Genomic DNA, 52,213 nt, shown 5'->3' on the forward strand with positions numbered 1-52,213 from the left:
CTAATATTTAACTTCAGTTTTATACTTAATGACTACGTATATAGATATGAGTTATACTATTTAGCAGGCGATCCTGAACTTATTTTCCTCTGGAAATTCTCAGGATGTAATCAGTTTTTTATGAGAAATTATCGGTATAATATCACTACAATGAGAAGGAACTTATTGATGAAAACATTAATCAACACATCAGTATTATTTATACTTTATATCATGGGTATGGGAACCCTCTCTGCTCAAGAAGTTACGTTATGGCGCGAGCCAGCCCCTATTGTAAAAGAGGGGAAATATTACAGCCTGATTGTTGATCGCGGTGAACTACAAAAGGCCGCCAAAGATAGCAACAATGAATATCTCTTTGCCGAAAAAGGAAATGCTATCAAGCCATTAGTGTTAATCGGTACCCCCATTGAAGTTTCAGAATTTCTGATTAAAAACCAAACCCGTGGTATTGAAAATCATATTAAAGAATTACCGGATATTTATATGGGTATTACCGATTATGTGCCACGGCAGCGATTTACTGGCTTATTTCCACTACATGATTTATTGAGTAAATCGGTTGAACAAATATCAATATTTCTACCTGGCTCGGTGGTAACTGATGCCGCAGGTATCCCTGTAGACATAAAAGAAATGTATGACGTTATTAAAAAGCTAAAACATCAGGAAAAGGTAGATGGTAAGCTACTTTACGTGAAATTCAGTTATCTCCCGGAAGAAGGAATGAAAAAAGTGGGTAGAAAAACAATCAGCTTTGGTAAAATCCTTAAACAGATGCAGGATAAAAAACAATAAATCCACAATAGAAACATGCCGTTGCCAATACCTGTAACGGCCCCCAGGCAACGGTATTTGAACATTTTTTAATATGTCTAAACCTGAATACAAGTAATCGCTAGCGCAATATCTTTTGAGGTTTTTAATGCGCGGATTTCACTGAATAAGTCAGTAGCTTCAGCATATTCTTTACGTAAATACCCCAACCACTGTTTAATACGAGCAACATGGTACAAGCCGGTGTCACCCTGCTTCTCCAACTGCACATATTTTTGCAACAGCTTGACCACTTCGGGCCAAGCCATACGCGGTTCGTTATATTTAACTACCCGGCTCAGATTGGGCACATTCAACGCGCCACGGCCTAGCATCACGGTATTACAGCCTGTCACGCTCATGCACTCTTGTGCGCTCCGGTAATCCCAGATTTCACCGTTAGCGATTACCGGTATTGTCAGACGCTGACGAATCTCACTGATCGCCTGCCAGTTAATCCGCTCGGCTTGATAACCATCTTCCTTGGTGCGGCCATGAACCGCCAGTTCGGTCGCACCCGCTTGTTGTACTGCGTCAGCAATCTCAAACTGACGATCGCCAGAATCCCAACCTAAACGAATTTTCACCGTGACTGGCAGATGAGCCGGAACAGCTTCACGCATGGCTTTGGCCCCCTGATAAATCAGCTCCGGATCTTTCAGTAATGTGGCCCCACCACCACTGCCATTAACCAGTTTTGAAGGGCAGCCGCAGTTTAAATCCACACCGTAAGAACCCAACTCAACCGCACGAGCCGCATTTTCCGCCAGCCACTCAGGGTACTGGCCTAATAACTGAATACGTACTAATGTGCCAGATTGGGTACGGCTTTGATTGTGTAATTCAGGGCAGAGCCGGTAGAAGGATTTAGCCGGCAGGAGTTGATCGACCACCCGTAGAAACTCGGTGATACAAAGGTCGTAATCATTCACTTCACTGAGTAGTTCGCGCACCAGTGAGTCTAATACACCTTCCATCGGTGCTAATATTACCCGCATACTCATTACCCAGGCCCCCTTATTCACACCCTGTTACGCTCCCTAATTGCGAGTACAACCGCAAAAAAGACCGGTAATGATACGGGTGAATCTGGCGCTAAGACAAGGAATACCCGGCGATAACGTGGATTTAGATGAAAAAAAACCGCCTCCGGAGAAGCGGTCTATTGGGCGAATACTTTTTACAGCTTATTCGCCGGGTTTACGGCTACGACCACGGGCAGAAGGTGCTGCCGGGCGGCGTTGACCATCAGCCTGGCTACGCGGGCGACTGGTGCGGCTATCACCACGGCCTGCTGCTGCGCCTGCGCTACTTTGTGGGCGGCCTGCACCGTTACCACGGCCCATTCCAGGGCGTTGTGCACCACGTCCCTGACGGCCATTTTGAATCGGATCAGCTTTAATGCTTGGGTCCGGCTCGTAACCATCCAGTGCGATACGTGGAATTTCACGCTTCAGTAAACGTTCAATATCACGTAGCAATTTATGTTCATCAACGCAAACCAGTGAAATCGCCTCACCGGTACGTTCCGCACGGCCCGTACGGCCAATACGGTGAACATAGTCTTCCGGTACGTTCGGCAACTCATAGTTAACCACATGGGGTAACTGGTCGATATCCAGGCCACGAGCTGCAATATCAGTCGCCACCAGCACACGGATTTTGCCGTCTTTGAAATCTGCCAATGCTCGAGTGCGCGCACCCTGACTCTTATTACCGTGAATAGCGGCGGCAGTAATACCGTCTTTATTCAATTGTTCAGCTAAATGGTTAGCGCCATGTTTGGTACGGTTAAATACCAACACCTGCTGCCAGTTACCTTCGCCAATCATCTGAGACAGCAATTCACGTTTGCGATTTTTATCAACAAAATGAACGCTTTGTGTAATTTGCTCTGACGCAGTATTACGGCGCGCCACTTCGACCGACGCTGGGTTGTGCAGCAGTTTGCTGGCCAGCCCTTTAATCTCATCAGAGAAGGTGGCAGAGAACAGCAGATTCTGGCGCTTGGCGGGCAGTTTTGCCAGCACACGACGGATATCGTGGATAAAGCCCATATCCAGCATACGGTCAGCTTCATCCAATACCAGAATTTCTATCTTGGATAAATCAACCGCGTTCTGATGTTCCAGATCCAGTAAACGGCCTGGGGTCGCAACCAAAATATCAACGCCACCGCGCAATTTCATCATCTGTGGGTTAATACTAACGCCACCAAATACCACCAGAGAACGCAATTTCAGGTATTTGCTGTAACTTTGTACGTTTTCGTCAATCTGCGCAGCCAGCTCGCGGGTTGGCGTTAAAATCAACGCACGTACCGGGCGACGGCCTTTGATTGGCTGTTGATCCTGGCTCAGCAGTTGCAACAGCGGCAAGGTGAAACCAGCGGTTTTACCCGTACCGGTTTGTGCACTGGCCATTAAATCACGGCCTTCCAGAACTACAGGGATTGCCTGACGTTGAATTGGCGTCGGCACAAGGTAACCCTGCTCTTCAACAGCACGCAGGATGTCGGCGTTTAGGCCGAGAGAATCAAATGACATATTACGAGAAGCTCCAGATCTTCCCAATCCCGGCGATATCGTCAGGTGCAGTTTCAAGGGAAGATTATCAGACGAGGCATGAATTGAGGCATTACCACGAGGATTGGCACAAACTGCAGTGCACCATTGTGGCTATTGTAGCAGATATTTAGCAGGAAATGGGATATTTACTCAATTCTTGAGATTTTTATTAGCGCAAACATCAATGAAATTGATTTATGACATCACATTAATGCCATCCACATCATAAAAGTCAGTCTCTGATGCCCCATTTCTTTACATATCAGTCAGTGACGCCTAAAGTTAATCATATGATTGATTTATTATGCGGCTGTATATCACGATTCGCATAAATAACATCCAGTTATCGTGTAGGAAGACTATGCCCCACTCCACACCTCACTCTGCACTCGCGTTAATACCGGTCACTCCACGCGGGGAACAAGCGCGTCAACAATTGATTCAGGCCGCTACCGAATTGTTCGGTGAACTGGGTTTGAAAGGGGCCACTACGCGAGACATAGCTCAACGCGCGGGCCAGAATATCGCCGCTATCACCTACTATTTTAATTCCAAAGAAGGTCTGTATCTGGCGGTGGCACAACAAATTGCCGACTTTATCCAGAACGCCTTCTCGCCACTGGTACAAGAAATTGATCAGTTTTTGCAGCAACCGGCGGCAGAACAAGCAGCCGAGCAACAATTGCATTATATACGGCGCGGATTACTGCAATTCAGCCATCTAATGACGCAGCCAGAAACGTTGAACATCAGCAAAATCATGGCGCGTGAGCAGCTGTCCCCCAGTGAGGCTTATCCACTTATCCACACACAAGCTATCGCGCCACTACACCAGAAAATGAACCATCTGCTGGCAGCATTCATTGGCGCTGATGCCAGTGCGACCAAAACTATTCTTCATACACATGCGTTAATAGGTGAAGTTCTGGCGTTTCGTCTGGCGCGTGAAACTATCCGCCGACAGGCTGGTTGGCAGGATATTGGTGAAGCGGAGAGTGAGCTGATTAATCAGGTATTGGTAGAACATATTGACCTGCTTCTTTATGGGCTGCGGGCCAAATCAGCACGGTGAATGGGTTAAGTTTGTTGTTATAAAAATTTAGGGAACATTATGAATCGCAAGAAGATTATAGTGGCCGTGGTTATTGTCGCTCTGTTAGCAGCGATAGGTTATGGATGGAGTTATTATCGTCAGCAACATGACGCGTCCCTGACGTTATACGGTAATGTCGATATTCGCACGGTGAATTTGGGTTTTCGTGTCGGTGGCCGGCTGGCATCACTAAATGTCGATGAGGGAGATAAAGTCCAACCAGGTCAATTACTTGGTAAGTTAGATGACGGCCCTTATCTTAATGCGTTCAAACAGGCGCAGGCCAATGTGCAAAACGCTCAGGCCCAGTTAGCGCTATTGAAAGCAGGCTATCGCGACGAAGAAATTGCTCAGGTGAGATCTGAGGTTTCTCAACGGGAAGCCGCGTTCAGTTATGCCGACAGTTTCCTAAAGCGCCAACAAGGGTTATGGGCCAGCAAAGCCACCTCAGCAAACGAGCTGGAGAATGCCCGCACCGCACGTAATCAGGCACAAGCTAATCTGCAAGCCTCAAAAGATAAGCTGGCACAATATTTAAGCGGTAACCGCCCGCAAGAAATTGCGCAAGCTGAGGCAAATTTGGCACAAAGCGAAGCGGAACTGGCACAAGCGCAATTAAACCTGCACGACACCACGCTGCTTTCGCCCTCCGCCGGTACCGTCCTAACCCGTGCGGTGGAACCGGGTACGATTTTATCAGCCAGCAATACGGTATTTACCTTGTCGCTGACCCATCCGGTCTGGGTTCGAGCTTATGTCAGTGAACCTCACTTGAGCCTGGCGATTCCCGGTACGCAAGTTGAAGTATTTACCGATGGCCGCCCAGATAAGCCTTATCACGGTAAGGTCGGTTTTGTTTCGCCCACCGCTGAATTTACCCCGAAAACCGTAGAAACGCCGGATTTACGCACCGATCTGGTGTATCGCTTGCGTATCATCATCACCGATGCGGATGAGTCATTACGGCAAGGTATGCCAGTTACCGTCCGTTTTGTGCAACCCTAAGGCGGCAAGGCTATGAATGGCATCCAGCACCTAATTACGCTGGAGGAAGTGGCGAAATGCTTCCCCAGCCTGGAACACCCCGCCGTTGCCAGCCTGACCACTGAAATACGCAGTGGCGCAGTGACCGGTTTAGTCGGGCCGGATGGCGCGGGTAAAACCACACTATTGCGTATGTTGGCAGGCTTGCTAAAACCCAGTCAGGGCAAGATAACCGTCGTCGGTCTGGACCCGCTGGAAAATGATCGCCAGTTGCACGCTATCCTCGGCTATATGCCACAAAAATTCGGTTTATATGAAGATCTGACGGTGATGGAAAACCTAACGTTATATGCCGATCTGCGCGGTGTTCTCGGGGAACAGCGGCGTGAAACATTTGAGCGCCTGCTGACATTCACCGATTTAACCCGCTTTACTGAGCGATTGGCAGGGAAACTGTCTGGCGGAATGAAGCAGAAACTGGGGTTGGCTTGTACTTTGGTCGGTCAGCCCAAAGTCTTGTTACTTGATGAGCCAGGTGTTGGCGTCGACCCTATCTCGCGCCGCGAACTGTGGCGCATGGTACATGAGCTGGCAAGTGACGGTATGCTCATTCTGTGGAGCACCTCTTATCTGGATGAAGCCGAGCAATGCCGCGAGGTTTTGCTGCTCAATGAAGGAAAGTTGTTGTATAGCGGCGCACCTCAAAACCTAACGCAGCGCATGAGTGGGCGCACTATTCTACTCGCCGCTCAATCGGGAACCAACCGCAAACTGTTGCAACAAGCCCTGGCATTACCACAGGTGAGTGACGGGGTAATTCAAGGGAAATATGTGCGGTTGATCCTCAAGCCAGACGTGGATCATAGCCAGGTATTATCTCTGTTAAATCAACCTAATGCCGAGATCATGGAGGCAGAACCGCGCTTTGAGGATGCTTTTATCGATCTGTTAGGTGGCGGCCCGTCCAGTGAATCTGCGCTGGCGAAGATTATGCCCAAAGTGGCAGGTAGCCATGATGAAACCGTGATTGAAGCGCAGGAATTAACCAAAAGATTTGGTGATTTTGCCGCCACGGATCATGTGAACTTTGCGGTTAAACGCGGCGAGATATTTGGTTTGCTTGGGCCAAACGGGGCGGGTAAATCCACCACCTTTAAAATGATGTGCGGCCTGCTGGTTCCCTCCGATGGAAAAGCATTGGTGTTGGGAATGGATCTGAAAACCAGCTCAGGTAAAGCGCGGCAACATCTGGGCTATATGGCGCAAAAGTTCTCGCTGTACGGCAACCTGACCGTTGAACAAAACCTGAAGTTCTTCTCCGGCGTTTATGGCCTGCAAGGAAAAGTTCAGCGCGACAAAATGGCGGATATGATCTCAGCGTTTAATTTCACCCCCATTTTGAAGCAAACGCCAGACTCATTACCTCTGGGTTTTAAACAGCGGTTAGCCTTAGCCTGCGCACTGATGCATGAACCGGACATCTTATTTCTCGATGAGCCTACCTCGGGCGTGGACCCCCTAACCCGCCGTGAATTCTGGTTGCATATCAACGGTATGGTGGATAAAGGCGTGACTGTGATGGTGACGACACATTTTATGGATGAGGCTGAATACTGTGACCGTATCGGGCTGGTTTATCGGGGGAAAATCATCGCAGCGGGCACACCGGATGAGCTAAAACAGCAGGTTGCCAGTGATAAAAACCTCAACCCGTCGATGGAAGAGGCATTTATCGAGCTGGTTCTACACTATGACCAGCAAAACGATAAGGAGTAATACCCATGACCGAGCCGCATCTGTTGTCAGTAAATAAAGCGCCGGTAAATGAGGACGATACTTATCAGGACACCGGATTCTCCTGGCGTCGTCTGCGGGCATTATGCCGCAAAGAGACGCGCCAAATTCTGCGTGACCCCAGCAGCGGGTTGATTGCGTTCGTCATTCCACTGCTGCTGCTGTTTATCTTTGGTTATGGCATTAATCTGGATTCCAGCAAACTGCATGTGGGCATTTTGTTGGAGCAGCAGAGCAAACCGGCGCAAGAGCTGGCAAATGCCTTTGCCAGTTCGCCCTATATCTCGCCGCTGATTAGCGATAACCGCGCCGCACTGATTCAAGCGATGCAAGCCGGTAAGATTCGGGGATTAATTGTTATTCCTAATGATTTTGCCGAGCAATTGGCACGGCCAGAGAGTAAAGCGCCAATTCAGGTGATTACCGATGGCAGCGAGCCGAACACGGCTAATTTTGTGCAAGGTTATGCACAAGGCGTCTGGCAGATTTGGCAACAGCAGCAGGCGCAAAATTTGGGGCAAAAAAATGATCCGCTGATTGAGGTGCAAGTACGCTATTGGTTTAACCCCGCCGCCATCAGCCGCCACTTTATTATCCCCGGCGCGATTACCATTATCATGACAGTCATCGGGGCTATCCTGACCTCCCTGGTGATCGCCCGCGAATGGGAGCGCGGCACAATGGAGGCGCTGTTATCCACACAAGTTACCCGCAGTGAATTGCTGCTATCAAAACTCATCCCCTATTACGTCCTCGGTATGGTAGCCATGACGCTGTGTATGGTGGTGTCAGTGTTTATCCTCGGCGTCCCCTTCCGCGGCTCGTTGTGGATATTATTTGTCATGACCAGCTTGTTCTTAGCCAGCACGTTGGGTATGGGGTTGCTGATTTCAACTATCACCCGCAACCAGTTTAACGCCGCTATGGTGGCGCTGAACGCCGCATTTCTACCCGCAGTCATGCTGTCAGGCTTTATTTTTGAGATTGACAGTATGCCTGCGGTTGTCCGTGCTGTGACCTATATCATCCCGGCACGCTACTTTGTCAGCAGCCTGCAAACCCTATTCTTGGCGGGGAATATCGGTACAGTTTTGGTGATTAACCTGTTGTTCCTGATAGCATCAGCCGTTGTATTTATTGGCCTGACGGCATGGAAGACTCGTCGCCGGCTAGATTAAAGGAAGAGAGTTAACGATGTTTCATCGCCTTTATACATTGATTATCAAAGAGTTGCAGTCTCTATTACGTGAGCCGCAAACCCGCGCGATATTAATCATGCCAGTGATATTACAGGTAATATTATTCCCGTTCGCCGCCACACTGGAAGTCACCAATGCCACTATCGCCATTTACAGCGAAGACAGTGGGCACGCCTCGGTGGAATTGACCCAACGCTTTGCCAAAGCAGAAGCTTTTTCTCATGTGTTGCTGCTCCACAGCCCACAAGAGATCCAGCCGGTGATTGATAACCAGAAAGCATTATTATTGATCCGATTCCCGGAACAATTCAGTGCTGATTTGGCTAACGGTAAAACCACGCAGCTACAACTGGTGTTGGATGGGCGGAACTCAAATAGCGCCCAGATTGCGGCAAATTATATTCAGCAAATCGTGCAGAACTATCAGTTGGAATTGACCAAAGGCAAAGTCATGCCAAATAACAGCGAGTTAGTGGTACGCAACTGGTATAACCCGAATCTGGACTACAAATGGTTCGTTGTGCCGTCATTGATTGCGATGATTACTACCATCGGCGTGCTGATCGTCACCTCGCTGTCGGTCGCCCGTGAGCGCGAACAAGGCACACTGGAACAGTTACTGGTTTCCCCATTGACTACCTGGCAGATTTTTATTGGCAAAGCAGTACCAGCATTGATAGTTGCGACCTTCCAGGCAACTATTGTGTTGTTTATCGGCATATTTTTCTATCAGATCCCGTTCGCCGGCTCGCTGGTACTGTTTTACGCCACCATGTTGCTCTACGGTTTGTCGCTGGTCGGATTCGGCTTGCTGATCTCCTCGCTATGTTCCACGCAGCAGCAAGCATTTATCGGTGTATTTGTCTTTATGATGCCTGCAATCCTGCTGTCCGGTTATGTCTCGCCGGTAGAGAACATGCCCGTCTGGTTGCAAAATATCACCTGGATTAATCCTATCCGCCACTTTACCGATATTACTAAACAGATTTATCTCAAGGATGCCAGCTTCGATATTATCTGGCACAGCTTATGGCCGCTGCTGGTGATAACGGCCACGACAGGAAGTGCCGCTTATGCGATGTTTAGGCGGAAAATTGCGTAACACAGCGATTTGCTGCGCCCACACAAAACAAAAAGGACACCAATCTGGTGTCCTTGCAAATGTCTAGCAGCGTACGGCGGGCAAATTTGCCGCACCGCAGCCCTTAATCAACCAGCTTAGCGACGGTTGCCGAAGATTCGTAGCAACATCAAGAACAAGTTGATGAAATCAAGATACAGAGTCAATGCGCCCACAATAGAATATTTGCGGAAGCTATCTCTATCATTGGCATCCAACTGCGCGCCCATATTTTTCAGCTTCTGAGTGTCATAAGCGGTCAGACCCACAAACACCAGCACACCGATGTAAGTCACAGCCCACATTAATGCCGGGCTTTTCAGCCAAATATTAACGATGGATGCCAGAACGATACCAATCAGGCCCATAAACAACATGCTGCCCAACCCACTCAAATCACGCTTGGTCGTGTAGCCATAGAAGCTCATGGCACCAAACATACCGGCAGCAATCAAGAATGTGCTGGCGATAGAAGAGCTGGTGTACATGATGAAAATGCTGGATATCGTTAAGCCGGTTAATGCTGAATAGAGCATAAACAGCGAGGTCGCCATTGAACCGCTCAAGCGATTAACCATGCCGGAAATCACAAATACCAGACCTAACTGCACAATAATCAGCCCGAAAAAAGTGATCTGGCTGGAGAAGATAAAATTCAGTATCGCAGGGGTGTTCGCTGCATACCAGGCGACAACCGCCGTTAATAACAGACCACAGGTCATCCAGCCGTATACCTGCGCCATATATGCCTGAATGCCTGAGTTGGCACGTTCGACAATTGAACCATTAGAGCGTGGATAGCGATCCATGGTAGTTACCTTATGCATATTAATAATGATACAGGCTATCAACTGACAGCCCACCGACTTTTTAAGGGTATCACACAAATAGGGCAAACAAGGGAGTAAAAATAGGTATTTAGGGCTGATCTTTACACGGGTTTACGTACGGTTTACCAACGTTTGGCCGCCACATGATCACTGTCGCGAGATTCAACCCACCGTTCGCCGTCGGTTGTAGCTTCCCGTTTCCAAAATGGTGCCTTTGTTTTCAGGTAATCCATAATAAATTCAGCCGCATCAAACGCCATACTGCGATGCGCACTGGTCACGCCAACAAAAACAATTTCATCGCCTGGGTACAGCGGCCCTACCCGATGAATCACTGAAACGCGCTGCAATGGCCAACGGCGTCGTGCATCATCAATAATCTCAACTAGCGCCTTTTCCGTCATACCGGGATAGTGCTCAAGCGTCAGCGCACTGACGCTATCACCCAAATTATGATTACGAACTTTACCGGTAAACGTCACCACCGCGCCATCGTCGTCACACTGTGACAACCAGTGATATTCATCACCGACGCTGAAGGTTTCAGTGCCGACACGAATCCGCGTATTGTCCATGCTCATCCCCCGGTGACCGGCGGGAAGAACGCGACTTCATCACCGGCAACCAGTGGGTGTTGGGCATTCACTAGCGACTGATTCACCGCCATCAGCAATTTGCCCTCTTCAAGCGCCAACTGCCAGCGCTCTCCGCGTTGGCACAAGGATTGACGCAAAGCTTCAACGGTCGGGAACTCTGCGGCCAATTCCAAGCGCTCCATGCCCACCAGTTCACGAACCTGAGCAAAAAATAGAATTTGAATCATTAGGTTACCTTGAAGTCACCGGATTTTCCGCCACTTTTGGTCAGCAGACGTACCGGGCCAATTATCATGTCTTTTTGTACTGCTTTGCACATGTCGTAAATCGTCAGTGCCGCCACTGACGCGGCGGTTAACGCTTCCATCTCTACGCCGGTTTTACCGGTCAGGCGGCAACAAGTCTCAATCCGTACTCGATTGTGCTCCGGCTGCGCCTGTAGTTGAACTTCTACTTTGGTCAGCAGCAAGGGGTGACACAGCGGGATCAATTCCCAGGTCTTTTTGGCCGCCTGAATTCCGGCGATTCGCGCTGTGGCAAAGACATCACCTTTGTGATGGCTACCATCAATAATCATCGCCAGTGTCGCGGCCTGCATTTCAACAAAAGCTTCCGCACGCGCTTCACGTACTGTCTCAGCTTTAGCAGAAACATCCACCATATGGGCTTCGCCAGCGGCGTTAATATGGGTCAATTGGGTCATATTAGAGAATACCTTTCTAAAATATCATTACCGCTATATGGGCGACGAGCGCCACAACATTAGCCGCCAATAAATGATAAGTTCTGCGTAATGCCACTATTGCCTTGATGCAGGAAATGCGTCTGTTTTTTGGTCTGCAAGGCACTTTGAATGCGCGCCATCAGCTCATCTTGTTGGTCGTCACTCCCCAGCAAATCACGCAACGTAATGCCCTGCTCGCCAAACAGACACAGATGCAGATTGCCCAACGCCGATACCCGCAGGCGATTACAACTGGCACAGAAGTCTTTCTCATAAGGCATGATAAGCCCCACTTCCCCCAAATAGTCTGGGTGATGGAATACCTGAGCCGGGCCATCGCTACGCGCGCGTTCTTGCTGCTGCCAGCCTTGTTTGAGCAACTGTTGGCGAATAACGTCACCAGAAACATGGTGTTTGTGGAATAGTTTGCCCCCTTCACCGGTTTGCATTAGTTCAATAAAACGCAGTTGAATGGGGCGAGATTTGATCCAGTTGAGAAAGGCGTTCAGGTTGCGATCATTGACATCACGCATTAACACTGCGTTGATTTTCACCTTGTCAAAACCAGCATCAAAGGCGGCATCGATACCTTGCATCACCTGATGAAATTTGTCCTGCCCGGTAATAGCGTGAAACTGGCGTGGGTCCAGACTATCGACGCTAACGTTAATGGCGGTCAGCCCTGCATCGCGCCATTGTGCAGCATCACGGGCCAAACGGTAACCATTGGTGGTAACTGCCAGCGTGCGGATAGCGGGATTTTGCCGAATAGTAGCAATAATATCCGTGAAATCACGCCGCATGGAAGGCTCACCACCGGTCAGACGAATTTTTTCCGTTCCTAACAGGGCAAAAGCACGGCTAACGCGGCTTATCTCGTCAAGGCTTAGAAAACTTTTTAATCCGTCGGGGCGATAGCCATCCGGCAGGCAATAAGTGCAACGGAAATTGCACACATCGGTTACCGATAGGCGTAAGTAATAGAACTTGCGCGCAAATGCGTCAGTGAGTTGTACCATAACACCTTTCCAAATACGGGAGATGCAGGCATTTCTACCTCGCACCCTGGTGGCTTAAGGCCACGGCCAGAGCATCATATTGTTGGTGATAGAGAAACAACGTAGACACTAAGGCTAGGAGTTTATGTTCAGCGGCAGTTTAGGAAAGTGCCCGCTGAATCATGGGTTAAAAAGGTGAGATATTTAACGACAGTAAATTGCTAAAAAACCCCACTATTCGTAAAGATTCTAACGCTAAAATGCCAAGATAGCCAATCGCTGTTTTCGCTATATATTTTTATATACAACGACTTATATAATCAAAGCCACGCAAAACCAGCTTAATCTAATCAGGTGCTAATACTTTGTTTAAAATCACGAAAACAAGGGCTTTTATCGCGTTTCAAGCCTAAATCCGTTAACTTATGCAGCAATTTAAGCATTGGCTACGCTATTTAGGGCTGGACAACAATATACAGGCAGGGAAAATATGCGAAATCGCACATTAGCGGATCTCGATCGGGTGGTTGCTTTAGGCGGCGGTCATGGCCTGGGGCGAGTGATGTCATCGCTCTCATCATTAGGCTCACGTCTGACCGGTATTGTAACGACCACTGATAATGGCGGTTCAACTGGCCGTATTCGCCGCTCAGAGGGTGGGATTGCCTGGGGAGATACCCGTAATTGTCTCAATCAGTTGATCACCGAACCAAGTGTTGCCTCCGCGATGTTCGAATACCGCTTTGGGGGTAATGGCGAGCTGGCGGGGCATAATCTGGGGAATTTAATGCTCAAAGCGCTGGATCATCTGAGTATCCGCCCGATTGAGGCCATCAATCTAGTACGAAGCTTATTGAAAGTCGATGCCTGGCTGATCCCAATGTCCGAACAGCCAGTCGACCTGTTGGCTATCGATAGTGAAGGGCACCCCGTCTACGGTGAGGTAAATATTGACCAACTGAACCATATGCCACAAGAGATGCTGCTGTCACCCCATGTACATGCGACACGGGAAGCGGTTGAAGCTATCGGTCAGGCAGATGTGATTTTAATCGGGCCGGGCAGTTTTCTAACAAGTTTGATGCCACTGCTGCTGCTAGATGATTTAACCCAAGCCCTACGGCGTAGCTCTGCCAGCATGATTTATATTGGTAATCTGGGTCGCGAACTGAGTGTGGCAGCCGCTGCGTTAACATTGCAGGATAAGCTGGCGATAATGGAAAGCAAAATTGGCCGAAAAATTATTGATGCAGCAATTGTTAGCCCACGAATTGATACCAGTGGTGTAAAAGACCGAATCATTGTCCAGCAACCGTTAGAAGCTAAAGATATTCCTTATCGCCATGACCGCGAGTTACTACGCCAGGCGCTGGAAACCACGCTGCAAAGATTAGGTAGTGCAGGCTCTGTGTAAGTTGGGCCTGTATTTATCTTGCTAGCTATCACTGAATATCGGAATAATAGCATCCAACACGCGGTGCTGATAATTCACCCTGCTGGTATGTATTGGTAATGTATATAAGCGCGTCAATGGCTCATCGGTCAATACTTCAGCGCTGGGACCATAGAAATACTCGCCCTCCGGGTAAAGCAGCAGGGTATTATCTGCAATATGTTGAGCGTGTTGTGGTGAGTGAGTCGTAAAGAGTACCGTTATACCATCTTGTACTGATAACTCTCTTAACGTACTTAGCACGCGGTCTTGATTTGATAAATCTAACGCAGCGGCTGGCTCATCCAAAATTAGAATTTGTGGTTCGCTGGCAAGTGCGCGAGCAATACACACCAACTGACGCTCTCCCCCACTTAGCTGATCGAAAGGCTTCTCGGCCAGTGGTAGTAACCCCATATATTCTAAACAATTTTCAGTTATACGGTGATCAGTTGCCGTCGGTGAATCATACCAACGCATATGGCGTACTCGCCCTAACATAACCATCGTTCGCACAGTATAAGCGAACGTTGTACTCTCCTGTTGCGGAACATAGGCTGCTGCGGCTGACAAGTATGTACTCCCCCGAGTTGGCGAAATAAGCCCCAGAATCAAACGCAATAATGTTGTTTTTCCGCGCCCATTCGTCCCCATAACCGCTGCAATCTGCCCCTTACTGAGATGGAATGATAGATTATCAAATAATATTTTTCCCCCTCGAGATAGACTTAACCCACTAATATTAATCACGATTTATCTCCTTCTTCTGGTTTTTTCGTAGTAACCAGATGAACACCGGTGCGCCAACCAATGCGGTAAGGACACCTAAAGGAATTTCAGCACTGGTTGCACTACGAGCTAAGGTATCGACACTAATCATATAGATGGCACCAAACACTGCGGCAGCTGGGAGCAACCTACCGTGATCCGACCCCACAGCCATCCGTGCGATGTGGGGAACCACTAATCCAACCCAACCAATAGTGCCCGCCACAGCTACAGTGGCAGCTGTAATTAATGTTGTTGCAATCAAGACTAACCAACGAGTTTTTTCAACTGAAATCCCCAGAGCTGTTGCGCTCTCATCACCTAGCGATAATACATTGATGCGAAAACGTAATAAAAACAGCAATAAGATTCCCAGTAAAATAGGAAAAGTAACTAAAAATAGTTTGTGATAATTAATCGTTGCAAAACTTCCCATTAACCAGAAAACAATCGAGGGTAACGTGCTATTAGGATCGGCAAAATAGGTCAATAAAGAAATTAATGCGGAAAAAAAAGCACTGATCACGACACCGGCTAATATCAACATCAAAACCCGAGAACTGCCGCCATAACACCCAAGGAAATACACTAATACCATAGCCAGTAGCCCACCAATAAATGCCAATGTGGTGGTTAATATCAAGGAGGAAAATAGGACAATAGCGATTGCACCGCCCAGAGCAGCACCGGAAGAAACACCAATAATTTGTGGCCCCACCAATGGATTACGGAAAATGCCCTGTAGTGCAGCACCAGCAACGGACAAACCCGCGCCCGTCAAAGCAGCAATTAAAATCCGGGGTAAACGGATAGAAATGACAACACGCTGTTCAGTCATTGTCCATTGAGAAAATAAATTAAGATCCTCAATTGGAAATATTGACGACAACAAAATAGCGATGACCGTGTTGATACTCAAAGGATAGCGCCCAGAACAAAGTGCAACCAGTACCACCGCAATCAAAAAAGTCGATGTCATCAGCCAAAATACCGTCATATTCTGTCGACATAAACGGAAATATCTCATGACTCGTCCTTGAATAATTCGGTGTAATAGACTGACAATTTATTAGCGTCAAATTGCAATATTTTATTCAGCTCGCGTTGGCTCAAACGGTAGTCATAAAGAAAGGCATAGCGTTCAACGATTTCTGATTTTAATGAGGAAATGATGTTATTAGGATAAAAAATATCAGTAAGCCATTGCCAATAGAGCGGTGTTTCCTGGCTTGGCGCATCCCAAATAAATCCTCCATTAGGAATTTTATACACTCTTTTATTCTTAACGGCCGTAACCTCAGCTAATGCCAGACTGGTATATATATCGCGGGGTATTACACCGGTCTCAAAATTACCAATTAAAATAACATCTGGATTCCAAACAATAATTTGCTCCTGATTAATCGTTCGCGGCCTATTAAAATTCTCAGTGATACTAACGCCTCCGGCACGTCGAATATCCTGATTGGTATGAGAGGTTCGACTAATAGTTTGAATTTCTGATAAAAACCGTGAAAGATAGAGCACACGAGGTTTATGCTTATCGGGTCTTAGCGCAGCCTGCAACTCAACATTCCGTAATACCTTCTGCCGCCAGCGGATAATCTTCTCAGCACGTAATTCATGTCCAATAGATTTACCTATCAGCGAAATCCATTGCTGTATTTTCGTATCATCTTGATAAGGATATGAAATGATGGCTACACTCAAGCCTGCCTGCACGATAGGGTCGATAATGTCATTACCTAAATGCCCCCATTGCCACACTAAATCAGGCTGAATACTCAGTAATGTTTCAATATTTGGCATAAAACCGTGACCGACAGTATCACTGGGTAACGATGCTACTGCCGGAAACATTTTTGACAGCATACCTTGCTCGGCAGCGACTTTGGCAAAAGGATGTATACCTGCAAGGCGATCTGAGCCTTTATCAAGACTAATAAGTAATGAAGATGCGGGGATCGGAATAACAATAGCCCGCTTTACCGGGCCGTTCAAATGCACGCTTCGTTGATTCATATCAGTGAATTTAATATCACTACTCGCTAATGCCCTCGGTAGAGATGAAAATATAAATAGACAGATGAGAATTATAATAGAATAGATATTCTTAACCATAGTGACATTACCAATTATATTAATAGTTGCAACTTAGCCTACATGAGCGGAAATATCCCCTCGTCAGTAATTTTAAAAATGATAGGTAAACCCACCATTAACTGATCGCCCCACTCCTGGAAATAATGTATTATTTTTTTCTGATATCACTTCCCGCCCAGCAATTGATGCAGTCGCGTACCGTTTATTCGTTAAATTATCAAGACTTAAATATGTTGACCAGCCATCAGGATGCCGATAATCAATTTTAAATCCCCAAACAGCAAATTTATCACGGAATTGGACATCATAACGATTAGCATGATCAACCGGGGTACGCGCTGGTAACCAATGGAGATTGGGGCCTACACGCCAGTATTGCCATTTGTATAACAGTTCTGCGGAAAATTGTTGGGGTGGAATGCCGCCCATTCTTTTACCCTGGTATTCTCCTCCCAAAAAGCGAAAATCATTGTACATCCAGGCCAAACGATATTCTATATCCGAATCCCTTAGCGGAATATCGCCTTTAAGCCCAGCCTCAATACCCTGATGTAATGTTTTATGGCGATAATTGAATGTGCCAGTGGAATTACCCTCTTGATCATAGAGTGAAATTAATTCATTTCTTACAATGCTACGATATAGCGTTAAATCCCAGTTTATTTTAGATGCCAGTTGCCCCTCACCGCCAACTTCCATTGTTACTGCCTTTTGAGGCGCTAACCGGTTAATTTTGCCATTATTAGAAAGAATCTCTCGGAAACTCGGAGGTTCATGACTCCAGCTGAGATTGGCAAACCCACGAAATTGTGGCTGAGGGAACCAAATAACCCCCCATTTTGGCGTCATGAAAAACCAACTTTGCCTTGATTCTTGACGTCCATCACGGGGATAGGCATTACGTACCGAATGCGTCCCTTTGATATCTACGTTCAAATACCAGTCTTCGTTCGCTTGCCAACCTAACCCTAGGACAACATTTTGATTTTCAGCTAGCATTGTGTAGCTACCAATTAATTTGCCATCCTGAGTCGTCTCACGACGATTTTGCCGCAGGTCACGTGCCATATCAGAGCGTTCAACTGACAAACGAGTACGATAGTTCATTTCACCGCTCGATAAATCTGAATTCCATAAGATACCGTAAGTATTTCCGCTACTCAGTACGTACACGGCTGGCGTGATAAAATTGTCGTGAGTATGTTGCGCCCATAAACCGAGTTCCTGCTGCCAACCTTGGCCTTGCCATATTGAATAATTGGCAGCCCGAGCTTGTTCTACATTGCGCCGCGGATCTCTGGCCCATACCAAGGGATAGATAGAGGTGGGATTATTTTTGGCTTCGGATTGAGAAAGTGACCCCGCCACATCAAAACGGAGGTCGGTCCAGCTCAACCAGGTACGGTTGGTAAAACGACCTTGCTCAAAACCTACATTTGTTCTAATTGCATTTCGCTGTGAAGACGAGTGATCACGGTAGCCACGGAAATTATCACCGCTGACACTTAGACGCCCATCCCATCGCTCGGTTAGCTCTCCCCCAATTGCGCCATGCCAACCTTGTCGCCCGAAACTACCGTACTCGTAGCGTAATCGCCCCGATTCGTCCCGACCGGTATAAGAAATAAAATCCAGTTCCCCACCCAGAGCGTTAGTTATCGAGCTAGTGGCATTGGCTCCACGACGGACGCTGATTATTTTACTTTCACGGGGTTCCAGCAAACTGATATGAAAGCCACCGTCAGCATCATTCAATGGCAAACCATCCTGCAATAAGGTGATACCTCTGGAGAGTGGTGCACTTTGCACGCCTGAACCACGAATATTTAGACGCGGCTGGTCAGCACCACCAAAAAAGTTCGATACCAGCAAACCAGATTGATGCTTCAGTGCATCATCTAATGTTGCTAATCGGCCTTCTTCGTCAGGAAAAATCAGATTACTCCCACCCGGAATTAACGCCAATTTACCTTTTTGTTTAATGATTGCATCGCCATGATCACTCCCGATAACTTCCATGTAATTATCGTTTTTCACATCACTTTCATCTGCCTGGGAGGGGAAGGTGAAGGTGAATAATATCGTCAATAATAGCAGTATATTTACTGAGATAATCCCTTTCATATAAAAAGTCCATATCAAAAAACTTTAATATAAACTCACATTAAAAAAAAGAAAAAATAAAAGAAAAAAACATTAGTTATTATTGAGAATTCACTATCTCACTCCATTGAAAATAATCATAACTATAAGTCATGTCAATAAATTACACTTGCGTAAAACTTTTATTTCATTATTTAAATTAAATACACACTATATACTTAAATTTCATTATAAAATAATCAATGGAAAAGAATCATTAAGAGAGACAGAGGGTAAAAAAGTGCATTGGCTGTTATGTAGAATATAAATGAAAAACTATTTTTCTATTTTGGCTATCATTAATAAGCCCGCACTTGCAGGCTTATTAATACAGAGCAATCAGGATGAACCTTCCAGCCAATCCGTTTTATCAGTCAGCTTGATATAAAGTGCTTCCACTTTTTGTCTGGCCCACGGAGTACGGCGTAAGAATTTCAGGCTTGATTTGATACTGGGATCACTAATGAAACAGTTAATCTGAATGCGGTCGGCCAAGCCATCCCAACCATAGTGTCCGACCAACTTAGTCAGCAATGCTTCCAAGGTGATACCATGTAACGGATCTTTTGATAAATGGTCGCTCATCATTTGCCTTTTTTATCGTTGATATACTCACTATCCTTCAAGATGCAGGTGTATTGGCTGCCCTCTACCCAGTTCACCGGAATGCTCTTGCCGCCTTCCGGCATCTCGAAATCTATGGGATATAATTGTCTGGTAACCCTAATTTTAGCGGCACACCTTACGGGGAATCGCGGTGTGCCGCAAGATATTAAGATATTGCGATAAATTGCTGGCGCAGTTGATGCACCTGATCGCGCAAATCGGCGGCCTGCTCAAACTCCAGGTTTTGCGCATGGGTATACATTTTCGCTTCCAGTTCACGGATTTTCTGATCCAGCGCTTTCGGCGGCAGGGATTGGTAGTCGTGGGTATCTGCCACTTTGCCACCCCGCCCTTTCCCTTTACCACGGGTCGACGGTTTGCCCAGTTGCAAGATATCGCCAATTTTCTTGTTAAGCCCCTGCGGGGTTATCCCGTGCTCCTGGTTGTGAATCTGCTGTTTAACCCGACGCCGCTCTGTTTCACCAATGGCTTTCTCCATTGAGGCGGTAATTCTATCACCATACAAAATGGCTTTGCCGTTGAGGTTACGTGCCGCGCGACCGATGGTTTGGATGAGGGAGCGCTCTGAGCGCAGAAAACCTTCTTTATCGGCATCAAGAATAGCGACCAGAGAAACCTCCGGCATGTCCAAGCCTTCTCGCAGTAAGTTGATCCCCACCAGCACGTCGAATTCGCCCAAACGCAAATCACGGATAATCTCGACCCGCTCTACGGTATCAATATCCGAATGCAGGTAACGTACCCGTGCGCCATGCTCCCCAAGATACTCGGTGAGGTCTTCAGCCATACGTTTAGTCAACGTGGTCACCAGCACCCGCTCGTTAATCGCAGCGCGGATACGAATTTCTGACAGCAGGTCATCCACTTGGGTCGCTACCGGGCGAACCTCAATCAATGGATCAAGCAGACCGGTTGGCCGCACTACCTGATCAATAACCTCATCACCGGATTTCTCCAGTTCATATTTACCCGGTGTGGCGGAAACATAGATAGTTTGCGGTGCCAGTGCCTCAAACTCTTCAAAACGCATTGGGCGGTTATCCAGCGCCGATGGCAACCGAAAGCCATATTCCACCAGTGTTTCTTTACGTGACCGGTCACCTTTATACATCCCCCCAATTTGCGGAATAGTGACGTGGGATTCATCGACAACCAGCAGACCGTCTGCCGGTAGATAATCAAACAAGGTAGGTGGCGCTTCACCCGGCCCACGGCCAGACAGATAGCGGGAGTAGTTCTCAATACCTGAGCAATATCCCAGCTCATTCATCATTTCCAGATCAAATTGGGTACGTTGGGCAATTCGCTGTTCTTCCAGCAATTTATTGTTAGCCAGCAGCACTTGACGCCGCTCAGCCAATTCAACCTTGATCTCCTCCATTGCCTGCAAGATACGTTCGCGCGGGGTCACGTAATGCGTTTTCGGATAAACTGTAAAACGCGGCACTTCATGCTGCAACTGGCCAGTCAAGGGATCAAAGACAGAGAGCTTTTCGACTTCTTCATCAAACAGTTCAACCCGCAGCGCCCATTCATCGGATTCCGCAGGGAAAATATCTATCACTTCGCCGCGCACGCGGAAGGTACCGCGCTGAAAGACCTGATCATTTCGGCTGTACTGCAATTCAGATAAGCGACGTAGAATTGAGCGTTGATCGATTATCATGCCACGGGTCAGGTGCAACATCATTTTCAGGTAGAGATCCGGGTCGCCCAGACCATAAATAGCCGAAACCGATGCAACAACAATGACATCCCGCCGTTCTAATAAGGCTTTAGTGGCCGACAACCGCATTTGCTCAATATGTTCGTTTACCGATGAATCTTTTTCGATAAAGGTGTCAGAGCTTGGAACATAGGCTTCTGGCTGATAATAATCGTAGTAAGAGACAAAATACTCTACCGCATTCTCGGGAAAGAACTCTTTCATCTCGCCATACAACTGGGCGGCGAGGGTCTTGTTCGGGGCCAGCACCATTGTTGGCCGGTTGAGATCAGCAATAACATTGGCGATGGTAAAGGTTTTGCCTGACCCCGTTACTCCCAACAGCGTCTGGTGTGCCAGGCCATTCTCCAGCCCCTCTTCCAATTTACGGATAGCCTCAGGCTGGTCGCCGGCGGGTTTAAACTCAGAATGTAGTTTGAATATTTTACTCATGAATTCGCTACCCGTTGGAGAAACACAGACTGTCAGGAGGCTAATTATGGAAGCCCCATCGATTTTTGCCACCTCTATGATACTGGATATAAAACCAGCTTCAAGCACCAAAATGCCACTATTTTCTTCCTTTGTGAATATTTGCCTCGTTACTGTGACGCCAGGCCCCTGATTGCACTGTAAAAGCCTTTTTATCCCCAGCAGTTAACAACATCAAACGATGAGCAGCAATTTGCTTAAACATTACGCAGCATTTCCAGCGCAATATTTTGCTTGCTTGATTTTAGTTAACTAATTGAAATAAAGCATATTTAATAAAAAGTAGAGAATCCGGACAACAAGTACCAAAGCCGCGCCCGCTCTAGCCTCTCACCAGTTTTCTATGGCTAATGCACAAGGTTATCCACAGGAATGGTGGATAACTCATTCAACCCCATAGAGGCTGGGAGTTGGAGAAAATCGCAGCCTAGCGATGAAATAGGGACAAACGTGCTTTTTTAGTGTTTTTTATACATTTTTGTTTCGGCATATATTTCAATTAGTACTAACTGAACCACTTGCTAATTCCATAAATTTCACTAGCTCATTCACAGAACCGATACCTTTTAACCAAAGTGTCTCTTATTGCACCATTTTCTCGCATTGAGGCACCGCTTAAGTGCAACATCCTGACCGCTCGGCAGTCTTTATCTTGCGGGCCTTCGCGCATTTACACGGAGAGAAAACCAAAACCTTTTACAAACCGTTAACATGCAGACTTTATTATCGTATTCGCTAAGCTGGCCTAAGAGTTGCATTTAACTCTGTGAATCATCGCAATATAAGGGGGTATGGGCGAATACAGTGCAGCGCACTAACGAGCGGGCTATTAAGCAATAAGTGGGAGGATTAAGGGTAAAAATAGCCACTTGACACCATTTAATGCCGTTATCAACTCATTACCCTGCTATTTACACTAACAACCACGCGTTATAAGTGTGGTGTTTTATGCTGTACTGCCACCATCGGGTATGCAGATTTGCTGGTTACTTCTTCACTAGCCGTTACAGAACACTGGGGCACCTGTGAGCTACTGAGATCGACTAAGGAGAAGCACTGATGCTGAGTTTAACCGCTGTGAATCAATACTATGGTCAAAACCATATCCTGTGGGATATCAGTTTGGAGTTACCTCGCGGCCAATGCACCTGTCTGGTCGGGCGCAATGGCGTGGGGAAGACAACACTGATTAATTGCATTATGGGGCATCTGCCGGTCAAAAGTGGCACCATGACCTGGCAGCCAAATCACCAACCACCGCAAAACCTGCTGCAACACCCTGTTGAGGGGCGCACAGCACTTGGGATTGGGTATGTGCCGCAAGGGCAGCAGATCTTCTCCCAACTGAGTGTTGAGGAAAACTTGCTGGTAGCCGTACTGGCTGGCCGCCATAAATCACGTCACATTCCGGGCTGGGTTTTTGATCTCTTCCCGCTGTTGCACGATAAACGCAGCCAACGCGGAGGAGATCTTACCCGCTATCAACAGCAGCAGTTGGCTATAGCCAGAGCGCTGGTCGCAGAGCCAGAACTACTGATTTTGGACGAACCGGGAGGCGATACTCTGCCGCCACTGAGTGAGGATATCGGCCAAATTCTGCATCAACTTAGCCGCAACCTTGGCTTAACGGTTTTATTGGTTGAACACCGTTTGGCCTTTATCCAACATGTTGCTGATCGCTTTTGCCTGATGGCCGGTGGCCGAAATGTGGCCCAAGGAACCTTGGACCAATTGGATGAGGATTTGATTATTGAGCACCTGGCCAGTTGACCCCGTAAGGCAACCCTCGGGGCTAAAATAGCGTTTAGCCCCGTATCCAGCAATGCATAACGACTATCAACCCCCTTCGCTAACGGCCAGTGGCTTCAGGTCCAGATACCCGCCAAGATCATGGCGTTCAGTCAGCGGGTGTTCGGTAATATCCGTAAGATGCGGGATAACCCCCAATAGCGGTGCGTTTATCATCCGCACCAATGTATCCAGATACTCCGCTTGCCGCGCACCGGCTGGAATCACCTCATTGGCAACCCATCCCGCCAGCGTTAGCCCGGCTTGGCGGATAGCTTGTGCGGTGAGCAAGGCGTGATTAATGCAGCCTAACTTGACCCCAACAACCATAATTACGGGCAATTGTTCCAGCTCAACCCAATCAGCAAAAGTGACCTGTGCCGACAGCGGGGTAAACCAGCCGCCCGCACCCTCAACCAGAACCCAATCGGCTGATTGCGCTAACTGCCGTAGACCCTGTGATAATTCAGTTAGCTGAATCTCGCGCCCTTCATTTTCACTGGCAATATGGGGAGAGGTGGCTTCCGCAAAGGTCAGTGGATTGACCTGGCTATAGCGCAATGGCTCGCTGCTATTGGCCTGTAGCGCCAACGCGTCACTATTGCGCAAACCGTCAGCCGTCATCTGGCTGCCTGAAGCCACCGGTTTGTATCCGGCGGTGCGGTAGCCCTGATTGGCCGCCGCTTGCAGCAATGCGCAGCTGACGACTGTTTTACCGACATCAGTGTCAGTACCGGTGATAAACCAACGTTTAGTCACGATAAATAACCCCATAAACCAGTTGATAGCTCAGCGGATAACCCCCTGACTGTACGACATAAGCCTGTTGCAGCGCCGCCAGCCGTTGACGCCCACTGAGACCAGTCTCGCGCCCATGATGTAAATGTGTCGCACCGATACCTTGCAGTGAGCGCATCAGGGCTATCACATCTGGAAACTGTTGTTGATGTAACTGCGGCGTCAGTTGGTGGCGATACCCCTGACAGGCCGCACTGATTTGCCCAAATGGAAGAAAATCATTGATATGGCGCTTACCATCAACCTGTTGCCACGCTTGCCCCAATTCATCAAGGGAGCCATCGGCTAGCGTTGAAAATAGAATCAGGCCACCGGGCCGAGTGACCCGATAAAGCTCCATCAGTGCCGCCGCCAGATCCGAGCACCACTGCACTGCCAGGTTACTGAAACAGATATCAACCGATTGATCCGGCAAGGGAATATGCTCAATATCACCCAGTAAGTAGTCATCAGCCGCGTGCTGCTGGCGGGCATACTCCAACATACCTGCCGCCAGATCCAACGCCACAACCCGCTTCCCCAGTTCGCGCCAGCGGCGGCTGAAAAAACCCGTTCCACAGCCAGCATCCAGTACGGTTTCCCCTGTATGCCGTAAACCCCGTTCCAGCAGCGCCTCACCGGTTGTACGCTGTAACTTAGCGGCTGAATCGTAGCTCTGTGCCGCACGGCTAAAAGCGGCGGCAATGGCCGGTTTATCAATTGTTTCTGTGGGAAACGGGGGGTCAATGACATACGTCATGCAACACCTCCAGCAATCTGTCGATATCTTCCGCTTGGTGCGCGGCACTCAACGTAATACGTAATCTTGCCCCCCCAGGGGGGACGGTTGGCGGCCGAATGGCGCTTACCCATAAACCTGCGGCACGCAGTTGTGCTGCCAGAGTCAGCGTTTGTTGGTTATCCCCCACCAACAGCGGCTGGATAGCAGTTTCTGATGCCCCTAATTGCAGTGGCAAACCCACTGCACCGGCACGGAATTGGCCGATACGCTGCTGGAGTTGCAAACGTAAATCATCACCTTGCTGAATACGTAATAACGCGGCTTGCAAGGCACAAGCCTGTGCTGACGGCATCGCGGTGCTGTAAATCAGATGACGGGCATATTGCAGCAGATACTCTGCCACCGGCTCCTGACACAATACGGCCGCGCCACTAAGCCCGAATGCCTTGCCAAACGTCACCACCAGCAGTTCGGGTTTCACCCCTTGTTGCCAACAACTGCCACGCCCACCGTCGCCACAAACGCCAATACCGTGCGCGTCATCCACCAGCAACCAGCCACCCGCTGCTGCCGCGTTTTGCTGCAAAGCCGCCAGCGGCGCGCTGTCACCATCCATACTGAAAACCCCCTCAGTTACCACCAATGTCTGGCCTGAACAGGGTTTATCCAGCAGTTTTTGCAGCGAATCAGGTTGATTGTGGGTAAAACGCCGCAGTTGAGCCGGCGAGTGCGCTGCCGCCTCCAACAGCGAGGCATGGCTGAGTTTATCGGCTAATATTCGGTCATCGGCAGCGGTTAACGCCGCCAGCAGCGCCTGATTAGCAGCATAGCCGGAAATAAACAGCAAGGCGCGTGGATAGCCCAGCCAGTCGGCTAATTGCTGCTCCAAATGCGCATGGGGTTGGCTATAACCGGTAACATGGCCAGACCCCCCACTGCCAACGCCATAGCGCTGTGCGCCCTGCTGCCAGGCGGCGATGACTGCCGCATCCTGACTTAATCCCAAATAGTCGTTACTGGAAAAGTTGAGATATTGGCGGCTGCCAGATTGCAACCAGCGCCCGTTAGCGCCGTTATTCACCTGACGAACGCGGTAAGCGGCTGCATCATGGCGTTGTTGCAGCCCCAGTTCTATCTTGCGCTGCCAACTCATCAGCGTGCCGCGTTATAAAACTGAGTGGTATCGCCATACAGCAACTGCTCGGTTAATGCTTGCTGTTGCTCACGAGAGCCTTGTTCGGTGGTTGTTTGTTGTGGGTTCAAACCCAGCTTGCGGAACAGTTGCAGGTCTTTGTCTTCATCCGGATTTGGCGTGGTGAGCAATTTGCAGCCGTAGAAAATTGAATTGGCCCCCGCCATAAAGCACATGGCCTGCGTCTGCTCGTTCATTTGCTCGCGACCAGCGGATAACCGCACATAGGAAGCGGGCATCATAATACGCGCCACCGCGATAGTGCGGATAAACTCAAACGCATCAACATCTTCGTTATTTTCCAGCGGCGTGCCTTTGACTTTTACCAGCATATTGATTGGCACGCTTTCTGGCGGCTTGGGTAAATTTGCCAGTTGCACCAGCAATCCGGCACGGTCGCGTACCGTCTCCCCTAACCCGACGATACCACCGGAACAGACTTTAATACCGGCGTCACGAACCTCGCTTAAGGTATCCAGCCGCTCCTGATAACTGCGGGTGGTGATGATGCTACCGTAGAATTCCGGCGAGGTATCGAGATTGTGGTTGTAATAATCCAGCCCAGCCTCTGCCAACCGGTGAGCTTGCTGTTTATCCAGTGTGCCAAGCGTCATACAGGTTTCCATCCCCATCGCCTTGACGCCTTCCACCATCTGCTCCAGATAGGGCATGTCACGTTCATGCGGGTTTTTCCACGCCGCCCCCATGCAAAAACGGGTTGAACCGGCAGCTTTCGCTTTTTTAGCAGACTCCAACACCTGTTCAACCTGCATCAGGCGCTCACTTTCCAGGCCAGTTTTATAGCGCGAACTTTGCGGGCAATATTTGCAATCTTCTGGGCAGGCACCGGTTTTTATCGACAATAAAGTGCTAACTTGTACCTGACGCGGATCAAAATGCTGGCGATGAACACATTGCGCTTCAAACAGTAATTCCAACAGCGGTTTTTCAAACAGGGCTTGGGCTTGCCCGACGGTCCAGTGAGTATAATTTGCCATTACGGCCTCTCTCAGAAGAGAAAAAAGTTTCGCCAGTGTAAATAAACCCGATATACTGTCAACCATTCTTGATGCAATTTAGTTTACAATAGATCCCTATGACGCCTGCTGACCTCACTTTTGATCAACGCCATATCTGGCACCCCTACACCTCAATGACTGACCCCCTTCCCTGCTATCCGGTGGTGGCAGCCGATGGCGTTGAGTTGCAACTGGCTGATGGCCGGCGGCTAATCGATGGCATGTCGTCATGGTGGGCCGCAATACATGGTTACAATCATCCGGTACTGAATCAGGCGGCACATCAGCAGCTCGATAAAATGTCGCATGTGATGTTTGGCGGAATCACCCACCCGCCAGCAGTAGAGTTGTGTAAGCAGCTTATTGCCATCACCCCACCGGCGCTGGAGTGTGTGTTTTTAGCGGATTCCGGCTCGGTGGCGGTGGAAGTGGCACTGAAAATGGCATTGCAGTATTGGCAGGCCAAGGGAGAGCGGCGGCAACGTATTCTAACGCTGCGTCATGGCTATCACGGTGACACTTTCGGCGCGATGTCGGTTTGTGATCCGCAAAATTCAATGCACAGTTTGTATCAGGGTTATTTGGCTGAAAATCTGTTTGCTGATGCACCACAGTGCCGCTTCGACCAGTCGTGGAACCCGGAAGATATTACTGATTTTGCCAACAAGATTGCACAGCATTCTGGCGAGATTGCCGCCGTTATCCTTGAGCCGATAGTTCAGGGCGCAGGCGGGATGCGTATTTATCACCCGGCATATCTGCGGGAGGTGAGAGCTTTGTGCGACCAGCATCAGATCTTGCTGATTGCCGATGAGATAGCCACCGGGTTTGGCCGGACGGGTAAACTTTTTGCCTGTGAACATGCGCAGATTGTGCCGGATATCTTATGTTTGGGTAAGGCGTTGACCGGCGGTTATCTCACGCTATCCGCCACCCTCACGACCCGAAACGTCGCTGAAACCATCAGTAACGGTGATGCTGGGTGCTTTATGCATGGGCCGACTTTTATGGCAAACCCGCTGGCTTGTGCCGTGGCCTCAGCCAGTCTAACGCTATTAGCGCAAAATCAATGGCAACAGCAGGTTAGCGCGATAGAAAATCAATTAAAGCAGGCGTTACTGCCGCTGGTAGAACGCCAAACGGTGGCTGATGTACGGGTATTGGGAGCTATCGGAGTCGTTGAAATGAAAGAGCCGGTGAATGTTGCCCGCCTACAACGGAGCTTTGTTGAGCATGGCGTTTGGATCCGCCCGTTCGGTAAACTGATTTACCTGATGCCGCCTTATATTATCTCGCCGCACTCACTGGCGCGGTTAACGGATGCGGTGGCGATGAGTATCCACTAAAGCAGTGGTGGACAATATACTCTGGAGACGGGCGGGGCGACAGCGCCGGTGGGTGCCGTTACGACCCATTCGGCACGTTTCCCCGCCTGGTAACATTATTTATTAAGTTCTTGGCTCACCAATACTGACCCACATTGGCCCTTTCCCTACCGCATAGCGCTTCAGGGTGGTTAGCTCACCGCTATTGTTATCAATACGGCACACTTCGATATGATCTGATTTTTGCCCGGACGCAATCAGGAAGTTACCGCTGTGGTCAATATTAAAGCCACGCGGTTGTGCTTCGGTCAAATGATGCCCTGCCGGTGAAATGGTGCGCCCATCGTCGGAGACACTGAAAATACTCAGCAGGCTGGCGGTGCGGTCACTGCTATACAAATGGCGACCATTTGGCGTGATATGAATGTCTGCCGCCCAGCGCGTACCGCTGAAATCAGTTGGCATCGCATCCAACGTCTGGATTAGCTTATATTCTTGGCCGTTATCGCTTATCTGATACACATCTACCGAGCTATTGAGTTCATTGACGCAATAAGCGATTTGATGATTCGGATGGAAAGCCATATGACGTGGCCCTGCACCGGCGGCCACCGCGATATCGGCCTGCGCATGAGGCGTCAGCTTGCCATCAACACTTAAATCAAATAACCGCACTTTATCTTCTTTCAGGCAAGGAACCAGTAAGATTTGATTGGTCGGGTCAATGTTTGCCGAATGCGGCGCGGGCAAATTATCTAATTGCTGAATAGGCGCCTGCACCACACCCTGTTCATTAATTGGGCTGATGCTCACGCAATTGAAACTGTAAGAGGCACAGAACAGGAAGCGGCCTTGCAAATCAGTGCCAATATGGGTCGGGCTGCCGGGAAGTGGCGCCATTCCCGCAGCCGTCAAGGTGCCGTCACCTGCAATATTATAACTGACGATACCAAAATCAGGACGCACCCCGACATACAAATGACGCTGGTTCGGGCTGATTGTCATCGGTTGCACCTGGCCGGGCGCATCCACGGTTTGCAATAAAGTTAATTCACCGGCTGAATCTAATTGCCAGACATGAATCTGCTGACTGTCTGGGCTTGCCACGTAAACCACTTGCTTCATCTTTACTCCTTAGTCGCGCCTGTTAGACAATGCTGTTTGGTCGAATGGGCCTGATTTAGCCACTTCGACCTAAACCAAATATCGCGTTTAACACACTATTTTAGCCTAGCTTACCTGACTACGCGGACATAACAACCGTCTGTCGTCGCGCGGTTTACATCTTATCCTGCTTATTTTTAGCCGTTCATGCTGGCGATTACCCTATCAGGTTTAATCAACTCGCCATCCGGTGTACCATCGGAAATAATATTCAACCATATAATTTCATTCGCCATTTACGAGACTAAAACTGCCATGACATATCGCGTAATTGCATTGGATCTGGACGGAACACTGCTGGATCATAAAAAACGTATTCTGCCTGAATCCTTATCGGCACTGGCTCAAGCTCGTGCTGAGGGCGTTAAAGTGATTGTTGTGACTGGCCGCCACCATGTTGCCATTCACCCGTTCTATCAGGCATTACAACTTGATACGCCCGCGATTTGCTGTAACGGCACTTATCTTTATGATTATCAGGCGAAAAAAGTATTGGATTCTGATCCATTAGAACCAGAACAAGCGATTCAGGTGTTGCGGCTATTGGAGCAAACACATATTCATGGCTTGATGTATGTCGACGACGCGATGCTGTATCAGAAAACCAGTGACCACGTCATTCGCTCGCTGAATTGGGCTGAGTCATTACCACCAGAGCAACGCCCGACGCTACTTCATGTCGATAGCTTAATAGATGCCGCTTATAGTGCGACATCAATCTGGAAATTTGCCACTTCCCATGTCGATATCGAACAGTTAAAAGCCTTTGCCACCACCATCGAAGGCGAGATGGGGCTGGCCTGTGAATGGTCATGGCATGATCAGGTCGATGTCGCGCAAGCGGGCAACAGCAAGGGTAAACGCCTGCAACAGTGGGTTGAATCTCAAGGGCTGAGCATGAAGGAGGTGGTCGCTTTTGGTGATAACTTTAACGATTTGAGCATGTTGGAAACCGCAGGTCTGGGGGTGGCGATGGGCAACAGTGCCGATGCCATCAAGCAGCGCGCAGATTTGGTGATTGCCGATAACGAGCAGCCGGGCATTGCTCACGTTATCCGCCAGCATGTACTGGCTTGATAGCTAAGTCTAAAGAGTCCCCCCTGTTAGGCTCGCTTCAGGCAACTTATAAAGCTGAATCAATGGGAAACACTCCGTTCGGGCTAACGGCATAAGCCGTCGGAGTGCCCGCCCCTTGACTCACCGGCGGGTAGTGCTGAGCGTTTAATTCTGCCGATTAAACGAAACGCTTTTTATCTGCGCATAAACCCACTGACCGGGCTTTAGCCCCAGTTCATCCCGCGCCCACGGCGTAATTCGCGCCCACAGCCATTGATCACCGAGCGCGAGTTTAACATCCACCTGCCCGTCAACATCCAGACATTCGGCAATTTTCACTGGCAGAATATTGCGAATACTGCTGCTTTGTGGCGGCTGTAGCACCAATGACACATCTGCGGCATTAATGCGAATACGCATTGAATTGCCTTCATCAGCATCCAGTTTACCCACCCACAAGCGTTGATCGCCTAAAGCCAGTGCGGTCATGGCATAACGATCATGATGACCAATTACATTAACCCGCAAGATGCTACTCGGCTCTTCTCGTTGCAGCCACGGGCGCAATGCGCTGCTGGCCCACACCGCCTCCAGCCCACCGACCGCACGGACTTTACCGGCATCCATCACCACCACCTGATCGGCCAGACGCAGGATTTCATCCATGCTGTGGCTGACATATAAAATAGGCGTTTTTACATCTTGCCCTAACCGTTCCAAATAGGGCAACAATTCGCGCTTACGCGGTAAATCCAGTGAAGCCAGAGGCTCATCCATCAGCAGCAACTCGGGGGCAGTCAATAACGCCCTGCCAATGGCGACCCGCTGCTTCTCCCCCCCCGAGAGGGTCAGCGGGAAGCGCCCCAATAATGGCTCAATACCCAGCAAACCAACAATAGTGTCGAACTGCCCACGCATCGACGTAGCCATACCGTATTGTAAGTTCCCCCGCACGCGATAGTGGGGAAACAGACGCGCATCCTGAAATACGTAACCCACGCGGCGTTTTTCCGGTGGCAGATAAATGTGTTGCTCCGCATCCACCAGCACCCGGCCATTAAGCACCACTCGGCCCTGCTGTGGGCGAGTCAAGCCGCCAATCACATTGATAAGCGAGGTTTTACCCGCCCCCGACAACCCGAAAATGGCCGTAATACCTTCAGCGGGCAGATTGGCGGTAACCCGTAAATCCAAATCACCCAACTGTTGACTGAAATCCAGTTCTAGCATGGAACCCCCATGCGTTTTTTACCCCAGCGGGCCAGCCATTCAGATAACAGTAAGGACACCAGCGACAGGATAATCGCGATGACACACAAACGGGCAGCAGCGGCCTCAGCGCCGGGGGTTTCAATCAGGGTGTACATGGCCAGCGGAATAGTGCGCGTTTCTCCGGGAATATTGGAGACAAAGGTGATGGTGGCACCAAATTCACCCAGTGAACGGGCGAAAGAGAGCACCGTACCGGCAATCACCCCCGGCAACGAAAGCGGCAACGTAATGGTGAAAAATACCCGCCAAGGGTGAGCGCCTAAGGTGCGGGCCGCCAATTCCAGCCGAGTATCCACCGCTTCAAGTGCCAGCCGGATAGCCCTGACCATCAGCGGAAAAGCAACCACAGCCGAGGCCAGCGCTGCACCACGCCAACTGAAACTGAAATTGATGCCAAACCAGCTATAGAGCCACTCACCGATAAAACCGCGCCGCCCCATACTTATCAACAACAGATAACCAATCACCACCGGAGGCAACACCAGTGGCAAGTGAATAACGCTGTCTAACAATGACTTACCGGGGAAATGGCAACGCACCAGAATCCATGCTATTAAAATACCCAAGGGCAAACTGCACGCCACCGCGACACCGGAAACCTTCAGGCTAAGAATAATGGCCTGCCACTCATACTCGCTTAATATCATTAGCGTGGGGTAAATCCATAATTTTTGAAAATCTCAGCGGCTTGCGGGCTTTTTAGATAATGATAAAAATCGCTAACTGTCGGATTTTCATGGCCTTTAACAATCGCCATCGGATATTCAACCGGCTTATGACTCGCTTTCGGGAATATCCCTACAACTTTAACTTTGTTACTGGCTATGACATCTGAACCATAGACAATACCCAGTGGTGCTTCTGCACGTTCAACCAGTGCCATCGCACTGCGCACATTATTAGCACGCGCCATTTCCGGCGCTAAAGTTGCCCAGGCACCTAAATTCTCTAGTGACTCTTTAGCATAAATCCCCGCCGGAACATGATCAGGGTCACCAACAGCCAAACGGCCGCCATCCAGCAGTTTCTTCCAGTCGGTTTTTTTATCAATAACCACTTTAGTAATTTGGCTGTCTTGTGGTGCAATCAATACCAACTCATTACCTAACAGGGTATAGCGAGTATTAGCCACTATTTGCTGTTTATCAATGGCATAATCCATCCATTGCTGGTCAGCGGAGATAAATAGATCCGCCGGAGCACCCTGTTCAATCTGGCGTGCCAGGGTAGAAGAAGAGGCGTAAGAGGCCACCACATCAACCTGTTTCTCCTTTTTATACTGCGCCGCTATCTCCTGTAAGGCATTGGTCAACGAGGCGGCCGCAAATACCGTAATGTTGTCAGCGGCAAGGGTAGGGCCAGAAAATGCGGCCAGCAGTACTGCGCTCGCTGCCCATTGGCTCACTTTACCGTATTGATTCTTCATGTTGTTCTCCGCGTTAGTCATTTCCGTTATATAGATCGGAATATAACGTAACATCGCAGGCAGGTCATGTGATTTATCGGCAAGATGTGAGATAACTTGAGTGAGGGCAAGAGGTTGAGGAAAAGTGGAAAAGTGGAAAAGTGGAAAAGTGGAAAAGTGGAAAAGCGCAGGCTGAGGGGTAAAAACGAAAATGCCCAGCGTTGATACACCGGGCATGTAGAAATCAGATCAAGAGCGTTCTTTATTGTGGCCGCTCTTGGAGATGATGTTAAACACCTCACCCAGCCCATAGATCAGCCCCAAAATCACTGCCATCACCACTGGTACCATGACCACGGCAAAGACCAGACTTTTCAATAGTTCTAACATGCCAGCCTCTCATTACAGCTTATTTCGCGATAACCCAACGTTATCACAATAACCAACACCTATCATTTACTGTAAATTATATCAGCAATGAATGAACCCTGTTATTTTAACCAATGAGAAAAAAATGTAACCTGCCAAACGTGCGATTTAAGTATAAACAGGCGGTTAGATAACAGTAACCCTTTCCCGCCGGAGTAGAAAATATGCAGGCCGAAATTCTTCTTACCCTAAAACTTCAGCAACGCCTATTTGCCGATCCGCGCCGTATTGCACTATTGAAACAAATTCAACATACCGGATCGATTAGCCAGGGGGCGAAACTCGCCGGAATCAGCTATAAAAGTGCCTGGGATGCAATTAATGAAATGAATACGTTGGCCGAGGATACACTGGTAGAAAGGGCAACCGGTGGCAAAGGGGGCGGGGGTGCCAACCTGACTCGCTACGGTGAACGCTTAATTCAGTTGTATGATTTGCTCGCCAAGATTCAGCAAAAAGCCTTTGATGTCCTGAAAGATGATTCACTGCCGTTAGATAGCCTGCTGGCAGCCATTTCGCGTTTCTCGCTGCAAACCAGCGCCCGTAATCAGTTTTTCGGTACCGTCATTGAGCGCGATCACCAACAGGTGCAGCAGCATGTCAATATCCTGCTCTCCGATGGCAAAACCCGTTTATCTGCCGCACTGACTCAACAAAGTGCCGACCGTCTGCAACTATCAGCAGGCAAAGAGGTGTTAGCCTTAATTAAAGCGCCGTGGGTAAAACTGGTCACAGATCAGGCACTGGCGGGGGCGGCGGATAACGCTCTGCGAGGCACCGTCGCCAGTATCGAACCGGGCCATGACCACAGTGAGGTTATTGTCACGTTAGCCGGGGGAGTCAGTTTATGCTCGACACAAAACAACCGTGAATTACATAACCTTAACTTACGCGCTGGCAGTGATGTTATCGCACAATTTAATGCAGATAGAGTCATTATCGCGACACTTTGCTGAATAACTTAGCTTGGTAATTAACTCTGAACATTAAATGTGTCTGTTGACATTCGATACTTTTCCGCTTACTCCTAACGCCATACTGTGTTGCAAAATGTGGGGAAAATGATGACTGAGTTGCAAATATCGCAAGGTTGTTTTCGCCTGAGTGACACCCGGACACTCATCTTGCCGCAATTGAACATTAAATTGGGCGATAGCTGGGCGTTTGTTGGCGCGAATGGCAGCGGAAAATCTGCGCTAGCCAGAGCATTATCAGGTGAGTTGATCCTGCTGAACGGCTCGCGCCAGAGCAACTTTCACCACGGTGTACGTTTGTCATTCGAGCAGCTACAACAGTTAGTCAGCGAAGAGTGGCAACGCAATAATACTGACCTACTCAGCGCCGATGAAGACGATACCGGCCGCACCACCGCTGAAATCATTCAAGAAGAGGTCAACGCTCCACAACGTTGCCAGCAACTGGCAACGCAATTTAATATTAGCCACCTGCTCTCACGCCGCTTCAAGTACCTTTCTACCGGTGAAACTCGCAAAACACTGCTGTGCCAGGCGTTAATGTCACAACCGGACCTGCTGATTCTGGATGAACCTTTTGATGGCCTGGATGTGGCGGCGCGCGCGCAACTGGCAAAAATGCTCTCAGCCCTTTGTGCCCAAGGGGTAACGCTGGTTTTGGTGCTTAATCGTTTTGATGATATCCCCGATTTTGTACGATTCGTTGGCGTGCTGGCGGATTGCCACCTAACGCATACCGGCCCACGTCAGCAAATCATGTCCGAAGCGCTGATTGCACAACTGGCCCACAGCGAAAATCTTGCTGGATTGTCGTTACCCGATGCGGAAAACCCACAACAACAGGTGCACCCACCACAGGATAAACCACTGATTATATTGCATAACGGTGTGGTCGAATACAATGACCGCCCTATCTTGCATAATCTGACCTGGCAGGTAAACCCCGGTGAGCACTGGCAAATCATCGGCCAGAATGGGGCGGGGAAATCCACCCTGCTCAGCCTGATAACCGGCGATCATCCACAAGGCTATAGCAACGATTTAACACTGTTTGGCCGCCGCCGTGGTAGTGGCGAAACCATCTGGGATATCAAGCGCCATATTGGCTATGTGAGTAGCAGCCTGCATTTGGACTACCGCGTCAGTGCCAGTGTGCGTAGTGTGATTTTATCCGGATTTTTCGACTCGATTGGTATTTATCAGGCAGTATCTGATCGCCAACAGCAATTGGCTGACCAATGGCTGGCTTTACTGGGCTTCTCTACCACCACGGCTAATCAGCCTTTTCACAGCTTATCCTGGGGTCAGCAACGGCTGGCTTTGATAGCCAGAGCACTGGTAAAGCACCCAGCGCTGTTGATTCTAGATGAACCGCTACAAGGTCTGGATCCCATTAACCGCCTGCTGGTACGGCGTTTTATTGATGTGATGATTAGCGAGGGAGAAACCCAACTGTTATTCGTCTCTCACCATGCCGAAGATGCACCGCAATGTATCACCCATCGCCTAACATTTGTTCCCAGCGATGATATTTATTACTACCGGCAGGATAGGTTGCCCGCCAAACATAACTGACATTTATCGTTACACTCTTTTCAACAGAATCAGTGAGGTATTTCTCAATTAGTCTGGCATTTATCCTCTGTCTGTTATGTTATTATGCCTGCCATCAGCCATACCCAGAGCTGATGGCGGATAATGTCTGACCTTATCTGACTCACAATATTCAATAACTCATTAGGATTTAACAACAAAGGGACGACTTATGTGGGGCATGCTTGCAGCTTCTTTACTTTTCTTGTCACTAAACCGGGTGCTAGCCCTGTTTCTCATGCTGTTATCGTTGGCAATGGCTCTCTATCACGGTGTTCTGACACTCCCCTCAGCCGCCTTCTTGCTGTTGACGCTGCTTATTGCTCTGCTATTACAAAAATACCGTCAACGAACGTGGTTGGCCTGTGGGCTGGAGCTGCTGCTGGTATTCGCGTCGATCGCGCTGTTCCTGCACCTGGTTCCCGGCTTTAACAATCTAAAAGTATTGGATCACGTTAAAGCAGGGCCACTCAGTGCGCCCTTTAGTATGTATTACAATCTCGATAAAGCACTGGTGCCATTCATCTTATTGGCCTGCCTGCCGACGCTGTTTGTTGTCTCAAAACATCCCTCGGTTGGCCGTATGGCTTGGGCCGCGCTGATCGCCTGCATACCAGCATTACTGTTACTGGCGGTGGCGTTAGGCGGTCTGAAGATTGAGCTGCACACGCCACCGTGGATTGGCTCTTTTGTTATCGCCAACGTATTCTTTGTCTGCCTGGCTGAAGAAGCACTTTTCCGTGGGTATCTACAACAACGATTAAGCCAATGGCTAGGCTCCTATCCGGCGCTATTGATCACCGCACTCCTCTTCGGTGCGGCGCATTTTGCAGGCGGCCCGCTGTTAATGGTATTTGCCGCACTGGCTGGGGTGATTTATGGTCTGGCATGGTTGTGGAGCGGGCGCTTATGGGTTGCGGTGGCATTCCATTTCGCACTCAACTTAATGCATTTACTGTTCTTCACCTATCCACTGTATTTATCACACTAACCACTCTGATGCTGAGCCGATATCTGAATCTGTCAGCTATCGGCCTCAGCCCATTTGGAGCAGGACATTCTTGCTAAATTGATGGATGGGAACGCTACCACTTCAGATATCTTTGTTGTGACCATCATTTCTCTTATTATTTGCCTATCCTTGTTTGTCTCCTTGTATTTATGCACTCACGAGGATTACGCTAACAGCAAATAAAATGTAAACGATTCCATTATTGAGTGCAGATCACCTTTTTTCACGTAATGTCATGCTATCTTTCTTAAACTAAAGTTATTCGAGGAGTCTTTTATGTACGTTCTGGTAACGGGTGGTAGCGGTTACATCGGTAGCCATACTTGTGTGCAATTGATTGAAGCTGGTTATAAACCGGTGATCCTCGATAACCTTTGCAACAGCAAATCCAGTGTATTAGAGCGGATCCACAGCTTGACCGGCCATACACCTGAATTTTATCAAGGTGATATTCGTGACCGTGCGCTGCTCGACCAAATATTCGCGGCTCATCCTATTCACGCGGTCATTCATTTCGCGGGTCTAAAAGCGGTGGGTGAATCTGTCAGCAAACCACTAGCCTATTACGATAACAATGTCTTCGGCACACTGGTGTTGCTGGCAGCCATGCAAGCAGCACAGGTTAAAAACTTTATTTTCAGCTCATCTGCTACCGTTTATGGCGATCAGCCGCAGATTCCTTATGTTGAAAGTTTTCCGACCGGCTCCCCTTCCAGCCCATATGGCCACAGCAAATTGATGGTTGAACAAATCTTGCAAGATGTGCAACTGGCTGACTCGCAATGGAATATGACCATTCTGCGTTACTTCAATCCGGTTGGTGCACATCCATCAGGGCTGATGGGCGAAGATCCACAAGGTATCCCTAACAACCTGATGCCGTTTATTGCTCAAGTTGCGGTTGGCCGCCGTGAATCATTGGCCATTTTTGGCAATGACTACCCGACCCCTGATGGCACTGGGGTGCGCGACTATATCCATGTGGTAGATCTGGCTGACGGTCACGTCGCGGCGATGAAAAGGCTGCACAATCAACCCGGTGTGCATATTTTCAATCTGGGTGCCGGTGTCGGCCACAGTGTTTTGCAAGTGGTTGAGGCATTCAGCAAAGCGTGCGGGAAACCACTGGCTTACCATTTTGCGCCACGCCGCGAAGGTGACCTGCCAGCTTACTGGGCCGACCCCACCAAAGCCGCTGAACAATTAGGCTGGCACGTCAGCCGTTCAATTGATGAAATGGCAGCAGACACCTGGCGTTGGCAATCAAAAAACCCTCAGGGCTATCCCGATTAAGGTATCGTTATGACTGATTTTAACCCTGTAGACCATCCACACCGCAGATATAACCCATTGAGCGATCAGTGGGTATTGGTTTCGCCACATCGAGCCAAGCGCCCGTGGCAGGGCCAACAGGAAGCGCCAGCCACAGAGAACTTACCGCCGCATGACCCTGATTGCTTCTTGTGCCCCGGTAATACCCGCGTGACTGGCGATATCAATCCTGACTATCAGTCAACTTATGTATTTACCAATGACTTTGCCGCGCTGATGCCGGACACCCCCGATGCGCCGCAAAGTGATGATCCGCTGATGCGCAGCCAAAGCGCACGCGGCACCAGCCGGGTTATCTGCTTCTCCCCCGATCACAGTAAAACCTTGCCGCAACTGACACTGCCAGCGCTGGAAGAGGTTATCCAGACCTGGCAACAACAAAGTGCCGAGTTAGGTAAAATTTACCCGTGGGTTCAAGTATTTGAGAACAAAGGTGCCGCGATGGGGTGTTCTAATCCACATCCGCATGGGCAAATCTGGGCCAATAGTTTCTTACCGAACGAGGCCGCCAGAGAAGACCGGCTACAGCGGCACTATTTCCAGCAGCATAACGCCCCAATGCTGCTCGATTATGCCGAGCGTGAACGTCGTGACACCAGCAGAACCGTGCTGGAAACCGATCACTGGTTGGCCGTAGTACCTTACTGGGCGGCATGGCCGTTTGAAACCTTATTACTGCCCAAAACACATGTATTGCGCATGGAAGACCTCTCGGCCGAACAACGCCGTGACTTGGCCGTTGCACTGAAAAAGCTCACCAGCCGTTATGACAATCTATTCTCATGCTCCTTCCCCTACTCAATGGGATGGCACGGTGCGCCTTATAACATTCACGGGGCTGATAGCATTCATAACAATGATAATACCAGTGACAATACGCACTGGCAGCTACATGCACATTTTTACCCCCCATTATTGCGCTCGGCGTCAGTGCGTAAATTTATGGTTGGATATGAAATGCTGGCCGAAACCCAGCGTGACCTTACGGCAGAACAGGCGGCGGAGCTGCTGCGGGCTGTAAGTGATGTTCATTATCGAGAAGCAGGAGTCAAATAATGAGTTTGCAGCAGCATACCCAAGCCATTTTCCGCCAGCAGTTTAGTCATGCGCCTGAAATCACTATTAGGGCACCGGGCCGCGTTAATCTTATCGGCGAACATACCGATTATAACGATGGATTTGTCCTGCCCTGTGCTATCGATTATGAAACGGTGATCAGTTGTGGTAAACGCCACGATCGCCAGATCCATGTTATCGCTGCTGACTATGATAATCAGCAAGATATATTCTCACTAGATGCCCCCATCGTGCCGCACCCTGAATTTCGCTGGGCAGATTATGTGCGCGGCGTGGTAAAACATTTGCAACTGCGCCATGCCGATTTTGGCGGTGCCTCTCTGGTGATCAGTGGCAATGTGCCACAAGGTGCTGGCCTTAGCTCTTCAGCCTCGCTGGAAGTGGCGGTGGGCCAGGCGCTGCAATCACTCTATCAATTGCCGCTGAGCGGCGTGGAGCTGGCGCTGAACGGGCAAGAAGCAGAGAACCAGTTTGTCGGCTGTAATTGCGGCATCATGGATCAGTTGATTTCAGCGTTGGGTCAGCAGGACCATGCATTGCTGATTGATTGCCGCACGTTGGCAACCCGCGCCGTTCCGATGCCGGAAAACGTTGCAGTGGTGATTATCAACTCCAATGTTAAACGTGGTCTGGTCGATAGCGAATACAATACTCGCCGCCAGCAGTGTGAAACTGCGGCGCGTTTCTTCGGTGTCAAAGCCCTGCGTGATGTCGATCCAAGCCTGTTCTTCTCTATTCAGGATGAACTGGACCCCGTGGTTGCCAAACGTGCCCGCCATGTGATTACTGAAAATGAGCGCACACTGGCGGCGGCGGATGCTTTGGCTGCTGGCGATTTGAAATTGATGGGGCAACTGATGCAGGAGTCTCATATTTCGATGCGTGATGATTTCGAGATCACAGTTCCACCGATCGACAGCCTGGTGGATATTGTGAAATCGGTCATTGGGGAGCAAGGTGGTGTGCGTATGACCGGCGGTGGTTTTGGCGGCTGTATTGTTGCGCTGATGCCACAGGCGCTGGTCGAGCAGGTTCGGGTTACTGTGGCGCGGGAATATCCGGCATACAGCAGTGGTCGAACGGAGACATTCTATGTATGTCAGGCTTCACAAGGAGCAGGTTTATGCTGAAAAACGATGCGGATCCACCAGGCAGGTTTGACCCGTTAGCACCCGATGGTCAGCCGTTTGAATTGACCGAATTACGCAATAAAGCAGGTGTGACCGTCATCCTGATGGATTGGGGTGCGACGTGGCTATCCGCGATTTTGCCGTTAAAAAACGGTGAAAAACGCGAACTGCTGCTGGGTTGTCAAACCCCTGCTGATTATCTGCATCAGGCGGCTTACCTCGGTGCCACCGTGGGCCGCTATGCTAACCGTATTGCCAACGCACAAATCACGACTGACAGCGAAACCTTTAAGTTGATACCCAATCAGGGGCCAAACCAATTGCACGGTGGCCCGAACGGTTTTCACACTAAACGCTGGCAAAAGGTGACGCAGGATGAAAAGCAGGTGACCTATCAGTTGCATTCGCCGGACGGTGACCAAGGGTTTCCCGGCAATTTGACGGTAGAGGCTCAGTATTTACTCACCGAAGACAGCCGGTTAGAGATTCACTATCAGGCACAGGTGGATAAAACCTGCCCGGTGAACCTGACCAATCATGCCTATTTCAATCTCGATGGTGAAGGGGTTGATGTGCGGGCACATCGTTTGCAACTGTTTGCCGCAAGTTATCTGCCTGTCGACAGCGAGGGGATTCCCACCAGTGGGCTGGTCAGCGTAGAAAAGACGGGTATGGACTTCCGTCAGCCAAAAACCCTGGCGCGCGATTTCCTGAAAGACCGCTGCCAGCAACGGGTAAAAGGCTATGACCATGCTTACTTGCTGCATCGGACTTGTGGTGCCACCGAAAGCCCGGCGGCACATTTGTGGTCATCGGATAATCGGGTGCAAATGAGCGTTTACACCACAGCACCAGCGCTGCAATTGTATAGCGGTAATTTTCTCGGCGGCACGCCAGCACGTAACGGCGGTACTTATGCCAATTATACCGGTGTGGCACTGGAGAGCGAATTCCTACCCGATAGCCCCAACCACCCTGAATGGCCGCAACCCGATTGCTGGTTAAAACCGGGGAAGACCTATCACGCAACCACGGTTTATCACTTTATCGCCCTATAACTGTCCTTATTTACGGCTGCCGACTACGCTTAACAGCGTCTGTCAGGCGGTCGTATGACCTGTTGCCTACACTTTCAGATCTCAACATTATTTAAGGAACTCCTATGCGTCTAACTACCTTATGGTTACTCTCCGCCGGATTACTGCTTAGTGCGAATGTGATGGCAGCAGATACGGTGAAAACACCGTCGCCGGCTCAGGCCGCGCAACAGAAAAAAATGACCGATTGTAATCAGCAGGCGACCACTCAATCGCTAAAAGGCGATGACCGTAAGAAGTTTATGAGTCAGTGTCTGAAAGCACAGGTTCAGCCCGATGAAAAAGCCCTGACGCCACAGCAGCAGAAAATGAAAAGCTGTAACGCTGAGGCCGCCACCAAAGAGTTAAAAGGCGATGCGCGTAAAACCTTTATGAGCACCTGCCTGAAGAAAGCAGCTTAACCCCACGCAGCCCTACAGGGTATTTAATACCCTGTAGATTAATGGGTTATAGATTTAGCAGAATCGTTGCGCCTTATGACCTTACGATAAAAAATTGGCTATGGTTAAATACTATTGATTGCTGTTGGTGGCAGTCCCGCAATATAATGATAATAGTTATCATTGAACAAGTTAGATTGAGGAGTTCGAACTATGGCAGTAACTAAGCTGGTTCTGGTACGACACGGCGAAAGTCAATGGAACAACGAAAACCGCTTCACTGGCTGGTATGACGTTGATTTATCTGAAAAAGGCCGCGCTGAGGCAAAAGCAGCAGGCAAACTGTTAAAAGACGAAGGCTTTACTTTTGATTTCGCTTACACCTCGGTACTAAAACGCGCTATCCACACCCTATGGAGTGTGCTGGACGAATTGGATCAGGCTTGGCTGCCAACGGAAAAAACCTGGAAGCTCAATGAGCGTCATTACGGCGCACTGCAAGGCTTGGATAAGTCAGAAACAGCGGCCAAATACGGTGACGAACAAGTCAAACTGTGGCGTCGTGGTTTTGCTATCACTCCACCTGCGCTGGAAAAAAGCGACGAGCGTTTCCCTGGTCATGACCCACGCTACGCAAAACTCACCGATGCAGAACTGCCAACCACTGAAAGCCTGGCACTGACCATCGAACGCGTTATCCCTTACTGGGAAGAGGTTATCAAACCTCGCATGGAAAGTGGTGAGCGCGTTGTTATCGCCGCCCACGGCAACTCACTGCGTGCACTGGTAAAATATCTGGATAACCTGAGCGAAGAAGAGATTCTTGAGCTGAATATCCCAACCGCCGTACCATTGGTTTATGAATTTGATGAAAATTTCAAACCAATCAAACGTTACTATCTGGGTGACGCAGATGAAATCGCAGCTAAAGCCGCTGCGGTTGCCAATCAGGGTAAAGCGAAGTAATCATCTCTGATTTCAGGCTCAATAAAAAACCCCCGCTCATTATGAATGTCGGGGGTTTTTCTTTACCTGCAATTTAAGCAAGCACGATAGCTTACTGACGGCGAGCTTTCACTGCCTCAGCCAACTCACGCAATACCGTTTCGGTATCTTCCCAGCCGATACAGGCATCAGTAACACTTTTGCCATAAATCAGTGGCTCGCCACTTTCCAGATTCTGATTACCTTCCACCAAATGGCTTTCAATCATCACACCGATGATCGACTTTTCACCATGAGCAATCTGGTTACACACATCTTTGCTCACTTCCATCTGCTTTTGGAACTGTTTGCTGCTGTTGGCATGGCTGAAATCGATCATTATCTGTGGTTCCAACTTCGCTTTGTTCAGCCCTTCTTTAACCGCAGCAACGTGGGCACTACTGTAGTTTGGCTCTTTGCCACCACGCAGAATAATATGGCAATCATCGTTTCCAGCGGTATTTACAATCGCTGAATGGCCCCATTTGGTCACTGACAGGAAGCAATGCGGTGCGCTGGCCGCATTAATAGCATCGATTGCCACTTTAATCGTACCATCGGTGCCATTTTTAAAACCGACCGGGCAAGACAGGCCAGAAGCCAGCTCACGGTGAACCTGGGATTCAGTCGTACGCGCGCCGATGGCGCCCCAGCTCATCAAATCAGCCAGATATTGCGGGGTTATCATATCCAAAAACTCACCCGCTGCTGGCAGCCCGCTGTCGTTAATGTCTAACAATAACTTACGTGCGATACGCAAACCGTCATTAATATCGTAGCTGCCGTCCATATGGGGATCGTTAATCAGACCTTTCCAACCCACCGTGGTACGCGGTTTTTCAAAATAAACCCGCATCACGACTTCAAGCTCGCCTTGCAGTTCATCACGCAATGTCAGCAAACGGGCCGCATATTCGGTCGCCGCTTGCGTGTCATGAATGGAGCATGGGCCAATCACCACCAACAAGCGATCATCCTTAGCACGCAAGATGTTGTGAATGGCATTGCGACTCTTGGATACCGTTTCTGCCGCCTTAGTGGTTGCGGGAAACCGCTCTAACAGTGCAACAGGTGGCAGGAGTTCCTTAATTTCTTTAATCCGTAGGTCATCATTCTGGTAAGTCATAGTTCATCCATTAAGTCTTGTGACAGTCATCGCACAGCGTCTATTTGTACCAATCTAGTTGAACCAATCTAGCTTGTGAATGTAACGCTGTAAATCTACTTTGTTGCTTTAGGAATTTAGTGCAGATTATCTGCAACAGAACCATCGAATCCCATGACGCATCAACTTATTGAATGGAAGCATCAATTTCTGTTATTTGTTATAAGCTCACTATCAAGCGCCTTATTTCGCTTACCACCGTGAAATCGCCTCAAAAGGTTAATACGTTTTATGCCCACTTTATTGCTCGTTGACGACCACCCAGTAGTGCATGTTGCCCTTGAAGCCGCACTGACGCGGGCGATACAGCCTTATCGCTTGCACTGTGCTGCGGATGAGCGCCAGGCTCTGGCACTGCTGGCCGAATATCATATTGACCTGCTTATTCTGGATATCAGCCTGCCGCAACTGGATGGTCTACAGTTTTTACGCAAAATTCGCCGACATTATCCGCAGCAATCCATCATAATTTATACCGCTCAGGAGGAAGAGGTTTACGCAAAATTGGCCTATACCGCCGGCGCACAGGGTTTTATGCATAAAGGGCAGCCGATGGAACAACTGTTGCAGGCGATTGATGCGGTGCTTGCGGGCCAACGGATATTCCCTACAGGATGTATAAACAGTGGTTCAACGCACCATACCGGGGAATATAACCTGACACAGAAAGAGTTACAGATATTGGGCTTACTCGCTAAAGGCCATTCTAATTTGCATATCGCTCAGTTGCTGAACATCAGCAATAAAACCGTCAGTACCCATAAGACTCATATTCTCAATAAGACCGGTGCCACCAATTTACTGGAATTAATCGCCGTATTTAATGAGTTGCAACCATGAGAAACCTCTGGCTGGGATTATTATTCATTGTTCAATTCACTCTGTTAATCCCGGCACAGGCAGCAGCGGCATTGCAGTACCATTTGGTCAATAGCTTGAATATGCCGGCTGATACGCCATTTACCACGCCAAATAATCAATGGCGCAATCAAACGTTGCGAGTAGGTATACTTAGTGAGAATACCAGCCCTTATAATATTATTGTTGATCATGACTTTTACGGTTTGAATGCTGATTATCTTAATGCTATTCAACAGGCCACTGGGGCCAACATTGAAATAAAAGGGTTCGCAGATGCCAATACGCTGAATCAGGCACTCCAGCGTGGGGATATCGATCTGCTGTTTGGTTTGCCCGACAGCGCATTACATGCTGATTTATTTATTTCAAAACCCTATTATATTAGTAAATTATTGGTGTTACGTAACCGAAAAAATACCCGACAGGTGATGTTAAACTCTGGCGATGCGCGTATTGCTGTCAATAAAATGGCCGGTATGCAAATCGTGGATGAAATTAAGAATAAAAACTCACATAGCCAATTGTTTGACAATAATCTGCAAGCGATTTACTCATTATTAAATGGTAAAAATGACTATTTCATCGCTGATGAAACCAGTGCCAGTTTTATTATTGACCAGCTACAACTGGGGCAAATTTATCAGGTTGAAAGCGATATAAAACCCGGCAGCCTTTCTCTGGTCTTTGCCGCAACCAACCAACCTTTAATTGAGATGCTTGATCACGTTATCGCGAATATCCCGATGGAGACACTCAATACCATTCAGGGCCGCTGGAGTAAAAAAATACCACGCTATCTCGATACCGGTAATGCTGATTTAACACGCATGGAACAAGAGTGGGTTAAGGCTCATCCGATTATCTATTATGCCGCCATTGATGATGACTACCCTTTCACTTATCGCGGTGCCGATAAACAACCGCGTGGTTATATTGTCGATATTCTTAATATCATTGCACAAAATACCGGCCTGCAATTTTTGCCAGTCTGGAGCAGCAACCCGCGTCAGGCCGATCGGCAAGTGCAGCAAAATCAGGCGATGATGCGAGCATTATTACCCCTGGCAGCAGGATTTAAAGTGCAATATGACAGTTCAATACCGATTCACCGCGCTTTATGGGGGGTATATACCCCCAATTTAGTAATGATACTTCCACTTGGAAAAATCTTACCGGTAAGCGGCTCGGTGTAGTCGACGGCGATCCTGGCCAACAGTTGATCCCATCGCAAACCACCGCCGTGGTCTTCCCCAACCGTAAAGCCATGTACGATGCACTCGCCAACGGGCAGTTGGATGGGCTGATCGATAATGTTATCTCTGCCAATTTCATCGTGCTTTCTCGCTATGCTGGCGTCATTAAATTGGCATTTACGGCAGATAATATCGCGTACCCACTCGCCTTCGGTGTTACCCAGCAATCGCCATTGCTGCTCTCTATTCTCAATAAAAACGTGCTGCAAATTCCCTCAGCCACGCTGCAATCCCTGCGTGATGAATGGGTGTCCGACCCGAAGAATATTATTGATGCGGTGAATGAGAATCGTATGATGCCGCCCGCTGCTTGGTTGCTGACCGCCCTCGGCATATTGCTGACACTGCTTCTATTGGTGGCTATTCGTCGTTTTATTCAACAGCGAAAAGAGCAACGTGAAAGGGAAAGATTAGAGCGCGCACGCCAGCAGGCCGATACCGCCAATCAGATGAAGAGCAAGTTTCTTGCCACGATTAGCCACGAACTACGTACTCCAATGAACGCAATTCTTGGCTTGCTCGAACTTGAATTGAAGAAAAACAACGCGATACAAAATAAGAGTAACCTGCCCGTCATCTACAGTTCCGCTTCATCATTATTGAGTTTACTCAATGACTTACAAGACTATGCCAAGTTAGAGACCGGCTCATTACAATTGTCACCACAGCCTACGGCATTAATTCCGTGGATTAATCATATTGGTGCGGTTTATCAGCCATTGTTAGGAATGCGGCCCATCACCTTAGATATCAGTTACAGCGACAATTTACCGGAGACGCTTCTGATTGATGGTGGGCGCTTACTTCAGGTCATGAATAATCTGATTAATAATGCCATGAAGTTTACCCGTCGTGGCACGATAAGCCTCCGCATACAGTGGCAACCACAGGCCGGGCAACAAGGCGAATTACTGTTGCAAGTTGCCGATAGCGGGTGCGGTATTGCGGAATCTGAAATCCCCTATTTGTTTCAGCCATTTTATCGGGCAGAAACCAACGATAACCTGATGATTCAAGGGAGCGGTTTAGGTTTATCAATCTGCAAAGAACTCATCGAACGGATGAATGGCAATATCAGTCTGACATCGGTTTTGAATCAAGGTACTGTGGTTACCGTGCGTATGTCCGTTGCAGTTTCCCCCGCAATGGCCCTACCCACGCAACAGGAAACCCATCCCTTATCATTGCCAGCGCAACGTATTGCCATTGTTGACGATCACCCCAGTAATCTGCTGCTGATGCAACAGCAACTCAGACATTTTGGCATTGACTCTGAGTTGTTTGATAGCGGTCACCAGCTGTTACTCGCTCATCAAAAACAGCCCTTTGACCTGCTGTTTATCGATTACAACATGCCCGCGCCGAACGGTTTTACCGTTGCCCGCATCATCCGCCGACAAGAACGACAACGACGCGGGCAACCGGCAAAAATCGTCTTATGTTCGGCGGATGTACAGGAGTTTACCCGCATCAGGCCGGGAGATGTGGTTATTGATCATTGGTTGACCAAGCCGGTAACACTCAGTGATATTGAGCAAGTGTTACGTCTACAGGCTGATATTCCAACGCGTTATCAGGCTAGTCATAATCTGCGAGCAATGCTTTCACATTTAGGAAATAATCATCCGGCACTGATCCGCAAACTGGCGATAACCCTGTGTGATTCATTGACGCAAGACCTCCAACACATCTCTTTGTCGGATCAGCCATTAGCTGACACCCGGCAGACATTACACCGCATTAAGGGCAGTTTGCTGATATTACAGAACACCCAAGCCGCAGCACTGTGCCAACAACTGATTAACCAGATGCAGCACAGTCAAATCACGCACGGGGCCTATACGCAATTGCAAAATTTGCTAGAACAGTTAATTCATGACTTGAATGAAATTTTGTCAGAGTTAACATAAAGAAATAGCTTTACCCATTTAACGGTCAAAGGAACAACAATGGCTGGACTCTCTTCACTGCTCCCACAAGACCGCAATAGCCGTCGCCTGCTGATAGCCTTCGCAGTCACCACCGTGTTTATGGTGGCAGAAGCCATTGGTGGCTGGTTATCAGGCTCTCTGGCACTACTGGCCGATGCCGGACATATGCTGACCGATTCGGCCGCATTATTCATCGCGTTAATGGCTGTGCATTTTTCTCAGCGTAAACCTAACTCCCGCCATACCTTTGGCTATCTACGGCTGACGACTCTGGCCGCGTTTGTCAATGCAGCCGCATTATTGCTTATCGTGGTTTTGATTGTCTGGGAAGCTGCTCGTCGCTTTTTCTCACCCCATGAGGTGATGGGCGTGCCGATGTTAATCATCGCTATTGCTGGGTTATTTGCGAATATTTTCTGTTTTTGGATACTGCATCGCGGAGAGGAAGAGAAGAATATCAATGTCAGGGCTGCTGCGTTACATGTGCTGGGTGACTTACTCGGTTCAGTAGGCGCTATCATTGCCGCGCTGGTGATACTGACGACCGGTTGGACGCCTATTGACCCCATTTTGTCAGTGTTAGTTTCAATACTGGTGCTGCGCAGTGCCTGGCGCTTGCTAAAAGAGAGTTTCCACGAATTACTGGAAGGTGCGCCGCAAGAGATTGATATCGCAAAACTGCGCAAAGATTTATGCGCCAATATTTATGAAGTTCGCGATGTACATCATGTCCATTTATGGCAAGTGGGTGAGCAACGGCTGATGACGCTTCATGTGCAGGTAATCCCACCCCTGGATAACGATGAGTTGCTACAACGTATCCAACACCATTTATTGCATCATTACCACATTGGCCACGCCACCATTCAAATGGAGTACCAGCGTTGCGCAGCGCCCGATTGTGCCATTAATCAAGCGCCCCCGGCACCAAGCCATAACCATTAATCGCAAGCAGGCCACTCTTCAACGGGATACCCGTGAAAGTGGCCTGACTGAGTGGTTACTGATCCTGAGTCGACAACGGGCGTGAATGATTTCGCGCCGCACTCTTAATCCACAACCATGAACCGTTCAGAGCAATCAGCGTCAGCAAGACATACTCCAGCGCCATTGCGTACACCCCCTGATAGGTAAAAATTGCCACACTGATCACATTGATCACCACCCAAATCAGCCAGTTCTCAACATATTTACGCGTCATCAGAATCATGGCTGCAATCGACAATACCATCATGGTGGAATCCCAGAACGGGAAGGCATCAGGTTGTAACTCAGGCATTTGCACATTCGCCCCCAGACTCTGCATCACCGTCACCGCCGCACGGGTTAACCAGGCAAATACCGTATCGATATACAGTGTCATTAAGGTGATACCGGCCGCACAAACCACCGCCAACGCCAATGCTTTCGGCAAGGACAGCCAGCGAATTTTTAATTCAGCCTGATTATCCGAGGTTTGTTTACTCCAGGCATACCAACCGTAGATGTTGGCAACGAAGAAAAATAACTGCAATAACAAGCTGGCATAGAGTTGGATCTGAAAGAAAATGACCGCGAACAACGTCACGTTTATCAAACCAAAAAGATAGTTGATAATTTTTTCTTTGCTGGCAAACCAGATACACAGCAATCCAAACAGCGTACCTATTGCTTCAATCCATGAAAGATCATACCCGCCTGTACCCAGCGGAATATGAACCAATATGTTACTGGTACTAAAAAAATCCATCTGGCTATCCTTTTGCTGTTAATACAGTAGTGAATATACTCTAAATAATTCGAGTTGCAGGAAGGCGGCAAGCGAATGAATCCCGACGAGCTTACTGTAGTAAGTGATTCGGGTGATTGAGCGCGGCCAACGCACATGCAGCTTGAAGTATGACGAGTATAAATGCTTACGCATTGCCTTTGATCTGTAGCTTCAACTGGTTGGCAAAATCCAACATACGATTGAGCGGTATCAACGCCTGCTGACGCAGTTCTTCATCGACATGAACCTCATGCATCATTCCGCCCTGCTCCAACCCCTCAGCAATGGCCATGAGGCCATTCATTGCCATCCAAGGACAGTGGGCGCACGTTCTACATGTCGCCCCTTCACCTGCGGTTGGTGCTTCGAATAACTCTTTATCCGGACATACCTGCTGCATTTTGTAAAAGATGCCGCGATCAGTCGCCACAATCAGTTTCTTCTGTGGCAGATTTTTTGCCGCCATAATCAGTTGGCTGGTCGAACCGACAGCATCAGCCATATCGACAACAGCTTGTGGCGACTCTGGGTGAACCAACACAGCGGCATCAGGGTGTAACGCTTTCATCCGGGCCAGCGCCTGAGTTTTAAACTCGTCATGGACGATACACGCCCCCTGCCAGCACAACACATCGGCACCACTCTTCTTCTGGACGTAATTGCCCAGATGCCGATCCGGTGCCCAGATTATCTTCTCACCCAAGCTATCGAGATGCTCAATCAGCTCAACCGCGATACTGGAAGTGACCACCCAATCCGCCCGAGCTTTGACTGCCGCTGAGGTATTGGCATACACCACCACGGTTCGCTCAGGATGGCTATCACAAAATGCAGCAAATTCATCAGCCGGGCAGCCCAGATCCAGTGAACATTCTGCATTCAGAGTCGGCATCAATACCTGTTTCTCTGGACTAAGGATCTTGGCCGTCTCCCCCATAAAACGTACGCCTGCAACCAGTAAAGTCGATGCTGGGTGGTTACTGCCAAAACGCGCCATCTCAAGTGAATCGGCGACACAACCGCCGGTTTCTTCGGCCAATGCCTGAATCTCAGGGTCGGTATAATAGTGAGCGACCAACACGGCATCGCGCTGTTTTAACAGTGTTTTGATTTTCTCACGGTAAAAAGCTTTTTCATCTGCATCAAGCAGGACGGGCCGTGCAGGAAATGGGTAAATAGCCGCATTCACATCAAAGGTTTCGCTCATCGCTCACATCTCTATTGCCAGTGATTCCGGAGCCATGATATCTCTCAGGCTGCCAGTAAGATTGGTTTGTTTTTTATCCTAAACAAAATAACCAAAAATCAGCTAAAAGTCGCCAAATTTTGTCTCAGAATGGCAAAAATGTTTAATAGAGTTAAAAATAAGGGGGGCGCTGAGTGGCGGAGGGAATATCAGATGATTATAGGGATCTGTTTGGGTTGCTGGGATGAGAAGTATAAATCATATGACCAGGAAGGTATAGCTGGGAGAGCGTGTCTCTGATGGTGGGTCGTGCGGGATGACTCGTCCTG

Annotated in this window: 46 protein-coding genes, 1 pseudogene and 1 riboswitch; of the genes and pseudogenes, 22 read left to right on the forward strand and 25 right to left on the reverse strand. The window is 48.8% G+C overall.

All coding sequences use genetic code 11. The annotated features are described in order from the left end of the window. Nucleotides 1-168 precede the first annotated feature (168 nt). Nucleotides 169-798, forward strand: a complete 630-nt coding sequence (locus YALDO0001_RS14055) for a hypothetical protein (protein ID WP_004704066.1) — start codon at nucleotides 169-171, stop codon at nucleotides 796-798. 77 nt (nucleotides 799-875) lie between these two features. Here YALDO0001_RS14055 and dusC read toward each other — a convergent pair whose 3' ends face one another. Together dusC and rhlE are read right to left on the reverse strand one after the other, a co-directional pair. Next, entirely contained in the window at nucleotides 876-1,814 is a 939-nt protein-coding gene (dusC, locus tag YALDO0001_RS14060; protein ID WP_042840134.1) for a tRNA dihydrouridine(16) synthase DusC, read from the reverse strand. A 189-nt stretch (nucleotides 1,815-2,003) separates the two neighbouring features. After that, nucleotides 2,004-3,362: an ATP-dependent RNA helicase RhlE gene (gene rhlE / locus YALDO0001_RS14065; RefSeq protein ID WP_004704068.1), complete on the reverse strand. Its 1,359-nt coding sequence runs from the start codon at nucleotides 3,360-3,362 to the stop codon at nucleotides 2,004-2,006. A gap of 382 nt (nucleotides 3,363-3,744) precedes the next feature. Here rhlE and YALDO0001_RS14070 point away from each other — a divergent pair, with 382 nt between their 5' ends. The 5 genes from YALDO0001_RS14070 to YALDO0001_RS14090 are packed head-to-tail and all read left to right on the forward strand — an operon-like array spanning nucleotide 3,745 to nucleotide 9,555. Next, nucleotides 3,745-4,455, forward strand: coding sequence for a transcriptional regulator (locus YALDO0001_RS14070; protein WP_004704069.1), 711 nt, complete (start codon nucleotides 3,745-3,747; stop codon nucleotides 4,453-4,455). A gap of 39 nt (nucleotides 4,456-4,494) precedes the next feature. Continuing rightward, on the forward strand, nucleotides 4,495-5,481 hold the full coding sequence (gene hlyD / locus YALDO0001_RS14075) for a secretion protein HlyD (protein ID WP_042548257.1): 987 nt from the start codon (nucleotides 4,495-4,497) through the stop codon (nucleotides 5,479-5,481). Between the two features lie 12 nt (nucleotides 5,482-5,493). Further along, the gene (locus tag YALDO0001_RS14080; RefSeq protein ID WP_004704071.1) at nucleotides 5,494-7,236 is read left to right on the forward strand and encodes an ATP-binding cassette domain-containing protein; all 1,743 of its coding nucleotides are present in this window, start codon (nucleotides 5,494-5,496) and stop codon (nucleotides 7,234-7,236) included. A gap of 5 nt (nucleotides 7,237-7,241) precedes the next feature. After that, a complete protein-coding gene (locus YALDO0001_RS14085) occupies nucleotides 7,242-8,432 on the forward strand; it encodes an ABC transporter permease (RefSeq protein ID WP_004704073.1) in 1,191 nt (396 codons plus the stop codon). Nucleotides 8,433-8,448: 16 nt separating this feature from the next. After that, the gene (locus YALDO0001_RS14090; RefSeq protein ID WP_004704075.1) at nucleotides 8,449-9,555 is read left to right on the forward strand and encodes an ABC transporter permease; all 1,107 of its coding nucleotides are present in this window, start codon (nucleotides 8,449-8,451) and stop codon (nucleotides 9,553-9,555) included. A 116-nt stretch (nucleotides 9,556-9,671) separates the two neighbouring features. On the opposite strand, the gene YALDO0001_RS14095 is transcribed toward YALDO0001_RS14090, so the two are convergent. The 5 genes from YALDO0001_RS14095 to moaA form a co-directional block, all read right to left on the reverse strand. Further along, nucleotides 9,672-10,382 (reverse strand): Bax inhibitor-1/YccA family protein, encoded by a 711-nt coding sequence (locus tag YALDO0001_RS14095; protein ID WP_004704077.1) that lies wholly within the window; start codon nucleotides 10,380-10,382, stop codon nucleotides 9,672-9,674. A 143-nt stretch (nucleotides 10,383-10,525) separates the two neighbouring features. Beyond that, a complete protein-coding gene (gene moaE / locus YALDO0001_RS14100; protein ID WP_004704078.1) occupies nucleotides 10,526-10,978 on the reverse strand; it encodes a molybdopterin synthase catalytic subunit MoaE in 453 nt (150 codons plus the stop codon). Nucleotides 10,979-10,980: 2 nt separating this feature from the next. Beyond that, the gene (gene moaD, locus YALDO0001_RS14105; RefSeq protein ID WP_042840112.1) at nucleotides 10,981-11,226 is read right to left on the reverse strand and encodes a molybdopterin synthase sulfur carrier subunit; all 246 of its coding nucleotides are present in this window, start codon (nucleotides 11,224-11,226) and stop codon (nucleotides 10,981-10,983) included. Beyond that, nucleotides 11,226-11,702 carry a cyclic pyranopterin monophosphate synthase MoaC gene (moaC, locus tag YALDO0001_RS14110; RefSeq protein WP_004704079.1) on the reverse strand — a complete coding sequence of 159 codons (477 nt, stop codon included), beginning with the start codon at nucleotides 11,700-11,702 and terminating at the stop codon, nucleotides 11,226-11,228. The genes moaD and moaC overlap by 1 nt, the downstream gene beginning before the upstream one ends. Before the next feature lie 59 nt (nucleotides 11,703-11,761). Next, on the reverse strand, nucleotides 11,762-12,742 hold the full coding sequence (gene moaA / locus YALDO0001_RS14115) for a GTP 3',8-cyclase MoaA (protein WP_004704082.1): 981 nt from the start codon (nucleotides 12,740-12,742) through the stop codon (nucleotides 11,762-11,764). Further along, nucleotides 12,729-12,875, reverse strand: a riboswitch (molybdenum cofactor riboswitch). It overlaps the preceding gene by 14 nt. Nucleotides 12,876-13,211: 336 nt before the next feature. Between moaA and yvcK the strand changes: the two genes are divergently transcribed. Next, nucleotides 13,212-14,135 (forward strand): uridine diphosphate-N-acetylglucosamine-binding protein YvcK, encoded by a 924-nt coding sequence (yvcK, locus tag YALDO0001_RS14120; protein ID WP_004704083.1) that lies wholly within the window; start codon nucleotides 13,212-13,214, stop codon nucleotides 14,133-14,135. A gap of 21 nt (nucleotides 14,136-14,156) precedes the next feature. Here the strand turns inward: yvcK and YALDO0001_RS14125 are convergent, their stop codons facing one another. The 6 genes from YALDO0001_RS14125 to uvrB form a co-directional block, all read right to left on the reverse strand. Continuing rightward, nucleotides 14,157-14,903, reverse strand: coding sequence for an ABC transporter ATP-binding protein (locus YALDO0001_RS14125; protein WP_042840113.1), 747 nt, complete (start codon nucleotides 14,901-14,903; stop codon nucleotides 14,157-14,159). Further along, on the reverse strand, nucleotides 14,896-15,918 hold the full coding sequence (locus tag YALDO0001_RS14130; RefSeq protein ID WP_042840135.1) for a FecCD family ABC transporter permease: 1,023 nt from the start codon (nucleotides 15,916-15,918) through the stop codon (nucleotides 14,896-14,898). The genes YALDO0001_RS14125 and YALDO0001_RS14130 overlap by 8 nt, the downstream gene beginning before the upstream one ends. 26 nt (nucleotides 15,919-15,944) lie before the next feature. Then, a complete protein-coding gene (locus tag YALDO0001_RS14135; protein ID WP_042840114.1) occupies nucleotides 15,945-17,042 on the reverse strand; it encodes an ABC transporter substrate-binding protein in 1,098 nt (365 codons plus the stop codon). Between the two features lie 72 nt (nucleotides 17,043-17,114). Next, nucleotides 17,115-19,148, reverse strand: a complete 2,034-nt coding sequence (locus YALDO0001_RS14140; RefSeq protein ID WP_004704092.1) for a TonB-dependent receptor family protein — start codon at nucleotides 19,146-19,148, stop codon at nucleotides 17,115-17,117. Nucleotides 19,149-19,505: 357 nt separating this feature from the next. Further along, a complete protein-coding gene (locus YALDO0001_RS14145) occupies nucleotides 19,506-19,751 on the reverse strand; it encodes a VF530 family protein (RefSeq protein WP_042840116.1) in 246 nt (81 codons plus the stop codon). 187 nt (nucleotides 19,752-19,938) lie between these two features. Then, nucleotides 19,939-21,951, reverse strand: coding sequence for an excinuclease ABC subunit UvrB (gene uvrB, locus YALDO0001_RS14150; protein WP_004704096.1), 2,013 nt, complete (start codon nucleotides 21,949-21,951; stop codon nucleotides 19,939-19,941). A gap of 1,098 nt (nucleotides 21,952-23,049) precedes the next feature. Between uvrB and YALDO0001_RS14155 the strand changes: the two genes are divergently transcribed. Beyond that, a complete protein-coding gene (locus YALDO0001_RS14155) occupies nucleotides 23,050-23,760 on the forward strand; it encodes an ABC transporter ATP-binding protein (protein WP_004704100.1) in 711 nt (236 codons plus the stop codon). Between the two features lie 66 nt (nucleotides 23,761-23,826). Here the strand turns inward: YALDO0001_RS14155 and bioD are convergent, their stop codons facing one another. The 4 genes from bioD to bioB are packed head-to-tail and all read right to left on the reverse strand — an operon-like array spanning nucleotide 23,827 to nucleotide 27,487. Next, complete coding sequence (gene bioD / locus YALDO0001_RS14160; protein ID WP_042840136.1) at nucleotides 23,827-24,537, reverse strand: dethiobiotin synthase; 711 nt, start codon at nucleotides 24,535-24,537, stop codon at nucleotides 23,827-23,829. Continuing rightward, nucleotides 24,530-25,315 (reverse strand): malonyl-ACP O-methyltransferase BioC, encoded by a 786-nt coding sequence (gene bioC, locus YALDO0001_RS14165; RefSeq protein ID WP_042840118.1) that lies wholly within the window; start codon nucleotides 25,313-25,315, stop codon nucleotides 24,530-24,532. The genes bioD and bioC overlap by 8 nt, the downstream gene beginning before the upstream one ends. Then, nucleotides 25,299-26,450, reverse strand: a complete 1,152-nt coding sequence (bioF, locus tag YALDO0001_RS14170) for an 8-amino-7-oxononanoate synthase (protein ID WP_004704106.1) — start codon at nucleotides 26,448-26,450, stop codon at nucleotides 25,299-25,301. Before bioF ends, bioC begins: the two co-directional genes overlap by 17 nt. After that, nucleotides 26,450-27,487, reverse strand: a complete 1,038-nt coding sequence (gene bioB, locus YALDO0001_RS14175; RefSeq protein ID WP_042548241.1) for a biotin synthase BioB — start codon at nucleotides 27,485-27,487, stop codon at nucleotides 26,450-26,452. The genes bioF and bioB overlap by 1 nt, the downstream gene beginning before the upstream one ends. 98 nt (nucleotides 27,488-27,585) lie before the next feature. On the opposite strand from bioB, the gene bioA reads away from it, so the two are divergent. Beyond that, the gene (gene bioA, locus YALDO0001_RS14180) at nucleotides 27,586-28,854 is read left to right on the forward strand and encodes an adenosylmethionine--8-amino-7-oxononanoate transaminase (protein ID WP_004704108.1); all 1,269 of its coding nucleotides are present in this window, start codon (nucleotides 27,586-27,588) and stop codon (nucleotides 28,852-28,854) included. Nucleotides 28,855-28,956: 102 nt separating this feature from the next. On the opposite strand, the gene pgl is transcribed toward bioA, so the two are convergent. After that, complete coding sequence (pgl, locus tag YALDO0001_RS14185; RefSeq protein WP_004704110.1) at nucleotides 28,957-29,958, reverse strand: 6-phosphogluconolactonase; 1,002 nt, start codon at nucleotides 29,956-29,958, stop codon at nucleotides 28,957-28,959. Between the two features lie 294 nt (nucleotides 29,959-30,252). Here pgl and YALDO0001_RS14190 point away from each other — a divergent pair, with 294 nt between their 5' ends. Then, on the forward strand, nucleotides 30,253-31,074 hold the full coding sequence (locus YALDO0001_RS14190; protein WP_042840138.1) for a pyridoxal phosphatase: 822 nt from the start codon (nucleotides 30,253-30,255) through the stop codon (nucleotides 31,072-31,074). Between the two features lie 144 nt (nucleotides 31,075-31,218). On the opposite strand, the gene modC is transcribed toward YALDO0001_RS14190, so the two are convergent. The 4 genes from modC to YALDO0001_RS14210 all read right to left on the reverse strand — a co-directional run bounded on the left by modC (nucleotide 31,219) and on the right by YALDO0001_RS14210 (nucleotide 34,120). Then, nucleotides 31,219-32,283, reverse strand: a complete 1,065-nt coding sequence (modC, locus tag YALDO0001_RS14195; protein WP_042840119.1) for a molybdenum ABC transporter ATP-binding protein ModC — start codon at nucleotides 32,281-32,283, stop codon at nucleotides 31,219-31,221. Further along, nucleotides 32,277-32,972, reverse strand: a complete 696-nt coding sequence (gene modB / locus YALDO0001_RS14200) for a molybdate ABC transporter permease subunit (RefSeq protein WP_042840120.1) — start codon at nucleotides 32,970-32,972, stop codon at nucleotides 32,277-32,279. The genes modC and modB overlap by 7 nt, the downstream gene beginning before the upstream one ends. After that, the gene (gene modA / locus YALDO0001_RS14205; RefSeq protein ID WP_042840122.1) at nucleotides 32,972-33,751 is read right to left on the reverse strand and encodes a molybdate ABC transporter substrate-binding protein; all 780 of its coding nucleotides are present in this window, start codon (nucleotides 33,749-33,751) and stop codon (nucleotides 32,972-32,974) included. The genes modB and modA overlap by 1 nt, the downstream gene beginning before the upstream one ends. A gap of 228 nt (nucleotides 33,752-33,979) precedes the next feature. Then, the gene (locus tag YALDO0001_RS14210) at nucleotides 33,980-34,120 is read right to left on the reverse strand and encodes an AcrZ family multidrug efflux pump-associated protein (RefSeq protein ID WP_004704117.1); all 141 of its coding nucleotides are present in this window, start codon (nucleotides 34,118-34,120) and stop codon (nucleotides 33,980-33,982) included. 203 nt (nucleotides 34,121-34,323) lie between these two features. Between YALDO0001_RS14210 and modE the strand changes: the two genes are divergently transcribed. The 9 genes from modE to gpmA all read left to right on the forward strand — a co-directional run bounded on the left by modE (nucleotide 34,324) and on the right by gpmA (nucleotide 43,720). Further along, nucleotides 34,324-35,115, forward strand: a complete 792-nt coding sequence (gene modE / locus YALDO0001_RS14215; RefSeq protein ID WP_004704120.1) for a molybdenum-dependent transcriptional regulator — start codon at nucleotides 34,324-34,326, stop codon at nucleotides 35,113-35,115. A gap of 108 nt (nucleotides 35,116-35,223) precedes the next feature. Then, a complete protein-coding gene (modF, locus tag YALDO0001_RS14220) occupies nucleotides 35,224-36,708 on the forward strand; it encodes a molybdate ABC transporter ATP-binding protein ModF (protein WP_042840124.1) in 1,485 nt (494 codons plus the stop codon). A gap of 190 nt (nucleotides 36,709-36,898) precedes the next feature. Next, on the forward strand, nucleotides 36,899-37,717 hold the full coding sequence (locus YALDO0001_RS14225; RefSeq protein ID WP_042840126.1) for a CPBP family intramembrane glutamic endopeptidase: 819 nt from the start codon (nucleotides 36,899-36,901) through the stop codon (nucleotides 37,715-37,717). Nucleotides 37,718-38,014: 297 nt separating this feature from the next. Further along, nucleotides 38,015-39,031, forward strand: coding sequence for a UDP-glucose 4-epimerase GalE (gene galE / locus YALDO0001_RS14230; RefSeq protein WP_004704125.1), 1,017 nt, complete (start codon nucleotides 38,015-38,017; stop codon nucleotides 39,029-39,031). Nucleotides 39,032-39,040: 9 nt separating this feature from the next. Continuing rightward, nucleotides 39,041-40,126, forward strand: a complete 1,086-nt coding sequence (gene galT, locus YALDO0001_RS14235; protein ID WP_042840128.1) for a galactose-1-phosphate uridylyltransferase — start codon at nucleotides 39,041-39,043, stop codon at nucleotides 40,124-40,126. Continuing rightward, nucleotides 40,126-41,277, forward strand: coding sequence for a galactokinase (gene galK / locus YALDO0001_RS14240; RefSeq protein ID WP_004704127.1), 1,152 nt, complete (start codon nucleotides 40,126-40,128; stop codon nucleotides 41,275-41,277). Before galT ends, galK begins: the two co-directional genes overlap by 1 nt. Beyond that, on the forward strand, nucleotides 41,271-42,335 hold the full coding sequence (gene galM / locus YALDO0001_RS14245; protein WP_042840129.1) for a galactose-1-epimerase: 1,065 nt from the start codon (nucleotides 41,271-41,273) through the stop codon (nucleotides 42,333-42,335). Before galK ends, galM begins: the two co-directional genes overlap by 7 nt. A gap of 104 nt (nucleotides 42,336-42,439) precedes the next feature. Next, nucleotides 42,440-42,775 carry a PsiF family protein gene (locus YALDO0001_RS14250; RefSeq protein WP_004704132.1) on the forward strand — a complete coding sequence of 112 codons (336 nt, stop codon included), beginning with the start codon at nucleotides 42,440-42,442 and terminating at the stop codon, nucleotides 42,773-42,775. 192 nt (nucleotides 42,776-42,967) lie between these two features. Continuing rightward, a complete protein-coding gene (gpmA, locus tag YALDO0001_RS14255; protein WP_004704134.1) occupies nucleotides 42,968-43,720 on the forward strand; it encodes a 2,3-diphosphoglycerate-dependent phosphoglycerate mutase in 753 nt (250 codons plus the stop codon). A gap of 91 nt (nucleotides 43,721-43,811) precedes the next feature. On the opposite strand, the gene aroG is transcribed toward gpmA, so the two are convergent. Next, nucleotides 43,812-44,864, reverse strand: coding sequence for a 3-deoxy-7-phosphoheptulonate synthase AroG (gene aroG, locus YALDO0001_RS14260; RefSeq protein WP_004704136.1), 1,053 nt, complete (start codon nucleotides 44,862-44,864; stop codon nucleotides 43,812-43,814). A 270-nt stretch (nucleotides 44,865-45,134) separates the two neighbouring features. On the opposite strand from aroG, the gene YALDO0001_RS14265 reads away from it, so the two are divergent. The 3 genes and pseudogenes from YALDO0001_RS14265 (at nucleotide 45,135) to zitB (ending at nucleotide 49,893) form a co-directional block, all read left to right on the forward strand. Further along, a complete protein-coding gene (locus YALDO0001_RS14265) occupies nucleotides 45,135-45,743 on the forward strand; it encodes a response regulator transcription factor (protein ID WP_042840131.1) in 609 nt (202 codons plus the stop codon). Continuing rightward, nucleotides 45,740-48,927: pseudogene (locus tag YALDO0001_RS22555) on the forward strand (ATP-binding protein). Before YALDO0001_RS14265 ends, YALDO0001_RS22555 begins: the two are co-directional and overlap by 4 nt. Nucleotides 48,928-48,966: 39 nt before the next feature. Next, on the forward strand, nucleotides 48,967-49,893 hold the full coding sequence (zitB, locus tag YALDO0001_RS14275; protein WP_004704141.1) for a CDF family zinc transporter ZitB: 927 nt from the start codon (nucleotides 48,967-48,969) through the stop codon (nucleotides 49,891-49,893). A gap of 55 nt (nucleotides 49,894-49,948) precedes the next feature. Here zitB and pnuC read toward each other — a convergent pair whose 3' ends face one another. After that, complete coding sequence (gene pnuC, locus YALDO0001_RS14280; protein WP_004704142.1) at nucleotides 49,949-50,677, reverse strand: nicotinamide riboside transporter PnuC; 729 nt, start codon at nucleotides 50,675-50,677, stop codon at nucleotides 49,949-49,951. A gap of 166 nt (nucleotides 50,678-50,843) precedes the next feature. Beyond that, a complete protein-coding gene (gene nadA / locus YALDO0001_RS14285) occupies nucleotides 50,844-51,905 on the reverse strand; it encodes a quinolinate synthase NadA (protein WP_004704143.1) in 1,062 nt (353 codons plus the stop codon). Nucleotides 51,906-52,213: the final 308 nt, after the last annotated feature.

Origin of the sequence: Yersinia aldovae ATCC 35236 (genome assembly GCF_000173735.1) — a bacterium.
In the GTDB taxonomy this organism is placed as follows: Bacteria; Pseudomonadota; Gammaproteobacteria; order Enterobacterales; family Enterobacteriaceae; genus Yersinia; species Yersinia aldovae.

Excerpts from the sequence above, each read along its gene's own strand:
- YALDO0001_RS14055 (WP_004704066.1), top strand. The coding sequence starts at position 169 with ATGAAAACATTAATCAACACATCAGTATTATTTATACTTTATATCATG.
- dusC (WP_042840134.1), bottom strand. The coding sequence starts at position 1,814 with ATGCGGGTAATATTAGCACCGATGGAAGGTGTATTAGACTCACTGGTG.
- rhlE (WP_004704068.1), bottom strand. The coding sequence starts at position 3,362 with ATGTCATTTGATTCTCTCGGCCTAAACGCCGACATCCTGCGTGCTGTT.
- YALDO0001_RS14070 (WP_004704069.1), top strand. The coding sequence starts at position 3,745 with ATGCCCCACTCCACACCTCACTCTGCACTCGCGTTAATACCGGTCACT.
- hlyD (WP_042548257.1), top strand. The coding sequence starts at position 4,495 with ATGAATCGCAAGAAGATTATAGTGGCCGTGGTTATTGTCGCTCTGTTA.
- YALDO0001_RS14080 (WP_004704071.1), top strand. The coding sequence starts at position 5,494 with ATGAATGGCATCCAGCACCTAATTACGCTGGAGGAAGTGGCGAAATGC.
- YALDO0001_RS14085 (WP_004704073.1), top strand. The coding sequence starts at position 7,242 with ATGACCGAGCCGCATCTGTTGTCAGTAAATAAAGCGCCGGTAAATGAG.
- YALDO0001_RS14090 (WP_004704075.1), top strand. The coding sequence starts at position 8,449 with ATGTTTCATCGCCTTTATACATTGATTATCAAAGAGTTGCAGTCTCTA.
- YALDO0001_RS14095 (WP_004704077.1), bottom strand. The coding sequence starts at position 10,382 with ATGGATCGCTATCCACGCTCTAATGGTTCAATTGTCGAACGTGCCAAC.
- moaE (WP_004704078.1), bottom strand. The coding sequence starts at position 10,978 with ATGGACAATACGCGGATTCGTGTCGGCACTGAAACCTTCAGCGTCGGT.
- moaD (WP_042840112.1), bottom strand. The coding sequence starts at position 11,226 with ATGATTCAAATTCTATTTTTTGCTCAGGTTCGTGAACTGGTGGGCATG.
- moaC (WP_004704079.1), bottom strand. The coding sequence starts at position 11,702 with ATGACCCAATTGACCCATATTAACGCCGCTGGCGAAGCCCATATGGTG.
- moaA (WP_004704082.1), bottom strand. The coding sequence starts at position 12,742 with ATGGTACAACTCACTGACGCATTTGCGCGCAAGTTCTATTACTTACGC.
- yvcK (WP_004704083.1), top strand. The coding sequence starts at position 13,212 with ATGCGAAATCGCACATTAGCGGATCTCGATCGGGTGGTTGCTTTAGGC.
- YALDO0001_RS14130 (WP_042840135.1), bottom strand. The coding sequence starts at position 15,918 with ATGACGGTATTTTGGCTGATGACATCGACTTTTTTGATTGCGGTGGTA.
- YALDO0001_RS14135 (WP_042840114.1), bottom strand. The coding sequence starts at position 17,042 with ATGGTTAAGAATATCTATTCTATTATAATTCTCATCTGTCTATTTATA.
- YALDO0001_RS14140 (WP_004704092.1), bottom strand. The coding sequence starts at position 19,148 with ATGAAAGGGATTATCTCAGTAAATATACTGCTATTATTGACGATATTA.
- YALDO0001_RS14145 (WP_042840116.1), bottom strand. The coding sequence starts at position 19,751 with ATGAGCGACCATTTATCAAAAGATCCGTTACATGGTATCACCTTGGAA.
- uvrB (WP_004704096.1), bottom strand. The coding sequence starts at position 21,951 with ATGAGTAAAATATTCAAACTACATTCTGAGTTTAAACCCGCCGGCGAC.
- YALDO0001_RS14155 (WP_004704100.1), top strand. The coding sequence starts at position 23,050 with ATGCTGAGTTTAACCGCTGTGAATCAATACTATGGTCAAAACCATATC.
- bioC (WP_042840118.1), bottom strand. The coding sequence starts at position 25,315 with ATGACGTATGTCATTGACCCCCCGTTTCCCACAGAAACAATTGATAAA.
- bioF (WP_004704106.1), bottom strand. The coding sequence starts at position 26,450 with ATGAGTTGGCAGCGCAAGATAGAACTGGGGCTGCAACAACGCCATGAT.
- bioB (WP_042548241.1), bottom strand. The coding sequence starts at position 27,487 with ATGGCAAATTATACTCACTGGACCGTCGGGCAAGCCCAAGCCCTGTTT.
- bioA (WP_004704108.1), top strand. The coding sequence starts at position 27,586 with ATGACGCCTGCTGACCTCACTTTTGATCAACGCCATATCTGGCACCCC.
- pgl (WP_004704110.1), bottom strand. The coding sequence starts at position 29,958 with ATGAAGCAAGTGGTTTACGTGGCAAGCCCAGACAGTCAGCAGATTCAT.
- YALDO0001_RS14190 (WP_042840138.1), top strand. The coding sequence starts at position 30,253 with ATGACATATCGCGTAATTGCATTGGATCTGGACGGAACACTGCTGGAT.
- modC (WP_042840119.1), bottom strand. The coding sequence starts at position 32,283 with ATGCTAGAACTGGATTTCAGTCAACAGTTGGGTGATTTGGATTTACGG.
- modB (WP_042840120.1), bottom strand. The coding sequence starts at position 32,972 with ATGATATTAAGCGAGTATGAGTGGCAGGCCATTATTCTTAGCCTGAAG.
- modA (WP_042840122.1), bottom strand. The coding sequence starts at position 33,751 with ATGAAGAATCAATACGGTAAAGTGAGCCAATGGGCAGCGAGCGCAGTA.
- YALDO0001_RS14210 (WP_004704117.1), bottom strand. The coding sequence starts at position 34,120 with ATGTTAGAACTATTGAAAAGTCTGGTCTTTGCCGTGGTCATGGTACCA.
- modE (WP_004704120.1), top strand. The coding sequence starts at position 34,324 with ATGCAGGCCGAAATTCTTCTTACCCTAAAACTTCAGCAACGCCTATTT.
- modF (WP_042840124.1), top strand. The coding sequence starts at position 35,224 with ATGACTGAGTTGCAAATATCGCAAGGTTGTTTTCGCCTGAGTGACACC.
- YALDO0001_RS14225 (WP_042840126.1), top strand. The coding sequence starts at position 36,899 with ATGTGGGGCATGCTTGCAGCTTCTTTACTTTTCTTGTCACTAAACCGG.
- galE (WP_004704125.1), top strand. The coding sequence starts at position 38,015 with ATGTACGTTCTGGTAACGGGTGGTAGCGGTTACATCGGTAGCCATACT.
- galT (WP_042840128.1), top strand. The coding sequence starts at position 39,041 with ATGACTGATTTTAACCCTGTAGACCATCCACACCGCAGATATAACCCA.
- galK (WP_004704127.1), top strand. The coding sequence starts at position 40,126 with ATGAGTTTGCAGCAGCATACCCAAGCCATTTTCCGCCAGCAGTTTAGT.
- galM (WP_042840129.1), top strand. The coding sequence starts at position 41,271 with ATGCTGAAAAACGATGCGGATCCACCAGGCAGGTTTGACCCGTTAGCA.
- YALDO0001_RS14250 (WP_004704132.1), top strand. The coding sequence starts at position 42,440 with ATGCGTCTAACTACCTTATGGTTACTCTCCGCCGGATTACTGCTTAGT.
- gpmA (WP_004704134.1), top strand. The coding sequence starts at position 42,968 with ATGGCAGTAACTAAGCTGGTTCTGGTACGACACGGCGAAAGTCAATGG.
- aroG (WP_004704136.1), bottom strand. The coding sequence starts at position 44,864 with ATGACTTACCAGAATGATGACCTACGGATTAAAGAAATTAAGGAACTC.
- YALDO0001_RS14265 (WP_042840131.1), top strand. The coding sequence starts at position 45,135 with ATGCCCACTTTATTGCTCGTTGACGACCACCCAGTAGTGCATGTTGCC.
- zitB (WP_004704141.1), top strand. The coding sequence starts at position 48,967 with ATGGCTGGACTCTCTTCACTGCTCCCACAAGACCGCAATAGCCGTCGC.
- pnuC (WP_004704142.1), bottom strand. The coding sequence starts at position 50,677 with ATGGATTTTTTTAGTACCAGTAACATATTGGTTCATATTCCGCTGGGT.
- nadA (WP_004704143.1), bottom strand. The coding sequence starts at position 51,905 with ATGAGCGAAACCTTTGATGTGAATGCGGCTATTTACCCATTTCCTGCA.